Raw genomic sequence first — 57,214 nt, forward strand, 5'->3', positions numbered from 1 at the left:
GTTCCGGCCGAGCGCAGCAGCGCCCCGGCCAGAGCCATGGTCAGGGTGAGCAGGCCTGCGGTGTTGACGCCGAGACGACGCACTACGAGCGAGGCCACCGGGGTGAGCAGTCCGAAGCACAGGATGGGCACCGAGGTCAGCGCGCCGCGTGCCACCTCCCCCAAACCCAGGTCCCGCCCCAGGCGCGTCAGCAAGGGCGGGATGACGCCGACCGGCGCCCGTAGCACCGCGCAGAACCCGAGGAAGCCGACGACGATGAGCATGAGCCAGCCGCGGCGGGGCAGCCTGGCGGCTGCGCTCACGGCCGGTCCGCCGGGTGGAGCAGGCCGTCGCCTCGACCCTCTTGCAAGCGCCAGGGCTGGGACTCCAGGTGGTCCCAGGCCTGCCCCTCCGCCTCCAGCCGCTCCAGCATGGAGGCGCCCCGTTCGGGGATCCAGGCCACCTCGGTACGCACGGCGGTCAGGTCACGGATCGTGCGCCCGGCATCCAGCCCCCGCTGCTCGAAGCGGGTCATGACTCGCCCCTCGTAGCGAGGCGACCAGCCACCGCGCACGCCCGCCGGGGACCCCGGGTCCAGACCGTTGCCCAGGCTCCCCTCCTCGGCGGCCTCGACCCCCAGGTCGGGGCGGGCGCCGGCGTCGTCGTGCCGGAAGTAGGGCAGGGTCGCGTCAGGCCGCAGGCCGGTGGGCAGCGCCGCCACGTCCTCTATGACGTCGCGCATCTGCCAGGCGTAGTCGGCCCAGTCGGTGGCCAGGCGCCACACGCCGCCGGGACGCAGTACCCGCGCCACCGAATCGGCGAAGGCAGTGGTCACCAGGCGGCGCTTGCGGTGACGGGGCTTGCGCCAGGGGTCGGGGAAGAACACCCACACCTCGCTGGCGCAGGACACCGGCAGGGCCGTGGCCAGCAGCTGGGAGGCGTCGGCGGGAACGACACGCACGTTGTGCAGGCCCTGACGGTGGATCGAGGTCACCAGCCGGGCGATCGCGGTCTCCCAGACCTCCACCGCCAGGTAGTCCGCACCCGGGTGGGCGGCCGCGTGAGCCAGCAGCGCCTCGCCGCTGCCCGAGCCGACCTCGACGATCAGCGGCCGCACCTGACCCACGTGCCCGAAGAGCCGGTCCGGCTCGAGGCGGAAGCTCGGGGACACGGTGCGTACGGCGTCGGCGCGTGGCACGTTGACGACGTAGCGGGGGCCGAGCTCGGCCAGGGCCTCGGCCTGGACGGGGCGCAGCCTGCCGCCGGCGCGTGAGAAGGAGCGCACCCGCGAGTGGATGGCGTGGGAGCGGGGCGGGTGGTGCTGAGCCATACGGGCCTTGGGTCCTTTACTTCTGTGACGTCTCGATACCGTCTGCCTGGTGCCGTCCGGTGCTGAGCAGCACCGTCAGCCGACCTGCTCGTGGGCGGCAGCGCGCACGTACTTCTTGGTGAAGGGCGCGATGACGCAGTTGCCGAAGATCTCGGAGTTGAGCAGCCCCTGGGCGTCGCGCGGGTCGTGGTGGGCGAACCAGCGTCGGCAGGTGACCCGGTGGCCCGGGGAAGCGACCACGCGTACCTCGTCACCAGCCTGCACCGCGCCCTCATTGAGTACCGCCAGGTAGACACCCACCCGGTTTCGCGCGGAGAAGACCTCCACCCAGTCCGCCCGGCCCACACCACGGGCGAAGGTGGCGCACGGGTTGCGCACGCCGGTCACCCTGACCCGCACTCCTCCGGCGGCCGGGTCGCCGATGGACAGGATCGCGCCGATCTCAACGTCGTCGATATCACCCTCGATGAGGAGGTTCTCCCCCAGCCGGCCCGGCTCGATACCGCCCAGGACCTGCGACCAGTGGCGCTGCTCGGAGGCGCTCATGACGTAGAGGGCCTTGTCAGTGCCGCCGTGGTGGGCGCGATCCCCATGCTCATCAATGACGATCCCGGTCCGGCCGACCTCGACCGGGCCGTCGACGGCGCCCTTGTGGATCGCTGAGACGCCCGCCGGGCCGGCATCGGGCCGCAGCCGCCGGACGGCGCACACGGCGCTGACGGTTCCCACCAGGTCGCCGTCGTGGAACGGGGAGGGTTCGTCATGGTGACGGCCGTCGGCGCCGGCGTGCGGCTCGCCCAGGACCCGGGCCAGCTCGCGGGTGAGGACCAGGCCGGAACCGTCGTCGCTCAATGCCGACTCAACCGTGCTCTCCGTGTTCTTCCCTGCCATCTCAGCCATGTCGGTACCCATCCTTCCCTGGTCCGCACGTCCTTGCCTTGAGTCGTCCTGTGCCCGTACCTGCCTGCCGCTCGCCGCTACTTGCCGGGCTTGGCACCGGTGGGCGTGTCCGCGCCGAGGGCCGCGATGAAGGCCTCCTGGGGGACCTCGACCCGACCGATGGCCTTCATGCGCTTCTTGCCCTCCTTCTGCTTCTCCAACAGCTTGCGCTTACGGGTGATGTCGCCGCCGTAGCACTTGGCGAGCATGTCCTTGCGCAGGGCCCGGATGGTCTCGCGGGCGATGACCCGGGTGCCGATCGCCGCCTGCACGGGCACCTCGAACTGCTGGCGCGGGATGAGGTCCTTGAGACGCTTGGTCATCATGACGCCGTAGGAGTAGGCCGAGTCGCGGTGGACGATGGCGCTGAAGGCGTCCACCTTGTCCCCGTTGAGCAGGATATCGACCTTGACCAGGTTGGCGTCCTGGGAGCCGTCGGCCTCATAGTCCAGGGAGGCGTAACCGCGGGTGCGCGACTTCAGGGCGTCGAAGAAGTCGAAGACGATCTCCGCCAGCGGCAGCACGTAGTGCATCTCCACGCGGGACTCGGAGAGGTAGTCCATACCCTGCATGGTGCCGCGGCGCGACTGGCACAGCTCCATGACCATGCCCACGAACTCGCTGGGGGTCAGAATCGTGGCCCGCACGACCGGCTCGGAGACGGAAGCGACCTTCCCCTCGGGGAACTCGCTGGGGTTGGTCACCGTGTGCGTGGTGCGGTCCTCCATGGTCACCTCGTAGACCACGGAGGGGGCGGTGGAGATGATGTCCAGGTTGAACTCGCGCTCCAGGCGCTCGCGAATGATCTCCAGGTGCAGCAGGCCCAGGTAGCCGCAGCGGAAGCCGAAGCCCAGGGCCACCGAGGTCTCCGGCTCGTAGGTCAGGGCGGCGTCGTTGAGCTTGAGCTTGTCCAGGGCGTCACGCAGGACCGGGAAGTCCGAGCCGTCCACCGGGAACAGGCCGGAGAAGACCATGGGCTTGGGGTCCTGGTAGCCCGACAGCGGCTCGGCGGCCGGGGTCGCGGCGGAGGTGACCGTGTCACCGACCTTGGACTGGCGCACGTCCTTGACCCCGGTGATGAGGTAGCCGACCTCACCGGCCCCCAGGCCTGCCGACGGCGTGGGCTCAGGGCTGATGACGCCGATCTCCAACAGGTCGTGGACGGCCCCGGTGGAGAGCATCTCGATGCGCTCGCGGGGCTTGAGGGCGCCGTCGACGACGCGCACATAGGTGACCACGCCGCGGTAGGTGTCGTAGACGGAGTCGAAGATCATGGCGCGGGCCGGGGCACCGGGGTCACCGTGCGGGGCCGGGACGGTCTCGACGATCCGGTCGAGGAGCTCGGGCACGCCCTGGCCGGTCTTGCCGGAGACCTTGAGGACGTCGTCGACGTCGCAGCCGATGAGGGAGGCGATCTCCTCGGCGTGCTTCTCCGGCTCGGCGGCGGGCAGATCGATCTTGTTGAGGACCGGGATGATGGTCAGGTCCCCCTCGATGGCCATGTAGAGGTTGGCCAGCGTCTGGGCCTGGATGCCCTGGGCGGCGTCGACCAGAAGGACCGCTCCCTCGCAGGCGGCCAGGGAGCGGTTGACCTCGTAGGAGAAGTCGACGTGCCCGGGGGTGTCGATCATGTTGAGGGCGTAGGCGCGCGTGACGCCGTCGTCGCCCTCGAGGGCCCAGGGCATGCGCACGGCCTGGGACTTGATGGTGATGCCGCGCTCGCGCTCGATGTCCATGCGGTCCAGGTACTGGGCGCGCATGTCACGGGGCTGGACGACGCCGGTGGCCTGAAGCATGCGGTCGGCCAGAGTGGACTTGCCATGGTCGATGTGCGCGATGATGCAGAAGTTGCGCAGCCGCGCCTGCTCGGTGGCGGCGGGCTGGACGCTGGTCATCTGCTCTGGTGTGGGGATCGGTGACACGGAGATCGGTTCCTGGCTCTTCCTCATATCTGGCATGGGTCTGGCCCAAGTGTCCCACGACGGCGCCCCGCCGCCCCAGCCCACCGGGCCCGCCCGCGGTGTGAGGTGCGGCCGCTCATTGATCCCCGTAGACGCAGGCACAGGCGACTCCACAACCGAGCACCGACCAGCTTAGGTTAACCTTCCTCACATGCTGGAATGGATCCACAGCCTGCCCTATCCGTGGGTGTTCCTGTTCTTCTGGTGCCTGGGCATGATGCGCTCGCACACCATGTACTGGATCGGCCGGGGCGTCACGGTGGGAACTGCGCACACCCGTTGGTCCTCGCTGCTCGAATCGCCCATGTACGCCCGCGCCCAGTCGTGGTCGGCCCGCTGGGGCGTGCTGGCCGTGCCGATGTCCTTCCTGACCGTCGGCCTGCAGAGCTTCATCCAGATCTCCGCGGGCGTGGCCCGCATGCCGCTGCGCCGCTACGTGGTGGCCACAGCCGCCGGGGCGATCGTCTGGGCGGCCGTCTACACGACCATCGGCATGGCGATCGTGACGGCCTGGCTTACCGGCCCGATCGGCCGCATCGTCATCATCCTGGCCGCAGCGGCGCTGGTCGCGTTCATCGTGTTACGCCGCCTCGGCCGGCAGCCGTGATCAGTAACCCGTACGGCGGTCGGTAAGGCCGCTGGTGAGACCGGTTTCGTCTCCTGGGGTCGGCAGGGTTAGAGTGACCGTCATGACGACACGGCGCACGACCTGGTGGTGGCTCCCCTTGAGGCGAGCCACCATCCTGACGCGCTAGGACGTACCGGCTCGCTCACCGCGGGCCCGCCCGACGCATGAGTGAGAGGCCCGCCTGACCCACGATCTCAGGAAAGAGGCCCCATGCCACCCACCGTGTCAGAGAAGGAATCTACGGTCGCATCGTCCGCGGCCCCGCCCACTGTCCTCACGCGCCCGGTGCGCTACCCCTCCGACGGCGGGGTCCTCCTTGAGCGCCTCACCCGAGCGGGCCTGCTGCGCACCACCCGCAATCCGGCAGACGAGAACGCGGCTGCACGTCCCGTGGACTGTGTGCTGCTGGAGAGCGCCGACATCACGACGAAGGTCTCGCGCACCACGGTCGCCGTCCTGGAGGCCTCGGCCAGGCTGACCTGCTGGGACGGGACCGTCACCGCCGAGGCGCTGTCCACCGTCGACGGCGAGGGCCCTGGCCCCGATGGCCTCGCAGCCCTGGCCCGTCTGGAGGAGCGCCTGGGCGAGCACGTCACCGGCCACTCCCCCGACCGGCTGACCCTCACCCTGCCCACCAGCTCCGACGACGACCCCACCCTCGAGGAGCGCGAGCGCCTGACGGCCCTGTCCACGATCGAGCCCCTGCGGGTGCTGGCTCAGGCAGAGGTCGACCACCCCCACCTGCCGCTGGAGGTAGGTGCCTTCGCCTTCGACTACCTGTCCACCTTCGAGTCCCTGCCCGAGGTGGCCCAGGGCGCCAACACCTGCCCGGACTACCTCTTCTACGACGCGCGCATCATCCTCGTCGTGGACCACCCCACGCAGGAGGCGACCCTGGTGGGGGCCTCGGTCGACGCCGCGGGCCTGGAGTGGCGCATGGATGCGCTGGCCGCCGCCATCAACACTGCAGCCGAGCAGGCTCCGGCCTCGCCCACGGCCGCAGCCGACTCCCCGGTCCTGCGCGCCGTGCCCACCACCTCGGATGCCGACTTCGAGGCGGTTGTGGAGGAGATGCGCGGCTACATCGCCGACGGCGATGTCTACCAGGTGGTGCCCTCGCGCGGCTTCACCATCGCCTGCCAGGACACGCTGGCCGCCTACCACGTGCTGCGCCACGCAAACCCCAGCCCCTACATGTTCTACCTGGCCGCCCCGGACTTCGAGCTCTTCGGCGCCTCCCCGGAGTCGGCACTGCTGCACTCGGCACGCACCGGTCGGGTCGCCATCCGTCCGATCGCCGGGACCCGGCCACGCGGACTACACCCCGACGGCACGGTGGACCACGAGCGCGACACCCGCCTGGAGCTGGAGCTGCGCACCGATGCCAAGGAGGTCGCCGAGCACGTCATGCTCGTGGACCTGGCCCGCAACGACGTCGCCCGAGTCAGCCGCCCGGGCACTCGCAGCGTCCAGGACCTTCTGCGTGTGGACCGCTACAGCCGGGTGATGCACCTGGTCTCCGAGGTCTCCGGTGAGCTCGCCGAGGACCTGGACGCCCTGGACGCCTTCCGCGCCTCCATGACGATGGGAACCCTCACCGGTGCCCCCAAGCTGCGTGCCGCCGAGCTCATCCGCCAGGCCGAGGGCGTGCGCCGCGGCTCCTACGGCGGCTCAGTGGGCTACATCCGCGGCGACGGCGAGCTGGACACCTGCATCGTCATCCGCTCCGGTTTCGTGGCCGGCGGCACCGCCCTGATCCAGGCCGGCGCCGGGGTGGTAGCGGCCTCGTCCCCGGCCGCCGAGACCGCCGAGACCATCCACAAGGCCCGCGCCGTCCTGGAGGCGGTCGCCGCAGCCCAGGGAGCCACACTCGTCATCGACACGACCGGTAAGGAGGCCTGAGCCATGGCCGTCACCAGCACTGAGCATCACGGACAGGACGTGAGCCAGCACCCCGAGGGCAGCGCCGCAGCGACTCAGTCCCCGGCCCGCGTGGCCCTGCTCGACAATCGCGACTCCTTCGTCTACAACCTCGTCGACCAGTTCGCGACCCTGGGCTCCCAGATCGAGGTCTACCGCAACAGCGTGCCGGCCTCCCGGGTGCTCGCGGCGCTCGAGCCCACCGACGCCGAGCGCGAGGCCGGGCGCCGCCCGGTCCTGTGCCTGTCGCCTGGCCCGGGTTACCCGTCGACGTCGGGCTGCCTCATGGAGCTCATCGCCGCCGCCCTGGAGCAGGCGATCCCCACGTTGGGCATCTGCCTGGGCTTCCAGGCCCTCGTCGAGGCCTGCGGCGGACGGGTCGCCCCGGTGGGTCCGGTCCACGGCCGCTCCGACCGCGTCGAGGTCACCGAGGCGGGCCGCACCGACCCGGCCTTCACAGTGCTCGACGGCGGACCACTGGACGTGGCTCGTTACCACTCCCTGGGCACGCGCACGCTGCCCGAGGCCCTCGTCGGCCTGGCCCGTACCGCGCAGGCGAACGACGACGGAAGCGGCGGCAATGACGGTACCGGTGGCATCGTGATGGCGGCCCGGCACCGGTCGGTGCCGGCGGTCGGCCTGCAGTTCCACCCCGAGTCGATCCTCACCCCGCAGGGGCCTGCCCTCCTCAGGGCCATCACCGCCGACCTGGCCCGGACTCCCTAAGCCACGCACTCTTCGTCATCCCACAGATGCAGTCATCCACGCCGCCGCTCGGGCAGAATCATCTCCGAGCGCCCCAAGCCTCAACCACCCGTGAAGGAGCCACAGACCGATGAGTGAGACCAACAGCGCGGCCCCCGCCGCTGCGGACGGCACGCATGTTGCCACGGCGCAGGAGGCCCATGAGCTGCTGCGCGAAGTCGTTCAGGGCAGGCGCCTGACCCGCGAGCAGGCCTCCACGGTCTTCGCTGCCCTGGGCGCCGGGGACCTGTCCGAGGCGGAGACGGCGGCGCTGCTGGCGGCGCTGCACGCCCGCGGCGAGGAGCCCCAGGAGGTCGCCGGGGCCGCGAGCGCCTTCCGCCAGGCCGCCCGGGCCTTCCCGTCGGTAACCTTCCCGCTGGTGGACGTCGTCGGCACCGGGGGCGACGGCGTGGGCACCATCAACATCTCCACGGGGGCGGGCCTCGTGGCCGCCTCGATGGGGATCGCGGTGGCCAAGCACGGCAACCGGGCCGTCTCCTCCAAGACGGGGGCGGCCGACGTCATCGCCGAGCTGGGGCTGCCCTTGGACGTGGAGCCGGCCACGGCGGTCGAGCTGCTGGCCCGCGACCACTTCACCTTCCTGTTCGCCCAGGCCTACCACCCGGCCATGCGGCACGTGGCGCCGGTGCGCCGGGCACTGGCGACCCCCACGATCTTCAACGTCCTGGGTCCGCTGGTGAATCCGGCCCACCTGACCTTCCAGCTCATGGGCGTGTGGGATCCGAGCATGCTGGACATGATCGCCGAGGCGATGGTCCAGCTGGGGCGTGAGCGGGCGCTCGTCGTGCACGGCTCGGGACTGGATGAGATCGCCGTCCACGGGCCGACCCTCGTGCGTGAGGCGACGCCCCGAGGGGTCAAGGCCTACGAGGTCGTGCCCGAGGAGCTGGGAGTCACCACCTACGAGCTGGCTGATCTTCTGGGCGGAGAGCCCTCCGAGAACGCCCGCCTGCTGCGCGAGGCCATCTCGGGTGAGGGAAGGCCCGCCCACCGCGACGCCATCGCCGTCAACGCCGGCGCTCTGCTGTATCTGGCGGGCCCGGCCGACAACCTGGCCGACGGGACCGCCATGGCGCTGGAGCAGATCCGCTCCGGCGGTGTGGCCCGCCACCTGGAGTCCATGACCAAAGCCGGCGATCTGGCCAGTGACCCGGCCGGCGATTCAGCCGCCGAGCGGGCCTGAGGAGAGACCGTGACCACCTCCGACACCGCCCCCACTGACTCCGTGGATGCCGGCTCCTCGGCCCCGGACCCCGGCGAACGCACCCACCGCGAGCCGGTTGAGGCCCGCCTCATCGCCACGGGCACGGTCCTGGACTCGATCGTGCAGGCACGCCGTGAGCGCATCGACGAGCTGCGCGCGCGCTTCGGGCACCTGAGCGTCGAGGAGCTGGCGCGCTCGCAGCGCTCCCTCGCCGCTGCACTGCGCACCCGCAATGGCCAGAGCCGCAGCCCGCAACCGGCTCTCATCATGGAGTGCAAGGCGGCCTCGCCCTCGCGCGGCACCATCCGCTCCGACTACGACCCGGCCTCGTTGGCCGCGCAGTACGCGCCCTACGCCGCCGCGGTCTCGGTACTCACCGAGCCCGACCGCTTCAACGGCTCCTTCGACGACCTGGCGACCGTGCGCGAGGCGGTGGACGTACCCGTCCTGTGCAAGGACTTCATCGTCGATGAGGTCCAGGTGCTGGCGGCCCGCAGCCTGGGGGCGGACGCGGTCCTGCTCATGCTCTCGGTCGTGCCCGACGACGTCTACCGCGAGCTGGCCGAGCTGGCCCACTGCCTGGGCATGGAGGTGCTCACGGAGGTCTCCACGCCGGAGGAGATGCACCGGGCGGCGGCGCTGGGCGCCGAGGTCATCGGCATCAACAACCGCGACCTGCGCACCCTGGAGACGGACCTGGCACGCACCGAGGAGATGGCCCCGCTGGCCCCGGCCGGGGTGGTCCTCATCGGCGAGTCGGGGGTCAGCGCACCCGACGACGTACGGCGCCTGTCCGGCCTGGTGGACGCCCTCCTGGTGGGCTCGTCCCTGTCCGGCGCCCCCGACCCGGCCGAGGCCGCCCGGGATCTGGCCACCGCGGTCCCGCTGCCCCAGCGGGACGGACAGCCCCAGAGCCAGGACGCGGCGTCGTCGGGCCAGGAGCCGGGCGAGGGCGGGCAGGCGGGGCATCACCCGCGCCTCCCCGCGTTCTTCGGCCCCTACGGCGGCCAGTTCGTGCCCGAGCTGCTCATTCCTGCCCTGGACCAGCTCGAGGACGCCTTCATCGATGCCCAGGCGGACCCCGCCTTCGCAGCCGAGCTGGACACGCTCATGACCCGCTACCTGGGGCGCCCCACGGCCGTCACAGAGCTGCGCAACCTGCCCCTGGAGGGCAACGCCCGCATCCTGCTCAAGCGCGAGGACCTGGTCCACGGCGGCGCCCACAAGGGCAACCAGGTCTTGGGCCAGGCCCTCCTGGCCAAGAGGATGGGCAAGCAGCGCATCATCGCCGAGACCGGCGCCGGACAGCACGGGACGGCCACGGCCATGGTCTGCGCTCTGCTGGGACTGGACTGCACCATCTACATGGGGGCCACCGACGTCGTGCGCCAGGCGCCCAACGTGGAGCGTATGGAGCTCATGGGCGCCACGGTGGTACCGGTGGACAGCGGGGCCGGCACGCTCAAGGACGCCGTCAACGAGGCGCTGCGCGACTGGACCGCCTCTTTTGCCGACACCCACTACCTGCTGGGCACTGCCGCCGGTCCCCACCCCTTCCCCACGATCGTGCGCGAGTACCACCGGGTCATCTCCCGGGAGGCCCGTGCCCAGGTCCTGGGGCTGACAGGGCGCCTGCCGGACTCGGTCATCGCCTGCGTGGGCGGGGGCTCCAACGCGATCGGCATGTTCGCCGAGTTCATCGACGATCCCGGGGTCGAGCTCATCGGGGTTGAACCCGCCGGCGAGGGGCTGGACACGCCGCGCAACGGCGCCCCCATCAACAAGGGCCTGGTGGGGATCCTCCACGGGGCGCGCAGCTACCTCATGCGCACCTCCGAGGGGCAGGTCGAGGAGTCCTTCTCCGTGTCCGCGGGTTTGGACTATCCGGGTGTGGGGCCCGAGCACGCCTGGCTGTCGGACACCGGCAGGGCCAGGTACGTCGGCATCAGCGACGACGACGCGATCGAGGCCTTCCGGCTGCTGTCGCGCCACGAGGGGATCATCCCGGCTGTGGAGTCCGCCCATGCCCTGGCCCAGGCACTGGCCATGGCCCGGGAGGTGCCCGCCGGCGATGAGCCCCCGATCCTGCTCGTGTGCCTGTCGGGTCGAGGGGACAAGGACCTCGACCAGGTGCAGGCGCGGCTGGGCGGCTCGTTCTCCACCGACGGCGCCGTGGCCCGGGCCGCGCGCATGGTGGAGCAGATGGGCAAGCGCACTGAGTACGCCGGCCTGAACGCAGGCACGAGCACTTACCCGGACGAGGAGTTCTGAGATGAGCCGCTATCCCGCGATGTTCGACGTCCTCAAGGAGCGCGGCGAGGGTGCCTTCGTCCCCTTCGTCATGGTCGGCGACCCCGACCCGACCACCAGCGAGGCCGTCATCGAGGCTCTCATCGCAGGTGGGGCTGACGCCTTGGAGCTGGGCGTGCCCTTCACAGACCCGGTCGCCGACGGCCCCACGATCCAGAGGGCCCATGTGCGTGCCCTGGCCGCGGGGACGAGCTTCCACGACTGCCTGGAGGTGGTCGAGCGGGTGCGCCGGCGCCATCCGCAGCTACCCATCGGCATGCTCATCTACGGCAACGTCCCCTTCGCGATGGGCCTGGAGCGTTTCTACGACGAGTGCGCGCAGGCCGGTATCGACTCAGTCCTGCTGCCCGATGTCCCGATCCGGGAGTCGGCCGCCTTCAGCCAGGCCGCTGAGGCGGCCAGTGTGGACGCCGTCTACATCGCGCCGCCGTCGGCCGCCGCCGAGACCCTGGACGCGGTGGCGGCGGCCTCTCGGGGCTACGTCTACGCCGTCTCCCGAGTGGGTGTGACCGGCACCGAGAGGGCCTCCTCCGTCGAGGGTCTCGCCGAGTCGGTGGAGCGCCTGCGGGCCGATGCCGCTGCGCCCGTCATGCTGGGCTTCGGCATCTCCACGCCCGAGCAGGTCTCCGAGGCCATCACCGCGGGCGCCGACGGTGCGATCAGCGGCTCGGCCACGGTCAAGATCGTTGAGCGCTACGCCCCCGAGATCGTGGCCGCCACCTCCGAGGAGCACGGCGGACCCGGCAGCGAGGAGCGGCGTCACTACGCGCTCGGGGCGCTGCGCAGTGAGCTCGTCGCCTTCACCGCCGCCATGAAGGAGGCCACGCGCCGATACTGAGCCGGCCGATCGCCGGGTGATGGCCGAGCGTCAAAAGCAGTAGCCCCTCTTTACGAGTGATCTGCACCACGCTATATTGACCAAGTAGTTACTTCCGTCCTGACTGCTCTGGAAAAGAGGTTGCCCATGCATCTGCGACACCGACGACCAGCTTCATCCTGGCGACGCCTTGCCGGCGTCGCCACAGCCCTCCCCCTGCTCGTCGCCGGCCTACTCACCTCGCCGGCACAGGCCGCCCCCGGCACGGAGAGCGTCATCGCCTCCGGCATCTACAACTCGAACGGCACCGGGTGCCAGGGCTCGAGCGCCAGCGCCGACTGCCTCAGCTGGGGCCTACGCATTCCCTCCACCATCGCACCGAAGAAGGACCTCACTGTCACTATTGAGGCCGACTCCGCCCCCGGCCAGTGGGTCTGGAACTGCCTCGCGAGCGACCGGGTCGCCGGTACGGCATCGTTCTACGACTCCCCGAACGGAGATGGGACCAGGAAGCTGAGCGAGTCCGACCTCAGATACTTCGCGCACCTCTATTACGGAATATACGGGGACAGCGCCGGACAGGTCGACGCCATCACGTGCACCCCGGAGCATCTGAGCATCACCTACAAGATCGATGACCTGGTGCGCTCGGAGGGCTCGTACCTCGATCTGAGCTTTGGAACGACCACGGTGACCCCGGGATCGGGCGAGCGCACCTACTCCTTCTCGCCGACCGTCACGACCTCCGCAGACAACACCTCTCAGAAGATCACAGCAACCGTGCAGAAACCTGCTGAGAACGCAGCGCCCCGTTAGAGGCACGGAAGACAGAAGGACGAAGGTCGGGTACACGAAAGTATTCGTGTACCCGACCTTCGTCTTCGCCATCCCTAACGGGGCAATAGATCGCACGTGGGGAGTATTCCAACCTTTTGATAATGTCCTTCTTGACGATATATTAATGAGGCAATTGGTTCCCTTCCCGATCCCCTCGGAGAAAGGCGTGCTCGTGCACACCCCACCTTCTCTTCCCGCTGGGCTGCGGCGACGCCTCCTGCGCATTGCCTTGGCTCTTCCCCTCATCGCCGTCGGCGCCGTCTCCGCTCCGGCGTCCGCTGATGCCGACATCACCGTGGAAGGGCTCTACCACACGGCCGGTGCCGGTTGCCACGGCTCCGACAATGCCGAGGGCTGTCTGAGCTGGAGAGTTCGCATTCCATCGGCCATCGCCCCGAAGGGCTCCACGAATGTCACCATTGAGGCCGACTCCGTGCCGGGCCAGTGGACCTGGGCCTGTCCTTCCCCGGACGGTGACGAGGTGGCCGGGACGAGCTCCTTCTACATCGACAAGGGCAATGGCGAGCCCCCGATCTTGATGGCGGACTCCGGGCTGAGCTCCATCTCTGAGCTGTACAACCCCCTGCTGGATGACTCCATCGGCTCGGTCAAAGCTGTTTCCTGTACTCCTAAGCACCTGAAGCTGACCTATGAGGTCAACTTCTACACCTACTGGGACAAGAGCAGCTACTTCGACCTGGACCTCGGGACCACGGTGGCGGCTCCCGGCGCGGCGGCGCGCAACTACCGTTTCACGCCCACGATCGAGGTCTCCACACGCAACGCGATTCTTCGCCCCACTGTCACTGCCCAGAAGCCCGCTGCCAGCGCGGCTCACGCCACCGTCTCCGTCGAGGACGTCAGAGTCGATGGGGCCGCCAAGGACACCGCCCGCTTCACCATAACGGCGAGGAATGACTCCACCACGCCCTTGTCCGACTTCGCCATCTCCACGGACCGCGTCAAAGGGCGCGCTCAAGCAGCCTCGGTGACCTGTGACCTGACCGCCTTCGGCGGCGAGGTCGTCTCCGCCACGGGTCCAGCCGAGAGCCTCACAGTCTCCAGCGGCAAGGCGAAGGTTCCCCAGGGCAAGGAGATCACCTGCCAGGTGGACCTGAACGGCGTCGTCGGACGCAACAGGGTCAAGGCCGCACTCACCACCGGCGGACAGACCTTCTCCCGCGACTACGTCAAGGACCAGCCGGTGGTCGAGGTGGAGACTCATCCCACGGATCTCTTGGTCGAGGCCGCCCCCACCGGCACCTACGAGGTCGAGGTCGGCTACACCGTCACCTTCACCAACACCACCGACGCCGACGGATCCGGTTCCGATATCGTCCTGCACCCCCGGGTCCCCACCGGCTTCACGCTCAAGAGCGTGACGGGTACTGGTACCCCCTGGTGGGTCGGCCCGGACAGCTATGTTCTCCAGGATGACGGCTCCTTGTCATTGCGTACCGGTGACTCCCTGAACGCCAACTCGTCAACCACGATGACCTTCACCAGCATCTACGAGGTCAACGCAGAGGCGGTCACCGAGGACGGCTGGAGGGCCCTGGGCACCTGCAGCCCCCAGGACCCCTCCCAGGGACTGACCACCCGGATCGACGTCACCGGCAGTGAAGGCGGCACTGAGGCCGGGACCCACTCGATCTGCACCCCCGTGACGCGCACAGGGAACTAGCACCTCAACAATGTGAACCTCCGGGCGCGCTGCACAGTCACGGTCACTGGCGCCATCACCGGCGGTCCTCTCACCACACCTGGGAGAGGACCGCCGAGTCGTCTACGAACCGCCCTGACGTCCGACGGTAGGGTGGCGTCCATGGCCAGCCTTCTCAACCGGATCCTCACCCTGCTCGGGCGTGCCGCCTCCGACGCCCTCTCTCAGAAGCCCTCCGCGCCGTCAGGCACCTCCGGCAGCACGACTTCCGGTTCCGCCGAGCCCGCGCGGGCTCGCGACCCCAAGCCGTCATCGACGACGAAGCCGGCTCCGACCCATCCCCACTCCCACGACAACGGCTCCTCGACGAGAGCGGCGGCCCCCTCGTCGCAAGGCGTCAGCGTCTACGACGTCTCCACCCTGGGGCTGCCCGCCTTCAGCTACTCCCCCGACCCCGACGGCGACGCCGACCCCGGCGAGGTCGTGTGGACCTGGGTCCCCTACGAGGAGGATCCCACCCAGGGCAAGGACCGGCCGGTGCTGGTCCTGGCCAACCACGAGGCCCGCCTCGTCGTGGCCCAGATGACGAGCAAGGACCATGACCGCGATGCCGCCCAGGAGGCACGCTGGGGTCGCTTCTGGCACGACGTCGGCACCGGCAGCTGGGACCGTCAGGGCCGCCCCAGCGAGGTGCGCCTGGACCGTCTGCTCCTGGTGGAGCCGGCCTCGGTACGCCGAGAGGGAGCCACGATGGACCGGGAGGTCTTCGACGGAGTTGTCACAGCCCTGCGCCGCCACCACGCCTGACCACCCCGGAGCACACCGCCCCGAGGGGCGATGCACCTCACGCCCACGCCCCGGTTCGCGCCTGGGACCGCGGCGATCCTGAATGATACAGTCGCCTATTGGACCTCTGGCCTGGCCGGCTGCGGGGTCCGGCGACCGGGTCAGCCAGGTGCCCCACCACCTCATGTCAGCCCGTGGCGCGAACCCTCTCTCCGGCCATCGACCAATCAGACGCGAGAAAGTTTCACCGTGGCGAACATCAAGTCCCAGATCAAGCGCATCAAGACCAATGAGAAGGCCCGTCTGCGCAACAAGTCCGTCAAGTCCGAGCTCAAGACCTACGTGCGCCGTGTGCGCGAGGCCGTTGAGGCCGGAGACAAGGACGCCGCGCTCGAGCACCTCAAGGCCGCTTCCCGCAAGCTGGACAAGGCCGTCTCCAAGGGCGTCATCCACAAGAACCAGGCCGCCAACCGCAAGTCCAAGCTCGCCAAGCGCGTCGCCTCCCTCTGAGGTCACTGCAGCAGTGAGCAACTGAAGGGCGCCTCCCCGGTGGGAGGCGCCCTCCCCTTTTTCCATATCCCTCAGCCTGTTCATCAGACCGCTTCAAGGAGAGCCCATTGCGCATCGGATTCGACCGCGACAAGTACCTGCGGATGCAGTCCAGCCACATCGCGGAGCGCCGCGCCCAGTTCAGCGGCAAGCTCTATCTGGAGTTCGGCGGCAAGCTCATCGACGACATGCACGCCTCCCGCGTGCTGCCGGGCTTCACCCCGGACAACAAGATCGTCATGCTCGCCGAGCTGGCCGACGAGGTCGAGATCGTCATGGCGGTCAACGCCAAGCACCTCGCCCGCAACAAGGTCCGCGCGGACCTGGGCATCTCCTACGAGGACGACCTGCTGCGCCACATCGACGCCTTCCGCAGCTACGGGCTCTACGTGGGCAGTGTCGTCGTGACCCAGTGGACCGAGGACAACCGCCAGGCCCACGACTTCAAGCGCAAGCTGGAGGCGCTGGACATCACCGTCTACCGTCATTTTCCCATCCCCGGCTACCCCGGCGACGTCGCCCGCATCGTCTCCGAGGAGGGCTACGGGCGCAACGAGTACATCAAGACCAGCCGGGACCTCGTGGTGGTCACCGCCCCCGGCCCGGGCAGCGGCAAGATGGCCACCTGCCTGTCCCAGATCTACCACGACCACCAGCGGGGACTCGCCTCGGGCTACGCGAAGTTCGAGACCTTCCCGATCTGGAACCTGCCACTGGACCACCCGGTCAACATCGCCTACGAGGCCGCCACCGCCGACCTCGACGACGTCAACATGATCGACCCCTTCCACCTGGCCGCCCACGGCGTCCAGACCGTCAACTACAACCGCGACGTCGAGGTCTTCCCGGTCCTGAGCCGCCTGTTCGAGGAGATCCTGGGGTCCTCGCCCTACGCCTCCCCCACGGACATGGGTGTCAACATGGCCGGCAACTGCATCAGCGACGACGACGCCTGCCGGCAGGCCGCCAGCCAGGAGATCATCCGCCGCTACTACCGGGCCCTGGTGACCGAGAAGCGCGAGGTCATCGCCCCCGTCCAGTCCCAACGGATCGCGCTGCTCATGGCCAAGGTGGGGGTCAGCAAGGAGGACCGCCCCGTTGTACCGCCCACGCTGGAGGTGGCCGCCGCCACCGGCGAGCCGGCCTCGGCGATCGAGCTGCCTGACGGGCGCATCGTGACGGGTAAGACCTCGGCCCTGCTGGGGTGCTCCTCGGCGATGCTGCTCAACGCCCTTAAGCTCCTGGCCGGGATCGATGACGGTGTTGACCTGCTGGCGCCGGCATCGATCGAGCCCATCCAGAGGCTCAAGACCCAGGGACTGGGCAGCCGCAACCCGCGCCTGCACACCGACGAGGTGCTCATCGCCCTGGCCGTGTCCGCCAACGGGGATGACAACGCCCGCAAGGCCCTCGAGCAGCTCGAGACGCTTCGGGGCTGCGACGTCCACACCTCCACGATCCTGGGGTCGGTGGACGAGGGCATCTTCCGCGCGCTGGGTGTCCAGGTCACCAACGAGCCCGTCTACGCCACCAAGTCCCTGTACCGCAAGAAGTGAGGCCCGGATGCGGGCGGCCCACCTGCGGTGCCGCCCGCATCCGAGCACCCGAGCTGGGAGCGTCGTCCGCGACCACCACGTACGAGAACAGGCTCGGACTGGACATCATGTTGAGGTGGGGCTGGTCACATGGGCGCGGGGAGGCGGTCGAACGCACTCGCACGCGGTACATTCTCCCCAACGAGATGAACTCGTGTGCTCTGGGGTCGGTGAAAGTCCGAACCGGCGGTGACAGTCCGCGACCCGGTCGCATCCAGCGACCGGCTGACCAGGTGGAACTCCTGGACCGACGGTGAGAGTCCGGATGGGAAGTGCACACGGGACACACAATGCCGTGCCGGGTGCCGTGCACCTGGTGGGTCCGGCATGACGGTGTCTCTCCCCAGCGCACCCGAGGGAGAGGACCGGATGACCTCGTTCACCCCCGTGCAGACGGCCGCGATGCGACGCGCCCTCAGGGCCGCGGCCTCCCCTGATGCCCCGCCCGGCCCCAACCCCAGGGTCGGCTGCGTCATCCTCTCTGCCGACGGTGACGTCCTCGCCGAGGGCCACCACCGTGGCGCCGGCACCGCCCACGCCGAGGTCGACGCGCTGACGAACCTCGCCGCGGCGGGCGCCTCCGCCCAGGGAACGACCGCCGTCGTCACCCTCGAGCCGTGCGACCACGAGGGCCGTACCGGCCCGTGCGTCCAGGCGCTCCTCGCCGCAGGCGTGGCCGAGGTCATCTACGCCCAGGACGACCCGACCGAGCAGGCCGGAGGCGGCGCGGCGACGCTGGAGGCCGCCGGCGTGCGGGTACGGCGCGGGCTGTGCTCCCAGGACGCCGCGCGTCTCAACCGCCCATGGTTCCTCGCCGTGACCCGCGGCCGCCCCATGGTGACGTGGAAGCTCGCCGCCACCCTCGACGGCCGTATCGCCGCCGCCGACGGCACCAGCCGATGGATCACCCCGGCGGCGGCCCGCCGCGATGCCCACCACCTGCGCCGTCAGTGCGACGCCGTCATGGTGGGAACCGGCACCGCCCTCGCCGACGACCCGGCCCTCACGGTCCGCGACGAGACGGGAGAGCCCGCCCCGACTCACCTCCAGCCGCTGCGCGTCGTCGTCGGATCCAGGCGCCTGCCTCCCGCCTCCAGGGTGCTCGCCGACGACCACTACCTCCTCCTGCCCGACCACGACCCACGCACCGTCCTCGCCGTACTCGCCGAGCGCGAGATCCGCCACGTCCTCCTCGAAGGAGGCCCGACCCTCGCGACCGCCTTCCTGCGCGCCGGCGTCGTCGACGAGGTCGTCGCCTACACGGCCCCCGCGCTTCTCGGCGCGGGGCCGGCCGCCCTCGCCGACTTCGGGGCGACGACGATCACCGACGCCCTGAGGCTGCGCCACCCCCGCGTCGAGGTCCTCGGCACGGGCGACGAACTCGCCGTCCGCCTCTCCGGCGATCTGGGGGCCGACGACATCCACCCCGACGCCCCTCCGGTCCCGAGGCCGCGGCACCGCGTTCAATGCACAGGCCACCGGGACCGCACTCGTCTCCCTGCCCACCACCACACTGAGGAGAGTCACTGATGTTCACCGGAATCGTCGAGGAGCTCGGACGCGTCGCCCAGCTCGAGACCGTCGAGGACAGTGCCCGGCTGACGGTCGAGGCGCCCACCGTCACCCAGGACGTGAGCCTGGGCGACTCCGTCAGTGTTAACGGGTGCTGCCTGACAGTCGCCGCCGTGCACAGGAACACCTTCACCGCCGACCTCATGGCGGAGACTCTCACGCGCACCACCCTGGGCTCCCAAGCGCCGGGAGACCCGGTCAACCTCGAGCGCGCCCTGCGCGCCACCGACCGGCTCGGAGGGCATATCGTTCAGGGTCACGTCGATGCCACCGCCGAGGTCCTCGGCCGCCACCACGGCGAGCACTGGGACCTCCTACGCATCGGCCTGCCACAGGAGATCGCCCGCTACGTCGCCGTCAAGGGATCGGTCACCCTCGACGGGGTGTCACTGACCGTCGTCGACGTCGATGACGCCAACGAAGCCCGGCACGACGCCGCCCCCGACGTCTCCCCTACGCTGGGAGCAGGGGCGTCGCTCAGCGTCGGCCTCATCCCGGAGACGCTGCGACGCACGACTCTGGGCACGAGGCGGCCGGGAGAACGGGTCAACCTCGAGGTCGACGTCATGGCCAAGTACGCCGAGCGTCTTCTGGGCGCCCGCCTGAGCGAGGAGGAGCGGCAGGCATGCTGAGCACCAGGAGCATGCGTCCGGACACGCGCATGGACAGCGTCGAGGACGCCCTCGCCGCCCTCCGCGATGGCCGGATGGTCGTCGTCGTCGATGATAAGAGCCGGGAGAATGAGGGGGACCTCATCCTCCCCGCGGCGACCGCCACGACCGAGCAGCTGGCCTTCGCGATCCGACACTCGACCGGCATCATCTGCACACCCATGACGGCCCAGGAGCTCGACCGCCTGGGCATCCCCATGATGACCGAGCACAACACCGATCCCAAGAGGACGGCCTTCACACTGAGCGCCGACGCACGCACGGGCATCACCACGGGCGTGAGCGCCGCCGACCGGGCACGCACCATCCGTGTCCTGGCGGACCCGGGCTCAGCGCCGACCGACCTCGTCCACCCCGGCCACGTCTTCCCCCTGCGTGCACGCGAGGGCGGGGTCCTCACGCGCCGCGGTCACACGGAGGCCGCCGTCGACCTCATGCACCTGTCGGGCAACCGACCCGTGGGCGTCCTCGTGGAGATCGTCAACGACAACGGCACCATGGCGCGCCGACACCAGCTGCGAGAGCTCGCCGACACCCACGCCATACCCATGATCACGGTCGGCGACCTGGAACGCTACCGGTGGCTGCACGAGGATCTCGTCGAGGAGGTCGTCTCGGCGCACCTGTCCACCGCGCATGGTGAGTTCACCGCCCACGCCCTGCGCAGCAGGGTCGACGGCGCCGAGTACCTCGCGCTCGTGCGTGGCCGCGTCACCGACGGTGAGGACGTCCTCACCCGCGTCCACTCCGCCTGCCTGACCGGCGACGTCCTGTCCTCCCTGCGCTGCGACTGCGGGCCGCAGCTGCGCGCCGCCATGGAGGCGATCGGCGCCCGCGGCCGCGGGGTCCTCGTCTACGCCTCCGACCACGAGGGGCGCGGCATCGGGCTCATCGACAAGCTCCGCGCCTACGCGCTGCAGGAGGAGGGAATGGACACCCTCGACGCCAACGTCGCACTGGGGCTGCCGGCCGACGCCCGCAGCTACGCCACCGCCGCCCAGGTGCTGCGGCACCTGGGCGTGCGCTCGGTCGAGCTCATGACGAACAACCCGGACAAGGTCGCAGGCCTGGAGCGCTACGGTGTGAGCGTCCACTCCAGGACGCCGACGCCAACCTTCGCCAACGGGGAGAACCTCGGCTACCTGCGCGCCAAGCGCGACCGCATGGGCCATCTGCTCACCGGGCTCGAGCCCACCGGGTCCCGCACGGACGTGCCGCCCGGCGAGGGTGTGGCCGACGATGCGCCCTGGCACACGACCAACGAGAACGAGGGAGAGACACGATGAGCGGATCCGGGGCACCTGAGCAGAGCGCACCTCACGCGCGGGGCATGAGGGTGACAGTCGTCGCCGCCCAGTGGCACGAGCGTGTCATGGAGGGCCTGGTCACCGGGGCGCTGCGCGCCATCGAGGAGGCCGGGGCTCAGGCGAGCGTCGTGCGGGCGGCGGGTTCCTTCGAGCTTCCGGTGCTCGCCGCGGCCGCCGCGCGGGGCGGTGCCGAGGCGGTCGTCGCGCTGGGCGTCGTCATCCGCGGCGGCACCCCGCACTTCGATTACGTGTGCCGGGCCGCGACCGACGGGCTGAGCCGGATGGCGCTCGACACCGGGGTACCGGTGGGCTTCGGCGTGCTCACGTGCGACGACGAGGCCCAGGCGCTTGCCCGCTGCGGCGGGCCGGGCTCGGACGAGGACAAGGGCTACGAGGCGGCGTGTGCGGCGATGTCCACGGCGCTCACGCTGGCCGCCATGCGGGTCTGAGGGGTGGCTCAGCGCCGGCGGGTACCGGAGCGGCGGGCGTTGCAGATCGTCAGGACCGCCCGCTCGACGGCGTAGACGGGGTCGCGGCTGGCGCCCTTGGCCTCGGCGTCGGCCCGGGCGACTGCCAGGATCGAGGTGGCCAGGGCGTCGTCGGACCAGCCCTGGAGCTCGCGGCGGGCCCGGTCCACCTGCCAGGGGGCCATGCCCAGCTCGGCCGGGCTCATGCGTCTGCCACCGGCGGCCGCGACCCGGGCGAGCTGGCGCACCTTCATGGCCAGGGCGGCGACGATGGCCACCGGGTCGGTTCCGGTGGCCACGGCGTGGCGCAGGGCCGTGATGGCGGCCGGGGTGTTGCCTGCCGCGGCGGCGTCGGCCACGGTGAAACCGGTGGCCTCAATGCGACCGGCGTAGTAGGTGCGCACGTGGTCGACGCTGATGGTGCCCTGGGTGTCGGCGAGGAGCTGGTCGACGGCGGAGCACAGCTCTCGCACGTCGCTGCCTAGGGCGTCGACGAGGGCGCCGACGGCCTCGGGTGCGATGCTTCGCCCGGCGCGGCGCACATCGGCTACGACGAGTGAAGACTTGTCCTTGGCGTTCTTGATGGCGTCGCACTGGACGGTCGGGTAGGGCGAGGACCTGATGGCATCGAGCAGGCGCTTACCGCGCTGACCGCCGTTGTGACGCAGGATGACGCTGACCTCGGGGTCGGCAGCCTCTACGTAGGCGAGGAGGTCGGCCAGGAGGGCGTCGGTCATCTGCTCCAGTGCGGGGACGTAGACGAGCCGGGGCTCTCCGAACAGGGACGGGGACACGAGGGTGTCGAGCTGGTGGGGCTCGTAGGTGGCGGCCTCGAGGCGCGTGACCTCGGTGGTGGGGTCCTTGGCCCTGGCCTGCGACAGGAGGCTCGTCACTGTGCGGTCGGCGAGGACCTCCTCGCCGGCGCGGATGAGGACGATCGGCGCCAGCTGGGCCTGGTCCCACCGGAGTCCTGCCGGTGCCTTGCGCTGCCCCCGGGAGCGGGAGGTTCGGGTCGCTGCCATGGGGCAAGCCTGCCATGAGCCGACCGCGCGAACCGCCTCAGCCGCTCACGCAGGGCGCGGTGAGTTCCCGGAGCCGCCAGAAGCAGGACGCCCGCCTCGCAGGCCCCCAGCGCCAGGGCACCGGGGATCCCGGACGGCCAGGGAACCGTAGCGCCGGGCAGGTGGGCGAAGAACCCGGCGACCCACACCATCCAGGAGCAGGCCGCGAGCGCTGGCCAGACGATGACGGTGGCGGCCGCAGGCCAGATCGGGAAGATCAGTGCGGCCAGGAGACCGCTGATGGTGGCGACGGCCGCCGCCGGCTCGGCGAGCAGGTTGGCGGGAACCGACCATAGGCCCACTGAGGGCTGGAGGAGGACGAGGATCGGCCCGCAGGCCGCCTGGGCAACCAGTGGCAGGGCGACGGCGGCGGCCGACCACCTGGGCAGGCGACGTGACAGGTGGACCGCGACCGGCCTGGACCCGATGACGATGCCGGCGGTGGCCACCACGGACAGTGCGAAGCCGTAGTCGCGGGACTGCCAGGGATCGACGAGCAGCAGGACGATGATCCCGGCGCACAGGGCGGGCACGGAGGCGGCGCGCCGTCCAGCAACGACGCCCAGGAGCATGACGGCCCCCATGGTGGCCGCGCGCAGCACGGAGCCCGAGGGGCGCACCAGGATCACGAGCAGGGTCAGTAGGGCCGCCCCGAGTAGTGCGCGCCACCGCCGGGGAAGGATCCCGAGGGCCGCCAGCCCCAGCCCCAGGACGATGGCGACGTGCTGCCCGGAGACGGCCGTCAGATGGGTCATGGACACGGTGCGCATGTCCTCACGCACCTGGGCCGGTAGGGCATGGTCATCGCCCAGGGCAACGCCGGGCACGAGGGAGCGGGCACCAGACGGCCACCAGTCCTCAGCCACGTCCTCCATGCCCGCCGTGCTCGGTGATCCGACTGTCTTGGCCAGACCGGTGCGGATGCTGGTGACGGCGCCGAGCACACCTGAGGGCGGGTTGAGGACCTTGAGGTCCGCCCGCTTGGGAATGATGGCCGCCTCGGACTGTCCTGGGTCGGTGGGGCGCAGGCGCGTGCGCACCTGGACTCGGGTGGCCATGGACAGGGTCAGCCACTGCCGGTCGCCCAGAACCGTGACGCTCAAGGACGATGCCCGCCCGTCCACCCGTTCGATGTCGAGAGCTGTGATGACGAGGGTGGAGCGACTAGTGGCCGAGACCCGGGGCTCCCGGGTGACGGTACCGATGAGGGTGACGGGGCGACCGGAGGTGAGTGCCACGGTCAAGGGGTCGTTCTCGCGTGCCCACAGGTGGGCGGAGCTGACGGCAAGGGCCGTCGCAGCGCACAGGACGCATACGAGCAGGCTGGCACTGAGCGTGCCGATGGCGCCGGGGTCCTGCTCGGGAGCTCCGGGACGCGGGTCGGCCCGGTGGCGCGGGGGCCGGAAGCGCCGCACAGGAACGATCAGCGCCGCGGCCATGGTGGCGCAGAAGGCAGCGAGAAGAAGAACGGGTCTCCAGGCGCCCGCCCCGTGGCGCCCCATGGCCCACCAGGTGCCGGCCCAGCAGGTGACTGCCGGGGCGAGCAGACGCAGGTCGAGAGCCTCGGGAGCCTTGGAGGAGGTTGCGTGCGTGGGGCGTCCTCGGCGTTGGCTCCGGTCCTGCTCCTGGCGCAGGCGCTCATATAGCGCGGGGTCATCCCACGGGGCCCGAGAGTCCTTCCATGCCGCGGTCTTCATAGGTACGCACGGGCCTTCATACGGCGGCCTGCTCTCGCAGAGCCTCGAGCTTGGCCTTGCCGATGCCGGGGACGTCGGTGAGCGCGTCGACGCTGGCGAAGGGGCCGTGGGAGTCTCGATACTCCACGATCCGCTGAGCCAGGGCCGGGCCGATGCCGGGCAGCTTCTCCAGCTCGGAGGCAGAGGCCGTATTGATGTTGACCGTCCCGGATGCGCCGCCGTCGCCGGGTTTCCCCGGGGCTGTTCCCGCCCCGGAGGAGGCGGCTCCGCTGGGCTGCGGTGCGGGGTCGGGCAGGACCTCGCCGACGCGTGGGACCCGGATCTGCTCGCCGTCGGTCAGGACGCGAGCGAGGTTGAGCTGCTCCGTGTCCGCGTCCGGGGCGGCTCCTCCGACCGCTTTGATGGCGTCGGCGATGCGGCTGCCCGCTCCCAGGGTCACGACTCCCGGCCTGGTGACCGCCCCGGTGACGTGGACGATGACGCTGCCGGCTCCGGTGGTGGGGCCGCCCGGTCCCGCCATCAGACCCGTGCCCCGCGCTGTAGCCGGTGCTGTGGCTGGCGACGAGGCATGCGTCGGCGCAGTCGTACTCGCTGCACTGGTTCCCTCAGCCGTCACGCTGCCGGAGCCGGTGGAGGCCAGCACGGTCCGCAGTGCCAGGACAAGAGCCAGTATGAGGAGGACGGAGCCAGCGACGACGGCTGCCCGCGGTGCGATCGCCAGGCGGCGCGGCCTGCGGATAGGCTCCTCGGGATCGGCCGAGCAGGCCAGACGGACGAGGTCGTCCAGGGACTGGTTCCCGGTGCTCTTCCTGATGCCCACGCCTTCAACGGTAGGTTCTGGGGCGGCGGGCGGTGGGATCGGATCGTCTGCCCTGTGGAGAGCACTCGCACCCGGCCGCCTGTGGCAACCGGGCTGCGCCGTCAGGCCTGGGTCAGTGGGCCTGGAGGTCGGGAGCGACGGCGATGCCGAGGGCTCCGGGGCCCACATGAGTCCTCGTCGCCTCGTCGACCGGGAGGGTGAGGACCTCGGTGACGATGGCCCCGGCCTCCTCCATGGCCTCATGCAGATCGGTCTCGAGCTGTGCCAGCATGTCGGTGTCGTCGCCCTGGATGGCCAGGCGCACTGGGTCGGCGGGGTGTCTGGGGCCGGACAGGGCGGTCCCACCGGCAGCGCGGACGGCCTGGGCGATGAGATGGCGTCTGGCGCGGGCCTCGCCTCGCACGGTCTCCACCGCACGGATCCCGTCACGGGTGAGGGCCAGGACCGGCCGTATTCCGAGCGCTCCGTCCAGGCGTGCGGTGGTGCGGTCGATCCGACCGGAACGGGCCAGGCGGCGCAGGTCGTTGACGACGAAGAGCTGGCAGGAGCGAGCGGTGCTGGCCTGAGCCAGAGCCGCACCGCGCCGGGCATCGTGTGCCCGGGTGGCGGCCAGGACCGCAAGCCCCAGGGCCCCGGAGCTGGTGCCGGAATCGACGACACGCAGCCACTGCGGTCGGCGACGCCTCACACTGCCGCCCTGACCGCTGTACTCGGTCTCGAGCCGGGCGGCTGCGATACGGGCGTTGTCCACGGTGCCGGACAGGGCCGAGGAGATATGGATAGCCAGAACCTCCTCGGCTCGGCCGGCTGCGCAGCGGTAGACATTCACCAGCTCCTGGACGCTGGGTCGTGACGTGGTCCCCGATGCGCCGTTCCCGCCGGGGACGGCATGGAGCGCCACGATCTCAATCACCCGGTCACCCATGAGGGACTCCGTCAGACAGGCGGCGGAGTCGGTGACGACGGCGAGCGACATGCCCCTACCTTATCGGCAATGCCGCTGCTCACCGGTCAGGCGCTGCCAGCGACGGTGCCTGATCGATGTCTTCGGCTACCGGCCTCCGGCCTCCAGCCACCGTGCGCTGCGAGAGGTGAGGAGGTCGTCGTAGAGGTCGATGAGCCGTCTGGTCATCGTCTCGGAGTCGAACTGCCGGGCCACCTCCAGGGCGCCGTCAGACAGCTCGGCGAGCCGAGCGTCATCGGTCAGCAGCGAGGCGAGGGCGCGGGCGAAGTCCTCCCCCTGGATCCCGTCGGTGAGGATCGCGTTGCGCTCGGTGAGGCACTCGGTCATCCGCTCGTCGCAGTAGACGATCGGCAGCCCGGAGGCGGCGGCCTCGAGGAACACCATGGGCTGGTTGTCGAAGTGGTAGGAGGCCAGGGAGAAGACGTCGGCCTGCTTGAGCAGGACGGCGACCTCCTCGGGCGAGCACTTGCCGGTCAGGACCACACGGTCGGCCACCCCGAGCTCCTCGGCGCGACGACTCAGCTCCTCATGAGAGGGACCCGGCCCCACCAGCACCAGCTTGACCGGCAGGTCGGCCAGGTGGGGCATGGCCTCGATGAGCGTCATCTGCCGCTTCTCGGGGCTGAGGCGGGCCACGCAGATGATGATCCTCTCGCCGGGAGCCTTGGGAACCGGTGAGTCAGTGGTTCGAGCCCGCCGGTATCGGCTGGAGTCGAGCCCGTTGGGAAGGACCATGCAGGGGGCGGTCAGTCCACCGTCGTCGATGAGGATCTGGGCCAGGTGCTGGGAGGGGGATAGGCAGGCGTCGCACTTGTTGGCGAAGGCCGCCGTCAGCCGCCACCCCTGGCGGGACAGGGCGGTCTTCATGTCGCGCTTGTTGAGGTGCTTGATGGAGTCTCGGTGGACGCGTGGCAGGACCGGCATCGACTTGAGCGCCACGGGGAAGGCGACGGACAGGGCCAGCAGTCCGGAGACCACGGCCAGCGGGTAGTCGTCGATGAGCTCGGTGTAGAGGGTGTGGATGGTGGTGACGTGGGGGATGTCCTGGCGCTTGGCCACCCAGTGAGCCAGGACCCCCAGGCTGAACTGGGTCTGGCTGTGAACGATGTCGAAGTGGTAGTCGTCGAAGCGTCTGGCCAGGCCGGGGTAGATGGTGGCGACCTCGCGGCTGTCGAAGACGTAGTAGCGCGAGGAGGGCAGGCGGATGACGTGGTCGTCGGTCTCCTCGTAGCCCTCGGCCTTGGGAGCTACCACGTAGACCTCGTGACCCATGCGCTCCAGGGCGGCCCGGAAGGTGGCCGTGGAAGTGGCCACGCCGTGGACGGAGGGCAGGTAGTCGTCGATGAAGAAGGCGATCCGCACGGCAGTCATCCGATCCTGCGGGATGAGGGTGTCAGCAACCGGCCCCGCAGGGGCGATGCATCCAGGTACGACGGCGCAGGGGGCAACATGGGTCGAGCAAACCTCACGGCACAGAGGACGGGTGGAGGAAGTGGGGCCGGACGCGTGGTCTCAGAGCTCTCGTGCTCAGAGGCTACCTTGTCAGCCGGGTCCCTGGCGCCCGCCAACCCCGATGCGGCATCAAGACGGTATTCCGCTCTGCTCGCCCCTTTGGCGGCGGCTGACGCCTGTCAACCCCTATGGACGGGGAGGGGACTGCCGAGCACGCGCACGTCCTTTGGCACGCGGACGCGTCAGGCTCCTGGCACGCCCAGGTCAGCGCGCTGGCAGGTTCGGCGTTTACGATGATGTCATGACCGACTCCGCTGAGATCGCACGCCTCAAGGCCGAGGCCGCCCAGGCCGCGGCCGATGCTGCCGCAGCCAAGGCTGCCGCCGCTCAAGCCGCCCTCGATGCCGCCATCGCCTCCACCCCGGCCTCTGCCGACGCGGCTCCCGTCACCGAGCAGGCCGGCGAGCCCGCCGCTCAGACGGCCGACGTCTCACCCCCTGGCGAGCAGGCGGCAGTACGGGCCGCGGACCGGTCCCAGGTTGCCGAACCGGCACCTGCTGCTGAGCAGCCTCAGGAGGAGACCCCTCCGCAGGCCGAGGAGACAGCTCCGGCCGCACAGACCGCGGGCACCGAGGAGTCCGCCTACACCGCCCAGGTGCGTTCGGGCTACGGTTTCTCCTCCCCGACGCTGCCGGTGGGCACCTACCTCGACACGCTCTCCGGGGGTGAACCCGCAGCGGTCAAAGGACTGTCCGTGGGCATCCCCCTGGGGCTGCTCAACCGGCACGCGCTGGTGGCCGGCGCTACCGGTACCGGTAAGACCCGCACGCTCCAGCTCCTGGCCGAGGGCCTGTCCAGCGCGGGCGTGCCGGTGTTCCTCGCCGACGTCAAGGGAGATCTGACCGGCCTGGCCGAGCCCGGCGCCTCCAACGACAAAATCGCCTCCCGGATCGGTTCCACCGGTCAGGACTGGTCTGGCCAGTCCTTCCCCATCGAGCTGTTCAACCTCGGCGGAGGGGACTCCGGCGGCGGTATCAGCGGTACCCCGATCCGCACGACTGTGACCGAGTTCGGGCCGATCCTGCTCTCGCGGGTCCTGGGCCTCAACGACACGCAGGCCTCCGCCCTCCAGCTCGTCTTCCACTGGGCGGATAGTCAAGGGCTGGCTCTGCTGGACCTCAAGGATCTGCGCGCCGTCGTCGACTACCTGACGAACACCGACGCCGGCAAGGAGGAGCTCAAGACCATCGGCGGGGTCTCAGCGGCCACGGCCGGGGTCATCCTGCGTGAGATCGCGGCCCTGGAGGCCGCCGGAGGTGAGGCCTTCTTCGGTGAGCCGGCACTCGACGTGCGTGACCTCATGCGGGTCTCCTCCGACGGGCGCGGCATCATCTCCGCCCTGGAGCTGGCCGACATCCAGTCGCAGGGCACCCTGTTCTCCACCTTCCTCATGTGGTTGCTCGCCGAGCTCTTCGAGACCCTGCCGGAGGTCGGCGATCCGGACAAGCCCACCATGGTGTTCTTCTTCGACGAGGCCCACCTGCTGTTCTCCGGCGCCTCGAAGGCCTTCCTGGAGGCCGTGGTGCGCACGGTGCGGCTCATCCGCTCCAAGGGAGTGGGCATCGTCTTCATCACCCAGTCCCCCACGGACGTGCCCGACGAGGTCCTGGCCCAGCTCGGCAGCCGGGTCCAGCACGCCCTGCGCGCCCATACCCCGGCCGACGCCGCCAACCTCAAGAAAGCGGTCTCCACCTTCCCGGTCAGCCCGGTGGACCTCAGCCGGGTGCTCACGTCGCTGGGGACCGGTCAGGCCGTCGTCAGCGTCCTGGATGAGAAGGGGCGCCCGGCCCCGGTGGCCCCGGTGGTCATCAATGTTCCCGCCGCCGTCATGGGACCGGCGCAGGAGGGCACCGTCAGCCAGGTACTGTCCTCCTCACCGCTGAAGCCCAAGTACGCCACCGGTGTGGACAACGAGTCCGCCTACGAGCTGCTGGCCCAGCGGGTCCAGGCCGATGCCGAGGCCGCCCAGGCAGCTCGCGCCGCTGAGGAGGCGGCCAAGGAGCAGGCCAAGGCCGACGCCGCCGCCCAGAAGGCGCTGGAGAAGGAGGCGGCCCGTGAGGCGGCTCAGCGCCAGAAAGAGGCCGAGCGGCTGGAGCGTGAGGCCGTCAAGGAGGCTCAGCGTCGCCAGCGCGAGGCGGAGAAGGCCGCCGAGCGCCGTCAGCGGGAGGTCGAGAAGACCATCGGCTCGGTGGGCCGCCAGATCACCCGCGAGATCACGCGCTCCATCTTCGGCACCCTGAGGCGCCGCTGAACACTGGCTCAAGCAAAGCGGAGGGGCTGCACCAACCATCTCGGTTCGTGCAGCCCCTCGCGCTGTTCCTCCGCTACTCCGGCGCGGCCGTGAGCGACGCCGTCGGAGAGCTCTCGCTGGTCACTCGGGGACGATGCTCACCAGCTTGGGGGCGCGGACGATCACCTTGCGCACACCGCGCCCGTCCAGGGTGCGGATGACGCCGGGGGCGGCCAGAGCCAGCCTCTCCAGCTCGTCCTCGGAGATGCCGGGGTCGACCTCAATGCGGTCGCGGACCTTGCCCTTGACCTGAACGACACAAGTGACCTTGTCGGCGGCCAGCAGGGACTGGTCGGTCACGGCCGGGAAGGCCTCATGGGCCAGCGAGTGCTCGTGCCCCAGGCGCTTCCAGATCTCCTCGGCGATGTGCGGGGCCACGGGCGCCGTCATGAGCACAAGCGGCTCGACGGCCTCGCGCGGGACCGAACTGAGCCCGGTGAGGTGGTTGTTGAGGACGATGAGCTTGGCGATGGCCGTGTTGAGGCGCATCCCCTCGTAGTCCTCGCGCACGCCCACGATCGTCTTGGCCACGAGCCGGCGGGTCTCCTCGTCGGCGGGCTCGTCGACCACCGTCAGCTCACCGGTGGTCTCGTCGACGACGTTGCGCCACAGTCGCTGCAGGAAGCGCTGGCTGCCGGCGACGGCGCGGGTGTCCCACGGACGATCGGCGTCGAGCGGCCCCATGCTCATCTCGTAGACGCGGAACGTGTCGGCGCCGTAGGCCTCGTACATGTCGTCGGGGGTGACGATGTTCTTCAGGGACTTGCCCATCTTGCCGTACTCGCGGCGCACCGGCTCGCCCTGCCACAGGTATGTGGTGGAGCCGTCCTCGGCGGTGACCTCCTCGACCTCGTCGGCGGGTACGTACTGGCCGCGAGCGTCGGTGTAGGCGTAGGCCTGGACGTAGCCCTGGTTGAAGAGACGGTGGTAGGGCTCGGAGGAGGAGACGTGGCCCAGGTCGAAGAGCACCTTGTGCCAGAAGCGCGAGTAGAGCAGGTGCAGGACGGCGTGCTCGACGCCGCCGACATACAGGTCGGTGCCGCCGGAGGTGTTACCGGCCTCGGGGCGCGGCCCCATCCAGTAGGCCTCGTTGGCCGGGTCGACGAGTGCGTTCTCATCGGTGGGGTCGATGTAGCGCATCTCGTACCAGCACGAGCCGGCCCACTGCGGCATCGTGTTGGTCTCGCGGTAGTACGTCCGGGGGCCCTCGCCCAGGTCGAGCTCGACCTCGACCCACTCGGTGGCCTTGCCCAACGGCGGCTCCGGAGAGGAGTCGGCGTCATCGGGGTCGTAGGAGCGCGGTGAGTAGTCGGTGACCTCGGGCAGCTCGACGGGCAGCATCGACTCGGGCAGGGCGTGGACGCCGCCGTCCTCGTCCCACACGATCGGGAAGGGCTCGCCCCAGTAGCGCTGGCGGGAGAAGAGCCAGTCGCGCAGGCGGTAGGTGACCGCGCCCCGGCCCACGCCCTTGGCCTCCAGCCAACCGATCATGGTGGCCTTGGCCTCGTCCTTGCTCATGCCGTTGATGTCCAGGTCGCCCTGGGCGGAGTTCACGACGACGCCGTCACCGGTGTAGGCCTGGGCGCTCAGGTCGACGCCGTGGGGGTCGTCGGCCGGGCCGATGGTCTGAATGATGTCGATGTCGTACTTGGTGGCGAAGGCGTAGTCGCGCTCGTCGTGGGCAGGCACGGCCATGATGGCACCGGTCCCGTAGCCCATGAGGACGTAGTCGGCCACGAAGACCGGCACCTTCGCCCCGTTGACGGGGTTGATGCCGAAGAAGCCGGTGAAGACGCCGGTCTTGACCCGGCCCTCGTCGGTGCGGTCGGCGTCCGACGTCGCCGCGGCCCGGGCGCGGTAGGCGGCCACGGCCTCGGCGGGGGTCGCGTAGCCACCGGTCCAGGCCTCCTTGGTGCCCTCGGGCCAGGCGGCCGGGACGGTCAGGGCCGCGGCGTCGTCGGCGATCTGGGCCTCGGCGCGCACCGAGCCGGAGGCCTGGAGGCCGCCCAGCACGGGGTGCTCGGGGGCCACCACCATGAAGGTGGCGCCGAAGAGGGTGTCGGGGCGGGTGGTGTAGACGCTCAGCGACGCGTCCTGGCCAACGCCCTGACCGGCCCCGGGCACGGCGAAGGTCACCTCGGAGCCCTCGGAGCGGCCGATCCAGTTGCGCTGCATGAGCTTGACCTTCTCGGGCCAGTCCACGGTGTCCAGATCCTCGGCGAGGCGGTCGCCGTAGGCGGTGATACGCATCATCCACTGACGCAGGTTGCGCTTGAAGACCGGGTAGTTGCCGCGCTCGGAGCGGCCCTCGGCGGTGACCTCCTCGTTGGCGAGGACCGTGCCCAGGCCGGGGCACCAGTTGACGGGCGCGTTGGAGACGTAGGCCAGGCGGAAGGAGTCGATGACCTCGGCCTGCTCGGCGGCGCTCAGACCGGCCCAGTCGCGGCCGCCGGGGACGGGGACCTGCCCGAAGGCGAGCTTGTCGCGCAGCTCGGACACCGGCCGGGCCGCACCCTTGCCACGGCCGTCGCGGCGTGGGGCCTCGGGGTCGAACCAGGAGTTGAAGACCTGCAGGAAGATCCACTGGGTCCAGCGCACGTAGTCGACGTCGATGGTGGCCAGGGAGCGGCGAGGGTCGTGGGACAGGCCCAGGCGGCGCAGCTGGCGGCGCATGTTGGCGATGTTGGCCTCGGTGGAGATGCGCGGGTGCTGACCGGTGGTGACGGCGTACTGCTCGGCGGGCAGGCCGAAGGCGTCGTAGCCCATCGTGTACAGGACGTTCCTGCCGGTCATGCGGGTGAAGCGCGCGACGACGTCGGTGGCGATGTAGCCCAGCGGGTGGCCCACGTGCAGGCCCTTGCCGGAGGGGTAGGGGAACATGTCCAGCAGGAAGTACTTCTCCTTGTCCGCGCCGGGGCCGGCCAGGGAGCCGACGGGGTTGTCGGCGTTGAAGGTGCCCTCGACCTCCCAGCGGTCCTGCCAGGCGGTCTCGATGGAGCCCGCCAGGGCCGCCGTGTAGCGGTAGGGGGTGTCGGACTCGCCCGGTGCGGTTCTCTCTGACATCGCGGCAGCGCTCTTTTCCTACTCGTGCTTCCTGGTGCTGGGGCACAGCCTATCGCCCGGCGGCAGCGGGGCCCGACGGCGTCCGCCCCACGGGCGGGCGAGACCGGTCACGTCGGTGGAGACCGGCGGCCTCGGCAGGCCCGGGGCTTACTCCCCCGCCTGGCTCCTTATTCCACTCGGGTTCACTCGCCGGCCATGGCCTTGAAGCGGTTGAGGGCGCCCTGCTCGCGTGCCAGCCGGCTACGGTGCCGGTTGATCCGCTCCTCAACGGCGTCGAGCTCGCGGCGCAGGCCGGGGCACATGGTGATCGCGACGGCTCGGCTGTCGCCGGTGATCTCGACGCAGTCCAGGTAGCGACGGGCGGCGGCGACACCGAGGCCGGTGGCCAGGATCGGCCGAATGCGTGCGACGACGTCGAGGTCCTCGGGGCGGTAGTCCCGGTAGCCGGCCGAGGTCCGTTCGGGCACGAGCAGACCGGCCTCCTCGTAGTGCCTCAGGGAGCGGGGGCTGACGCCCGCCTGTCGGGCGAACTCTCCGATGCGCACGAGGAGATCCTTTCCGGTGAGCAGCTTCCGCTTGACCTTGCCAATAGTGTCAATGTCTACCGTCCAGGGGCATGGATCACGTTACAGAACATCGCCCCTTTAACGGACTCGACGAGGTCGACAGAGTCATTCTCGTCCACGGCTTCGGGGCGGGGCCTGACGACCACTGGTTTCCGTGGCTCGCGCGAACCGTCCGCCATGTCGAGGTGCCGCAGCTCTCTCATCCGGAGACTCCGGAGGCCTCGACCTGGGCGTCAACCATCGCCGAGAGGATCGGGACGTCGCCGGACGGGCTGGCGGGGCTCGCAATCGTGGCGCACAGTCTTGGCGGCCTGACCGCACTGCGGGCGATCGAGCGAGTCATCGCGTGCGGCTCACCGGTGAACGGCGACGGTCAGCATCTGGCGGCCTTCATCGCCGTCGCGCCCTTCGCGCAGCAGCTTCCACCGACGGGAGAGGCGGAGCTCGACCATTTCCTCGTCACTGGACTGAACGGCTTTCTCGACGGCGCGAGCCCCGGTGAGCTGCGGCCGCTTCTAGGGCCCACCACAGTCATTCACTCCGATAACGACCCGCTCGTCCCTCAGGCGGCTTCGCGGAGATTCGCCACCGCGATCAGCGCCGACGTCGTCACCGTTCCGGGCGCGGGCCATTTCCTGGCCTCCGACGGCGTCACGTCACTTCCGCAAGTTGTGGCTGCGTTGATGGCAAACCGGCACTTTCTTCAAAGATGACGCGTATTCGCGTCGGCTTTGAAGAAAAGGTCGGTCCGATGCTCTGTCACGCTACCGGACTGTCCAGACTCGCGGGCACGAATTCGCCCCAGCCGTCCTCGATGAGGCCGGCCCGCAGACGCTCCATGGCGGCATCGAGCTCCTCCCCCTCGGGGTGGCGGGCCGAGGAGAAGGACAGGTCCTCCTCGGAGCGGATCGGCAGCACATGCAGGTGCAGGTGGTCAACGCCGTAGCCGGCCACGATGAGCCCGGCCCGGGGTGCCTCGAAGACACGCACCTGCGCGACACCGATGCGCTTGGCGACCACAGCCAGGTGCGCCACCACGTTGTCGGGCGCGTCCACGTAGGAGTCGATCTCGTCGCGTGGGACCACGAGGACGTGCCCGTCGGTGTGCGGCTCAATGGTGGCGAAGGCGACGCAGACCTCGTCCGCCCACACGAAACGGCCGGGGATCTTGCCCTTGATGATCTCGGTGAAAATCGTGCTCATGGCCCTATTGTCCCCCAGCTCCACCCAGGCCCGTCCAGGCGTCCAGGCACTGGGGCATCTCAGGCCAGCAGCCACAGGGAGCCGTCGGGGATGATGGCCTCCGGGGTCATCTCGGGCACTGCGCCGTGTGAGGCCTCCGGGTCCAGCAGGGTGATGACGGTTGCCCGACGGCGCTTGCCGCCTTCCTCGGCCGGAGCCACGGTGCCGCGGTCGCGGATCCGCACCCGGCTGTCCAGCCCGATGCCGGCCTTCCTGAGGCGACGCAGCGTCTCAGTGTCGTCCTGGATCCGCCCGACGACGCCGTCGGCTCCCACCGGCAGGGTCTCCAGGCGCACCAGGTCGGGCACGACGAGCCGACCGTCCGCCGTAGGAATCGGGTCCCCGTGCGGGTCGCGGGTGGGGTGTCCCAGGACCGCGTCGAGCCGCTCCAGCAGCCGCTCGGAGACGGCGTGCTCGAGCTCCTCGGCCTCGGCGTGCACCTCGTCCCAGCCGAAGCCGAGCTGGGTGACCAGGTAGGTCTCCAGAATGCGGTGGCGACGGATCATGCCCATGGCCCGGCGCCTGCCCTCCTCGGAGAGGGTGACGGCCCGGTAGGGCTTATGGACGAGCAGCCCCTCCTCCACCAGACGGGCCACGTTCTCCGAGGCGGTCGACGGTGCCACCTCCATGCGCTTGGCCAGGCCGGTGATGGAGGCACCCGCCCCGCCCCACTCGCAGGCGGCCCACACGACCTTGAGGTAGTCCTGGGTGACGGTCGAGTCCCCCGCCACCGACGGCTTCCAGGCGGGCCCGGCCGAGGCCGTCCTGTTCGCGGGCGGCGTCACCCGAACAACCTTGCCAGCTGGCCACCGAAGGCGATGATGATGGTGAGGACCACGGCCAGGTACATCGCCGCCATGATCCACCAGCGGGCCTTGAGCAGGTCGAGGGCCAGGTTGTCCCGCAGCCCCAGGTGCCCGCCGGCCGCCGCCCAGGCCCAGGAATGGGCGGCCACCGGGATGGTGACGGACCAGATGACCAGGCAGAAGGGGCAGAGCTTGCCGAAGGTCATGATGGAGACGGCCAGGAACCAGATGACGAAGGCGATCCCGCCGAGGCTGCCGGCGCTCAGCCCCCACCACATCCACCGCGGCAGGCGTGCGCCGCTGAGCAGGGCGGCACCGATCGCGGCCAGGGCACCGAAGGCGATGGCCCCGATGAAGGAGTTCGGCACGCCCAGGAGGTTGCCCTGCCACACGTTGAGGGAGTCGCCGCAGGACACCAGAGGGTTGACATCGCACACGAGCGCCGCATCCGGGTTGCGCAGCAGCCTGATCTGGGAGCTGATGAGCTCCCAGCAGGCGACGAGCCCGATGAGGGCGCACACGACGAGCAGCCAGCCGAAGCTTCGCTCGGCCTCGGAGCGGCGCATCCAGGCAGGCCGGTCGGCCGAGCCTTCGTCGTGATCGCGGCGGGTGCGCCGGTCGAGCTCCCGGCCGGGGGATGATCCCAGGTAGGCCTCGAGCTCGGCCTCGCTCATCTCATCGATCTCGGCATCTGTGGGCATGCGCGACATCGTCAGTCTCCTCACCGGTGGTGCGTCATCAGTTCTTCTGGGCGTTGTGTGGTCATCAGGATGCGAGCGTATGCCACCAGGGGCGCGTGCGCCCTACCCGTCCGAAAACTCGGCCTGGTCCTGGGGCTCGGCACCCTCCTGCGGCTCTGTGCCCTCCTGGGACTCGGCCGGCGCCTCCGTGGGGACCTCGGCCGGTGCCTGCTCCGGGGTGGCCGACGCCGACGGATCGGGGGTTGAGGCCATTGTCGCCGTCTCCTGGCCGGAGGAGATACCCGGTACCGATCGCCAGGCCCCCACCGTCACCGAGGCATCGGGGTGGAGGATGACGGCGCGCCAGGCCACCAGCGCTCCCGCTGAGTCGAAGGACAGGACGTGGAGGAAGGCGTCCTCCGTGACCGAACCCAGCGAGGTGCCGCCCTTGCCCGCACCGGAGACGATCCCGGTGACGGGTCTGCCGGAGCGGGGGCTGATCGCCGTGGTCATCCCCCGCTCAGCGTGGACGTGCCCGGCCAGGAGCAGCGGCGCGCAGCCCTCCTTCATGAGCGGGTCGAAGGTGGCCGGCTGGTGGATGAGGACGACGTCGACCGGTGTGCGCCCGCAACTGACCTTGGCCAGGCGAGTGGCGATCTGCTCGGTGGTCTCGCCGCTGCGCAGCTTGGTGCCTGCCGCTGTCGTTCGCTCGGCGTCGTCGTCGCCCAGGACATCGATACCGGCGACCCTCTGGACCGAGCCGTCGGTGACGGTCCACCCCTGGGAGCGCAGGCGGGAGGCGGTGGCGTCGGAGTCGTGGTTGCCGATGGTGGCGACCTTCGCCGTCGAGCTCGGGACCGCCTGGGTCAGTGCGTCGACGCACACCCGCTCCGGGTCGGAACCGGTCATGGTCAGGTCGCCGTCATCCATGTGGACATCCGCGCCGGAGAGCTGGTCGAGGACCCCGGAGAAGCCGATGACGTCGAGGTTGCAGTGCAGATCGGTGGTGAGCACGGCCGTCCTGTGCCCGCGCTGGGGAACCGAGCGGGCTCCCGTCACCGGCGGCGCCGAGGCCGAGGGGGTCGCGGAGGCCGACGGCGTCTCAGCACCCGCCGGGCTCTCGGAGGACTCCGGCGTCTCCCCCGGTGACGGGGGCGACGCGGGCTCTGCCTCGACCACGGTCTTGGCGGAGGAGGCCTTGACCCGCGCCTGCAGGTCCGTAGCGTCCACTTTCCCATCAGCGGCGGTGACGTCCACTAGGCCCTCGGTCTGCTCCGCGGCCTTCCAGGCGGCGCGCAGGTTGGTGTCTGCCTTGGCGTAGAAGTCATTGTTGGTCTCGACGAAAGAGCGCGCCTTGGGGCCGTAGGCGGTGACGACGTCGGCGATACGTCCCGAGAAGCGGGCCCGGGCAAGCGGGGTGCCCTCCAGAACGGACAGGGTGGAGCCGTGCGTGGTGGCCGTGCGCATGGCCGGCACCAGGAGAGAGGCCACGGTGGCCACTGCCGCCGAGAACGCCACGGTCGTCGCCCAGCGGTGCGAGGCGCCGGCGCGAACCGTCTCGCGCCAGGGCTTCGTCGGTGCCAGGCGCCAGGCGGCCACGCAGCACAGGAAGATCGCCTCGATGACCCCAGCCCGGCGCAGAGCGTCTCCGGCCAGACCGTAGAGCCCTTGCCGGATCGTCAGATCGGGGTGGGAGACGAGCGAGAGGTAGGATGCGGCGTCGGAGGACAGCGACTGTCCCACGCTGGCTGCGTTGGCGGCATTGGGGGCCGGGTCGCCGGGAATCTCGCCCAGGACCACTGTGACGCCGAGGACCCCCGCGGGCGACTCCATCGAGGCGGTGCCCAGCGGTCCAAGGTCGAGTGAGATGGTGGAGTCCAGGGTCGCCGACCAGGTCGCCTCATGCGGGCCGACCGGAGCCGAGGCCGTTGCCGTGGACAGCCCCAGGAGGAGGGAGGCCAGGCTGGAGGCCAGAATCATCGCCGTCGTGCCAAGGACCGTGCGGGTACCGGAACGGAGTCTGCGCCACCGGGTTCTTACCGACAGCAGTACCGTGAGAGCCAGGGCACCGCAACGGCGGACGGCCGTCAGCAGGCCGGTCCACAGGTCGGCTGCGCGAGCCGCGACGCCGGTACCCTTGTCAGCGTCGGTATCCGTGCCAGGACGTACCACGGCCCACCTCAGAGACGGGCACCCAGGGCGACCTGAGCGGCGTGATCCTCACCGCTGTGCTCCTGGGAGGCGATAAGGCCCGCCAAGGAGGTGACGTAGGTTACAGTGTCCTGCCATCCGCCCACGGCCTGGCAGAGAACACCCAGAGCCTTGACCGGGTAGTCGTTGCCCTCGGGGTCCAGGCGGTCGCCGACGAAGAGCATCTCCTCCAGCGCGATCCCGGTGACCTCGGCCAGACGCCTCATGCCGTAGGCCTTATCCACCCCCTTGAGGGTGATGTCCACGCTCGTGGAGCCGCCGGAGCGGACCTCCAGGTCCGGCAGGAGCGGGGCGACGGCGTCGCGCAGGGCCGCCTTCTTCTCCCCCGTGGGGTCCCAGGCGCGCTTGGCCTCCAGGGGGGCGTCCTGCCCCAGCGCGGAGAAGGTGATCTGGCTGCCGCGATCCTCCAGGATGTCCCCCCAGGTCCGCTCCTCCCACAGACCGAGCCGGCGGGCCTGGGCCTCGACGATCTCGAAGCCGGTGCGGATCTGCTCGGGCGTGAGGTCATTGGCGTAGACCAGTCTCCAGGCGTCGGAGCTCTGGCCGGCCTGAGAGGGGTCGTAGGTGTAGTACCGCGTGCCGCAGGTAGGCATGAGGTGGAGCCTGGAGAGCTCGTCGGCATCGGCGTCGAGGTGGGCCAGGACCTGGTCGCGGAACTGTCCCACCTGTCCGCCGGAGATGATGCAGACGGGGACGACGTCGAGCAACCGCCTCAGTGCCGTGGCCATGGCGGGTGGCATGGCCGACTTCGAGGGTGCCAGCGTGTCATCGAGGTCGAAGGCCACCAGACGGGGCAGCACCTGAGGGCTCACATCAGTCTGAGTCATACGCGTATTGTGGCCCACCCGCCTGGAAACCGGCCGAAGCGGGCCCCAGGCGGGTGGTGGAGTTAGTCTCTTTACAGCAGTGGGTCAGTCGATCTGCTCGGGATGGAGCATGTGCTCGCGGGCCCGTGCGGAGGCCTCCGCACGGGCGTCACGATCCTCGCGGCGCCCACGCGAGATGAGCGCGGTGACGGAGACCGCCAGGCCGCCCCAGATGATGATGATGGCGGCAAGCATGATGAGTACGGCGGTTCCGGTCATCTCAGTCCTCCTCCTCGGCGGTGACCTCGAGCTCAAGGGGCTCGAACTCGTCCACCGGAGTCTTCCAGGGGACGAGGGTCATGATCGCGGTTGCAAGGGCGACCAGCAGGAGCATCCCCCAGCCGAAGACCATGACGAATCCGTTCGGATAGGTGTCGTACCCCTGGATCATGTAGGACCACAGGGTCTGGAAGAACATGTAGCCCAGCAGGACGGGGACGATACCGCCGACAAAGACCCGCCACCACAGGCCGACCATCCGCGACTCGGAGACGGCGTTGAGATGGTCCTGGAGCAGCCTGGTGCGCCGCAGGACCCAGGCCACCACCACGCACATGATGATGGCCGAGGCGACCACGCCGATGTTGTTGATGAAGGCGTCGACGACGTCGAGGTCCGGCAGGCCCGAGCTGGTGGCGAACAGGATGAAGGACAGCACGGCGGCCGGGATGCTGACGACGAGCGAGGCCGTCCTCGGGGACAGACCGAGCTTCTCGCCGAACCCCGCCGAGACCACCTGGATGATGGAGATGAAGGAGGTCAGCCCCGCCATGGCGAAGGAGGCGAAGAAGAGCACCCCGAACAGCGCACCGCCGGGCATCTGCGAGATGACGGTGGGGAAGGTGATGAAGGACAAGGACGGGCCCGCGATGTTCTCCAGCTTGTCCACGCTGGTGTTCTGAGCGTTGGCCATGAAACCGAGGGTGGCGAAGACCCCGATGCCGGCGAGCAGCTCGAAGGAGGAGTTGGCGAAGCCCGCCACCAGACCGGTGCCCACCAGGTTGGAGCGGCGCCGCTGGAGGTAGGAGGCATAGGTGAGCATGACGCCGAATCCCACTGACAGGGATAAGAAGATCTGCCCCAGGGCCGCCATCCACACCTTGTAGTCCAGCAGGGCCGACCACTTGGGGGTGAACAGGGCGTTGAGTCCCTCCCCCGCACCGGGGAGCATGAGGGCTCGCACCACGAGGGCGGCGAACATGAGGACAAGCAGCGGCAGGAAGATCCTGTTGGCCCTCTCCACGCCGTCGCTCACGCCCAGTGCGGTGACCACGAGGCCGAAGGCCCACACGAACAGCAGTGGAATGGCCACGCCCACGACGACTGCCGGTGAGTAGCCGACCTCGGAGCCGAGCCGGTCCATCCCGATGTAGCGCTGGAAGAAGCCTGCTGCGTCGTCACCCCAGGCGATGGTGAAGGAGAAGAACATGTAGCACAGGGACCAGGCCACGACCACCGCGTAGTAGGTCATGATGACGAAGCAGATGAAGCCCTGGAACCACCCCAGCCACTCCAGCTTGCTGGACATGCGCCGGAAGACCGCGGGCGTTGAGCCGCGGAAACGGTGGCCCAGGGCGTAGTCGAGCAAGAGGATCGGCAGCCCGGCCGCCAGCAGCGCGATGACATAGGGGACAACGAAGGCCCCGCCACCGTTGGTGTAGGCCACACCCGGGAAGCGCCAGATGTTACCCAGCCCGATCGCCGACCCGATGGCGGCCATGAGGAATCCGAGCTGACCGCTCCACTGCTCGCGCGGAGGCGCCTGAGGAGACTCGCTCTCCCCTGTCCTGGAGGTCATGAGCAACCTTCCGTCATGTCACGAATGAAGGCGACCCGACGGCCGCCTTTTCCTGCGGATTGGTCGCAGGCCCTTTTGTCGCTGGACGCTAGTCGTGGCGACCACGATGTGTCGCCTGATGTCCACGATGCGGACTGGCGAGTACAGTTCGCTGACCTGTCTTTCTTCATGCGTCCCGTGCCACACTGAACGGCACTCCGTCCCACACACCTCGAGAGGAACCCCATGGCCACCCCGCACATCGCCGCAGAACCCGAAGACTTCGCCCCCGCCGTCCTCATGCCGGGCGATCCCAGGCGAGCCCAGCGCATCGCCAAGACCCTCATGGACGACGCCCGCCTGGTCACCGACGTGCGCGGAATGCTGGGCTTCACCGGAACCGTTGACGGCAGGCCGCTGAGTGTCATGGGCTCGGGCATGGGGCAGCCCTCCTTCACGATCTATGCCACCGAGCTGTTCAGCCAGTTCGGAGTGGAGCGGATCATCAGGGTGGGCACTGCCGGCGGCATCTCCCCGAAGGTCAAGGTCGGCGACGTCATCGTGGCCACCGGCGCCCACACGGACTCCTCCATGAACCAGTTGCGCATCCCGGGCGTCAACTTCTCCGCGGTTGCCGACTTCCAGCTGGCCCGAGCCGCCCATGACGCCTCGCAGGCCGGCCGGGCCGGCACGGGCGGAACGGTCCACCTGGGCACGGTCATCTCGCGCGACCACTTCTACTTCACTCCCAAGGGCCAGACCGAAGCCCTGGCCACCCACGGAGTACTGGGCGTGGAGATGGAGGCCGCCGCCCTCTACGGCGTCGCCGCCGAGTACGGCAAGCAGGCACTGGCAGTCCTCACCATCTCCGACCACCTGCTCGACCACTCCGGCGACATGAGTGCCACTGAGCGGGAGACACGCTTCGCCGACTCCCTGCGCCTAGCCGTGGCCGCCGCCCTCAGCTGACCCGCAGCCGACTCGTAGGCACCCCGGACCCACACACCGGTGAACGCACTACACCCGGATTGCATCGAAAAATCGGAATATCGTAATATCGATGTATGTACCATAAGACACAGGACCTCGACACCTGGATGTCGGAGGTCGATCGCCGCCTCTGCGCGCTGGAACAGACCCGCACCTCCAACGAGACCGCCGGATCCGCGATAACGGCACCCGAATCATCTCCACGGACCTTCTGGGCCCTGGAGGAGCTGCAGCGCCAGCGTCAGACCGAGAAGTCCATCGCCGACGGCGTCGTCATGCTGGTCGGCTCTGTCACTTTGGAGGGCGATGTCCCGGTGGAGTGGCAGGAGGCGCGCTCCAGCCGTGAGATCCTGGACTCCCCGTGGGAGGAGATCGCGGCATCGCTGGCGGCCCTCGGGCACCCCGTCCGCCTGCAGATCCTGCAACAGGTCCTCAGCGGCATCGGCACGACGGCCGACATCGCCGAGGCCCTGAGTCTGTCCTCGGCCGGCCAGCTGCACCACCACCTGCGTCAGCTCGTCTCGGCCGGATGGCTGCGGCACGCCGGCCGCGCGGCTTACGAGGTTCCCGCCTCGCGAATCGTGCCCCTGCTGGTCATCGTCCATGGGAGCGAGTCATGAGGGCGTTCGTGATCGCTGGTCGCTGGTTCCTGATACTTGCCCTATGCTCCATGATGGCCCTTTTCGCCACAACGCTGGCATCTCTCTGCCTGCCGGCGCATTCGTTCCTTCGAACTGGCTTAGATATCGAAGCGGCACTCCTCTTCACGGGATTGGCCCTCACAGTCCTGTGCAATCTTCGCATCACCTTCCTCCATCAGCGCTCGGCCGCCACCGATTCGGGGCGCGAGCACGCGGTTCTCGCCCCGACGACAGGACGGTGGGTCGCCCTCAATTCTCCGGCGAGCAAGGTACCGAGCCACAACTGGCTCTTGGGACAGGCCTACGCCATCGACCTGGTGGCCGCCCCTTCCAGACAGGAGGTGAGTGAAGGAGCCATCGCCCGGCCAGATTTCTTCCGCGGCAGCCCCTTCAAGCCCCCGCGCGCCTACCCGGCGTTCGGAATGCCGGTCCGGGCAATGGTTGACGGCGTCGTGGTCTCGTCTGAGGACCGTTACCGAGATCATCGCGCCCGTAGCAGGTGGATCGGCTTCATCTACCTCATGGCGGAGGACGCGATCCGCTCCTTGGGGCCGGTGGGGTGGTTGCTCGGCAACCATGTGACGATCAGGACCGACAGCGGCATCTATGCCCTCGTCGCCCACCTTCAGCACGGCAGTATCCGGGTCAAGGTCGGTCAGCGGGTCCGCGCCGGCGAGGTCATCGGCGGGTGCGGCAACTCCGGGAACACCAGCGAGCCGCACGTGCACGCCCAGCTCATGGACCGTGCCGAGCCGCCGATGGCCCTCGGACTACCGATCTCCTTCATCGGAGCGCGGGCTGAGTCCGCCGAGGAGTACAGCGAATTCGTTCAGGAGCCTCGAAGCAGCGCCTTCAAACCGCTGAGGGGTGCCCTCCCCTGCAACGGGGAAGCTCTTGTCACGCCCGCGCAGGACTGCCTTACCTGCAAGGAATAACGAAAATCGCCGGCACGCAACCGCACATTCTCCGAGTAGTCGAGATTGCGCGTACCCGCCTCGACATCACCCACTCAAACGTTGTCATTCCAACGTTTTATCATCTCCAGTAAAGCAGGCCAGGCTGTCCTTCGTTGCCGGGACGTGGGGACGGATTTACGTTATTCATGTCCGCAGCGCACACCCGCTCGAAAGGAAAAGCATCATGTCCGTCACCCAGATCACCTCCTGCACCACCACCTCCTGCGCCTTCAACAACGGGGGCTGCACCGCCTATGCCATCACCGTCGGCGGCGACAACGGCGCTCCGGCCTGTGACACCTTCATCAGCCTCGACGCCCGCGGTGGTCTGCCCGTGGCCGAGGGGCACGTGGGCGCCTGCCAGCGCCTCGAGTGCGTCCACAACAAGGACCTCATGTGCACCGCCAACGCGGTGACCGTCGGCGGCGACACAGCCTCCTGCCAGACCTACGAGGTTCGCTGACCGGAAGGCTCTCCAGCTCGAGCGGCTGGGGGCCAACGGGGGATGCCACCGCATGGTGGCATCCCCCGTTTCGGCATCCATGGCCAGGCCGACTAGAGCCCAGCCCGGGCCGGCTGCGGTAGGCGACCTCAGGGATGAGTCAGGCGCTGAGGGAGGGCCTGGGAGGCGAGCTTTTCCAGCGCGGGCCCGACCTCCGCAGCACTGCCCAGGGCCTGTGGGAAGGAGACCACGAGAGTGGCAACCTCCTCCCCGGTGATGGACATGAGGGTGACCCCGTAAGAGTCAACGTCGACGCACAGGGTTCTGTCCCACAGCGTAGGGCACACGCCGACGGCGGGGCGGGAGGAACAGGTCCAGCCGGGCATCTGTCCTTCGCGCACTGCATCGCAGACCGCACGCAGTCCCAGCTGGCCGACCGCGCTGACGGCCTCATGGGCGTCCATGACCTCTTGGGGGCTCCAGGAGGTTGAGGAGGCCATACCGGCATCGGTAGGGGCGACGTCGAGGATCTCCTCGATGCCATGGCTGGAGACCCCGGAGACGCAGTGGAGCATGACCCGTTCGCAGGCGATGACGCCCAGACGCCCTCCGGGCCCCGCGGCGATCTCACGTACGCGCTCAAGAGGGTCCTCACCGACGATGGCGCAGTGGCAGGCAGATGTCCGGGATGAGGCCAGAACGAGCGCCCGGTCCTCACCGTCTACCCACGTCAGACTGCCCAGCAGGTGGGCCGTGGCAGCGGTGATGCGCACGCCGGGCTCAGCGGCGTCGAGGGTGACGTCGAGGCGGACGTCGACGGCGACGTCGTCGGGCGCGATGGCCAGCGGGGTACCTTGAGGCGGGCAGGCGGCCACGAGGATCCGACCATCGGCCCGCATAGCGTGAGCGACGAAGGCGGCGGGCGCGGAGGGGTCGATGCGGTAGGCCGTCACCGCGGCGCTTCCACCGCCGGCCAGGAGGCGCCTGGCCGTGCGCCGGGCGCGCTGCATGATGTCGGGGACCTGAACGGACGTCACACGCTTACCTTCCTACCGTGTTGCTGCACGTGGGAGCGGGTGCCCCAGCAACATCTGAAGGTGAGGCTACCCTCAGAGTCTCTGAAGAGCCAGCCCTTAGGGACACATGTGCGTGGAGCGCGTCTCAGCGAGCCAGCCCAGGGAAGAGGTGCTGGATCCCGACGACGATCATCTGTACCGCGATCGAGGCCAGGATCATGCCCATGAGGCGGGTCATGATGGTGCGCATCGTCATGGACAGACGCGCACCGATGGTGGCGGAGAAGTAGAGAACGATCCCGAGTGTCAGGAGGATGACTGCCAGCGCAGTCGCAACAGCCGCATGCCCGCCCAGCCCCCGAGCCTGGGACTGGATGACGATGATGGTCGCGATCGTTCCCGGACCCACGAGGATAGGAAAGGTCATGGGGTAAAAGGCGACATCGTTCCCACTGCCAGCAACGGCGTCGTGCTGCTCCTTCTCCCGGGCGCTTCCCTCGTGGGCGCTGGATCCACTGCCGTTGAGCATGGACAGGGAGATGATGAGCAGGACGATTCCGCCTGCGATCCGGAAGTCGTCGACGCCGATGCCGAAGAACCTCAGGATTGTCGCGCCGAGAAGCAGGATGACGGCACACATGACGGTGGAGGAGATCGTTGTACGAACCGCCGTGCGCCGCTGTGTCGCGGCATCCTGGTCCTGTGTGAGACTCAGGAACAGGGGCAGGTTGACGAAGGGGTTCATGATCGCGAAGAAGGCGCCCAGGGCCTTGACCAGCACAGCGATAGCCATATCCGCATTGTGCCGCACACGCCGCGGCGAGCAGAGAAACAAAACGGCCCTCGCCTGACGGCAGGACCTGCTGATGAAGAACTGTGGAGCTAGGGGGATTCGAACCCCCGACCTCTTCCATGCCATGGAAGCGCGCTACCAACTGCGCCATAGCCCCGACGTGGGTGCTCCACCCGGAGAAGAATTCCGAGCGGTTCGTGGAGCTAGGGGGATTCGAACCCCCGACCTCTTCCATGCCATGGAAGCGCGCTACCAACTGCGCCATAGCCCCGTCCGGGCGTCGCTCGCGTGCGGCGACGCGGATAACTGTATGGAGACTGGCCCCGTCAGGGCAAATCCGCGACGCGTGTACTACCTCACCCACTCAGCCGAGGATCTTGCCCAGAGGGCTAGGGTCCACCGGCGGCCCGGCGTTCCACTTCACCACGGACCAGCCCGGGGGACGCTCGCTAGTGCGCATGAGCGCGTAGCAGCAGTTGCTCATGCCGCGCAGGCCGAACCACTGCTGAGGGTCCATGCCCAGCAGATAGGTGGCCCCTAGGTTGGTGGCCGCCCCATGGGAGACGGCCACGATGACCTCATCCTTTCCGGCATCGAAAGCGATGGTCTTAAGCGTCTCCCCCACCCGCTCAGCTGTCTGCCGGCGGCTCTCGATGCTGAACCGGGGAAGATCGCCGCCAGCGCGCCAGGTGGCGTAGTGGTCAGGCCACTGCTTCTTGATGTCGGCCGCCTTGAGGCCCTCCCAGTCTCCGAAGGACTTCTCGGCCAGTCCCGGGTCGATCTCGACGCCCAGCCCAGTCAGTGACGCCAGGACCTCGGCAGTGGCGCGCGCTCGCGTCAGCGGGGAGGAGACGATCCGTGTGGGTGCCAGTGCCGCGATACCGTCGGCCGCTCGCCGAGCCTGCTCTCGCCCCGTCTCATTGAGGGGGATATCGACCCGTCCCTGGATGCGCCCCTGAAGGTTGTAGTCGGTCTGGCCGTGGCGCCACAGGATGAGGTCGGTCATGATGCAGCCCCCACCTGACCGTCTTCCTCGCCGCCTTCAGGGCCGCCCGGCCGCGTCAGGTCCGCCGGCAGCTCGATAGCGGGGCAGTCCTTCCACAGACGCTCCAGGGAGTAGAACTCCCGATCCTCGTTCTGCAAGACGTGGACGACGACGTCCCCATAGTCCACCAGCACCCAGTGGGCGTCGGCGAAACCCTCACGGGTCCGACGCTTGGCCCCGGCACGATGCATGGCCTCGTCGACCGCGTCAACGATGGCGTGGACGTGGCGTTCATTCGTGCCGGAGGCCAGCAGGAAGACGTCGGTCAGACCGAGTCGCTCGGATACGTCGATAGCGGCGAGGTACTCAGCCTTCTTATCGGCCGCGGCGCGAGCAGCGGCGATAGTCAGATCGGCAGCATGTTCGGTGGCGGGCACGAGTCTCCTTCGGGACGGTCAGTCAGGCATCTGCAGCAGCGGCGACTGTACCGCGCGCGCCGTCCTCACACGAGCTGACGGATCCACTCCCCGGCCCCGGCAGCGGCGCTCATGGCGCTGCTACTGGTGCCCCTGTTCATCAGCAGCACGACCACGACCGCGATGATGAGCAGCACGACCACGACGATGAGCGCGGCCATGAGGATCCTACCGATACGCGAGGAGGAGCCGGGCTGCTCCATCGGCAGGACGTGGTCGGGGGTGGGTACCCTGCCGGTTACCTCGTTGACGGGAGCCAGGTAGGGCTCCTCGGGTGCCTCGGCGGCAGGAACCGCCACGGAGTCCCACTCGGAGCCGCCAACCGGACCGTTGCCGACCTCGGCCTCGTCGGAGTAGAAGGCGTAGGGGCTGACGGCCTCACCGGACATGACGTCGTTGGTCTCAGCCATCCCGGTCACAATCGTCTCCTGGAAGCTGTCCGCCTGGGAGGGCTGGTGCAGCGACTTCCACTGCGGAGCACCGGGGGCGCCGAACTCGGCGTCCTGCTGCGTGAGCGACGAGGGCATCATGGCCTGGGCCTCGACATCGATCGCGACGCTCTCCTGCGTCATTGGCTCCTCGATGGAGGCGACGCCATAGGGCTCCTGGCCATAGGGCTCCTGGACATCGACGGCGTCCTGGGCGGAGGGGGAGCTGTCCACGGGCTGAACCGAGCTGAGCTCGCCCGTGGACGAGTTAACGGTGCGCACCCCCTGCGCAGCGGCCGGAATGCGCACGATGGGCCGACGCACCGAGCCGGCGGAGGAGGCCGATCCAGCGCTCAGGCCGCTGCGGGCGGACTCAGTGGCCTCAGACGCGCCGCCCCCGAAGGTGGCGAAATCGGCGGCCCCGGAAGCCGATGCGGACACGGCGGAGACCGCGGTGACGGCTTCCGCCGACTGAGAGGAGGGTTGCGAGGACACTGACTCACTCTCCTGCGACGTTGTCGCAAGGCCCTCTCGGTAGTCATAGGGGCTGGTGGCGGGCTCATCGGCCCCCGCACCGCCGAAACCCTCTGCGGGTCCCCGTGACTCGATACTCTCCTGCTCGTCAGCCTCGGAGGTGGAACCACCTTCAAGGCGCTCCTTGAGCGAGAAGCGGGTGGGCACCGGCGCCGGCTCAGAGCTGGCGTTCGCCGCCCAGTGGGCATCGTAGTCCAGGGTCGCCACCGGCAGGTCGACCGCCTCCATGAGGCCGGTCTCGATCTCGGAGATCGCCACGGCCTCGGCCGCCGACAGCGAGCGCCAGCTCGGAGCGGAGGCGGACGGTCCCTCGGGTACGGACAGGTTGAGGGGCGGGTTCTGCCCCTCTTGCTCGAGGTAGGCCGCCCCGCCCTCGTCCACGGCGGGGAACTCGGCCGACTCCTCCAGCCCGACCTCGGCGTCGTCGCCCGACTGGGCGGAGGAACGGGGAGTGACTGATGCCGGGTCGGCAAGAGGATCCTGAAGCGCCTGAGCCTGCTCAGGAGTGATCTCGCCCGCCTCGACGGCCGCCCTGAGAGCCTTGGCCTCCTCACGCAGGCGCCTCATCTCGCGCCGGGTCAGGAGCGGCTGCTGGCCGGTCAGGATCGCCTCCCGCTCGGCGGCGCGCTCCGCCTGCCGGATCGCACGACGACTGCCGCGCGGAGCGTGCTCATCCTGCGTCGGCTCCTCGGACGTGGGGGCATTGACGCCGGTCTGCTCAGTGCTCACCGTCGTTCTCCTTCCTCAGGGACTGCTCGCGGGCCACTCTCGCCGTCATCGACGTCGCCGACGCCGACCGCAAGGCCATACGATAAAGCCCGTACTTGCGTATGTACTGCACGACACCATCGGGAACGAGGTACCACACCGGGAACCCCTCTCCGACTCGCTGACGGCAGTCCGTCGACGAGATCGCCATGGCCGGCACCTCCACCAGCGAGATCCGGTCACGAGGCACCCCGGAGTCACTGAGGACGTGCCCGGGACGCGTTACCCCTACCAGGTGGGCCAGGTCGAAGATCTCCTCACTGTCCTTCCAGGTGAGGATCTGCGCCAGGGCGTCCGCGCCGGTGATGAAGTACAGCTCCGCGCCCGGGTACTCGGCTGCGATGTCATGAAGGGTGTCGATCGTGTATGTCGTACCGCCCCGGTCGATGTCGACTCGGGACACCGTGAACCTCGGGTTGGAGGCCGTGGCGATGACGGTCATGAGGTAGCGGTGCTCGGCCGGGGAGACCCGGCGATCCTTCTTGAAGGGCTGGGCCCAGGTGGGCACGAAGATAACCTCGTCGAGGGAGAAGACGTTCTGAACCTCACTGGCCGCAACGAGGTGCCCGTGGTGAATCGGATCAAAGGTCCCGCCCATGATACCGATGCGAAGCGGACGAGCAGACTGTGTCACGCGCTACGCCTCGCTTCTTTCCTGGGGGACACGTTGGCTCTCCTCAACCGGTTCGGACGACTGCAGTTGGCGAACATACTGCCACGGCCTGCACCCATTGTGGGTCTCCGCAACGCCATAAGCGAGTTGTCAGCCAACGGCGCAGAGACACAAGGTTATACTCAGAATAACATCAGGTTACTGACAGTTCTTCAGGGCGCGTCCGGCCGCTCCCAGCGCTCGGGCCGAGTTCCCGAGTCGGGCCGGCACCAGCCTCGGGGCCGGCAGACCTGCCATGAGGACAGCCACTCGCCCACGCAGCGGCTCAAGAAAGACAGCCTCCCCGGCCCGGGTCAGTTCCGAGCTGATGACGACGTCGATGGGGCCGAGCAGGCCGGCGCCGCGAGCGATGAGGTCGGCCAGCGCGTCCAGACCCGTGTCCCAGACGCGGCGGGCCTCCCGGTCCCCTGAGCGCATCGCGCCGAGAAGCGAGTCGAGCCCCGAGGAGAGGGAGTCGGCACGTGCGGCGGAGACGTCAGAGCCAACAGAACCGACAGAGCCACCAGAGTCGTCGACGAGGCCGGCGGTGTAGCGCCTCACCATCGCATCAACGGAGGCGACATCCTTCAGACGGGCTCTTTCGCCGCTCCAGTCAGGATCGGGAACCAGGACCCGCCCGACCTGGCCGGCCCAGCCCCCGCCGAGCACCGGGACGCCGTCGAGCAGAACAGCCGCGGAGATGCGTTCACCAACGGAGAGGTAGAGGCAGCTCTGTCCACCCGCTCCCCATCGGCTCTCAGCCAAGGCGCCGCACCGAGCGTCCTGGCAGAGAGTCACCCCAACAGCCCCGGCAGACTCACCGGAGTCGGCCGCCAGGATCCGACCGACAAGGCTCGCCAGCGGAGCGTCCTGCAGCCCAAGGACGTCGCTGTGACGGACGCACCCCTCATCCTCATCGACGATGCCCGGCACACAGATCCCCACGACCGGGGCCGGAGCCCCCATGATGTCTCCGGCCGCCTCCTCGGCGGCACTCGCCCGCAAGGAGGTGATGGCACTGCCGATCTCCTCGGCCAACCGGCGAGCGTCCGAGTGACAGTCCTGCGGGGCAGGACGCTCCAGGGAGGAGATGGCCCTCCCCCGCCCATCAGCAGCAACCGCGGTGATTCCGTCGGCGCCGACGTCGACCCCCAGCGCAACGGCGCGTTCCTCGGAGCAGGAGCACTCGGAAAGGTCAGCGGGATGTGCCATGTCTTCTCTGTTCTCAGGGGCGGGACGGCGAGTCGCAGGACCACCACCCCACACGTTGGAATGATCGGTGTCGACGACAGTAGCAAGGTTCGTACCCCTATGTGCCGCTCTCAGCGGGCAACTCAGGGCATGACTGATCTATGCTGACGTCAGCACGCCGACTACCTGCCGCGCGGTCAGCAGGATAAGGCGAGTAGTTGATTCACAAATCATATGTCGTGCTCCAGCCCCACCCGGCCCCGCTCCCGACCCGGGCCCACCTTGATCTCCAGGAGGATCGAGATGTCTCGGCATGATCGCCATTCGGCCATCCTCAACATCGTCATGGACGAGGGCAGTGTCCATATCGATGACATCATCACCCGCCTGGGCGTCTCGGCGGCGACCGCGCGGCGCGACCTCGACCACCTGGCGGACCAGCAGCTGGTCACCCGGACCCGCGGCGGTGCCATCGCCAATCCCACCTCCACCGAGCCGCCTCTTCGATACCGCACCTCGAGGATGGCCGATGAGAAGACCCGGATCGCCAAGGCGGCGGCCGCCATGGTGCACCCGGGGGACTCCATCGGCCTCAACGGCGGCACCACGACCACGGAGGTGGCCCGGGAGATCGTGCTCCTGCCGGAGCTGACCGACCCGGACGTGCCGGTCACCCTGGTCACCAATGCCGTCAACATCGCCAGCGAGATGACCGTGCGCCAGTGCGTGCGCGTCGTCGTCACCGGTGGTATCGCACGGGCCCGGTCCTTCGAGCTCACCGGCCCGTTGGCCGAGCTCATCCTGCCCTCGATCAGCATGGGCACGCTCTTCCTGGGCGTCGAGGGCCTCGATGAGCGGGGCGCCTACGCTCAGCACGACGGCGAGGCCGCCGTCAACGCCGCCCTGGTCGAGGCCGCCCAACGCGTCGTCGTCGTGTGCGACAGCTCCAAGCTCGGCACGACCGCCTTCACCCTCATCTGCCCCACCGCCTCGATCGACGTGGTCATCACCGACGACGGTGCCCCAGCCGACCAGGTCGAGGCCCTGCGTCGGGCAGGAGCCGAGGTGCGGCTGGTCTAGCCTCCAACAAACCTGAGAGCTTTCTCATCCACCCCTAATCATCGTCTTCCCCTGGCCGGTCAGAATCGTTTCAGAACGATCCAGAACTGACACCAGGGAAGAGACGATCCATGACAACCGTTCCCCTACGGCTGGCGCTCTACAGTCACGACGCCAAGGGGCTGGGACACCTTCGCCGCAACCTTGCTCTGGCCCATCACCTGGCCCGGGCACTGCCGGGGCTCACCGGCCGCGATGTCACCGGCCTGGTCATCACCGGGCTGGCTCCGGGACAGGAGCACCGGCTTCCTGAGGGTTTCGACTGGCTGGTGCTGCCGGGGGTCAAGAAGGCCGAGGGCACCTACCTGCCCCAGCGCCTGCGTATCACTCGTGAGGACCTGGGCCTGGTCCGCAGCGCCCTGCTGTCCGGTGTCCTGACGACCTTCACCCCGGACCTGCTCATCATCGACCGTCATCCCTACGGGGTGCACCAGGAGCTGCGCGAGCCCCTGGCACGTCTGCGTCAGGCGAGCCCCGGCGCTCGCGTGGTGCTCGGCCTGCGCGAGGTCCTGGACACGCCCAAGACCGTGCAGCGCGAGTGGGAGGAGCTGAGCGAGGCCGACACGCTGCGTGGGCTCATCGACGAGGTCTGGGTCTACGGGGACGCCTCGGTCCATGACCTGAGCGCTACTGGCGAGGCTCCGGCGGCGCTGGAGGAGCGGATGCGCTACACCGGCTACCTCGCCCACGGCCGCGACGCCGTAGAAACCACTCATGGCTCTGAGGCGTCAGGCGCCTTGGCCGGTAACGCCGAGGTTGCGGAAGCCTTCATCCTGACCACCGCCGGTGGCGGCTCCGACGGCATCAACCTGCTGCGTGCCGCGGCCGCGGCACGTGTCCCCGACGGGTACCGGCACGTCGTGGTCACCGGCCCCCAGCTCAACGCCGCCCGGTTCCACCAGGTCACTCAGGCGGCAGGCCCCCGCACCGTCGTGCGCCGGACCTGGGCGGGGATGAGCCACCACATCCAGCGGGCCGCAGCGGTCATCTCGATGGCCGGATACAACACGGTCAGCGAGATCCTCGCCTCCGACACCCCGGCTCTCCTCGTTCCCCGTGAGACGCCTCGCCTCGAGCAGTTCATCCGGGCCACCGCTCTGAAGGACGTAGGCGCCACTGACCTCCTGAGAGTCACGGACCTGAGTACTGCGGCACTCGAGGACTGGCTCACCGAGCTGCTGCGTGACCAGGACGCCGGCGCTCGCAGCCAGCTGGCGGGGCGACGTCGTCTGCGCCTGGACGGTCTGGAAACCGTCCCCCTGCTCGCCGCCCAGCTCATCGGCGATCGGAGCGAAGGTCTCAACGCCCGACTCAGCCATCTCAACAGCCACACCACCAGCCTCACCAGGATGGAGATCCCCGCATGAATCCCGCAGCCGACAACCACCAGGACATTCGCTACAACGGTGCCCGCATCGGATACGTCCTCAAGGTCTACCCGCGCTTCTCGGAGACCTTCATCGTCACCGAGATCCTGGCCCGCGAGGCCCAGGGCGAGGACCTGAGCATCTACGCGCTGCGCCCCACCACGGACTCGCGCTTCCACCCCGAGATCGCCCGGGTGGCCGCCCGGGTCAACTGGGTGAACCGGCCGGTACGGGCCATCGACCTGTGGAGCCAGTTCACCGACGGTCTGACCCGCAAGGACGACCGCGAGCGCTTCGCCGCCATCATGCCGGTGCTGGCCGACCTTCCCGGTGACGAGGTGGCTCAGGGCGTGGAGCTGGCACGTCAGGCACGCAGGGACTCCATCACGCATCTGCACGCGCACTTCGCGTCTCTGGCGGGCCGGGTGGCATGGATCGCCTCGGCCCTGACCGGTATCCCCTACACCGTGACCACCCACGCCAAGGACATCTTCCACGAGTCAGTGGACCCCGTGTGGCTGCGTCGCATCTGCACCGACGCGCAGCGGGTCATCGCCATCAGCCGGTACAACAAGGAGCACCTGAGGACGGTGCTGGCGGGCACAGGGGCCACGGTGTCCCTGCGCTACAACGCCATCGAGCTCGACCGCTTCTCCTACCGCGCTCCGCTACCCGTGCCGGCCGGGAACTCACGGCCGCTACGGGTGTGCGCCGTCGGGCGCCTGGTTCCCAAGAAGGGCTTCGCGGACCTGATCGAGGCGGTGCGGATCCTGGTGAGCTCCGGTGTCGACGTCGAGGTCGATCTGGCCGGTGACGGCGACGAGCGTGAGCGCCTGACCGCGCAGATCGACCGCCTGGGTCTGACGGACCGGATCCGACTCCTGGGTCCGCTCACACAGGCGGAGGTGCGTGGCCTGCTGGAGCGCTCGGACGTCTTCGCAGCGCCCTGCATCGAGGCGGCCGATGGCAATATCGACGGTCTTCCCACGGTGATCCTGGAGGCGATGGCCTGCGGGACGCCGGTGGTGGCCACGGCGGTCTCGGGGCTGCCGGAGGTGGTTCGCGACGGTGTCACCGGGCTCCTGCTGCCGCCGGGGGACCCGACCGAGCTGGCGGTTGCCCTTCGCAGGATCGCGCTGGGCGAGGTCGACACCGTCTCCCTGTCTCGTGGGGCACGGTCACTGATCGAGGAGCACTTCGACTCCCGTGCCCAGGCCGAGGTCCTGGCCGCCTGGCAGTCGGGACCCCGCCCCGCTCCCGCCATGTACCTGACCGATCGAGAAGGAGCCGCCTGATGCGGATCGCCTACATCTGCTGCGACCCGGGCATCCCGGTGTTCGGGACCAAGGGCGCCTCGGTGCACATCCAGGAGGTCGTCCGTGAACTGCGATCCATTGGCCACGAGATGGCCCTGTACGCCGTGCGTTCCGGAAAGCACGTTCCCGACGACCTCACCGACCTCGAGCTGCACCTGGAGGCCGTGGCCGACGTCGAGCCCGCTGCGCGGGAGCAGGCGCAGGCGCACGCCGCGGAGCGGATCGTCTCCCGGGTGATCGCCGACGGCGCCGACCTGGTCTACGAGCGCTACTCCCTGTTCTCCACGGCGCTTGCTGACATCACGGCCGCCACCGGTGTTCCCGGGATCCTGGAGGTCAATGCTCCGCTGATCGATGAGCAGCGTCGTCACCGCTCGCTGGTGGACGCCTCCGGCGCGGCGCAGGTGCTGCGCCGTCAGGTGGCGGCCACCCGGGCCACAGTGTGCGTCTCGGACCCGGTGGCCGACTGGGTGCGTCGTCGCACCGCCGACCTGTCCGATACCGGTGCGGACGCGGACGATGTCGCCAACAGGATCCACACGGTTCCCAACGGTGTGAGTGTGCGCCGTATTCAGCCCCAGCCGGAGGACCCGAGCCGGGTGGTCGTCACCTTCGTGGGGACTCTGAAGCCCTGGCACGGGGTGGCCGACCTCATCACGTCGGCGGCCCTGGCGCGTGAGAGCTGGAGCCTGCGGATCATTGGTGACGGCCCCGAGATGGAGTCGCTGCGTGCTCAGGCCGAGCGCCTCGGGGTGGAGGTGGACTTCCTCGGGGCGGTCGCTCCGCAGGATATCCCCGCCCACCTGGCGGGCTCGGCGATCGGAGTGGCCCCTTACCCGGACCTGGGCGGGGGCGAGCAGCAGTACTTCTCCCCCATGAAGGTCCTGGAGTACCTGGCCGCGGGGCTCGCGGTCGTGGCCTCCGACGTCGGGCAGGTCCCCCAGTTGCTTGAGGACGGCTCTGGCCGGCACGGCGTACTCGTGGCCCCCTCGGACCCCACGGCCCTGGCCGCAGCCCTGGATGATCTGACGGCATGCCCGGATCGGCGCGCCCGCATGGGCCGCGGCGGGCGCCTTCTGGCCGAGGAACGCCACTCCTGGCGTCGGACCGTCGACCGGATCCTGGAGCTGGCCGGCCTCGCTCAGGATGGTGAGCGGTGATGGGTGCTCCTGCGCGTCGGCAGACAGCCCGGCCGCACCGCTCCCCCATGCGCCAGACCCTGCGCCTGGTGGGGCCCGATGCCGCGCCGCAGTGGCGCCTCATGGCCGGGGGCACGGTGGTGCTTCTGGCAGAGGTGGTCTTCCGGGTGCTGGAGCCCTGGCCCCTGAAGATCGCCATCGACTCGTTGGTGGCGGCGCTGGGTAAGCACACGGGCATCGCGCCCGCCACGGCCTCCTCCTTGGTGGGTCTGGGCGTGGTCCTCCTGGTGATCGTGGCCGGTCGGGCGTTGTGCAGCTACCTGGCCACCGTGGCCTTCGCCCTGGTCGGCTCGCGCACGGCGGCCTCCCTGCGCAGCCGGGCCTTCCACCACGTGCAGGGGCTCTCCCAGCAGTTCCACGCCCGCAACCGCAGCGCGGACACGGTTCAGCGGCTCATCGCCGACGTCAACCGCATGCAGGAGGTGGCCGTCACCGCCGGCCTGCCGATGGCCGCCAACACCTTGACCCTGCTGGTCATGGTCGTGGTCATGGTGTTCCTGGACCCGCTACTGGCCATGATCGTGGTCGTGGCGGTGGTGGCCTTCGCGATCGCTTCCTCCGGCAACTCGCGGCGGATCTCCGCGGCCTCTCTGCGCAGCCGCAAGTCGGAGGGGAACCTGGCCAACACTGCCCAGGAGGCGCTCGGTGCCATCAAGGTGGTCCAGGCCTACGGTCTGGAGCCCCTGCTGCACGAGCGCTTCACGGGCGCCAACACTGTCTCTCTGAGCGAGGGAGTGCGTTCGCGCCGCATCGCCGCGCGCCTGGAGCGTTCCACGGACGTCATCGTCGGCGTGGCCACCGCCGTGGTCATGGTCGGCGGGGGCATCCGAGTTCTGAACGGTGCCATGTCTCCGGGAGACCTGGTGCTCTTCACGACCTACCTGCGCACCACCATGAAGCCGCTTCGGGACATGGCCAAGTACACCGGCCGCATCGCTCGGGCGGCGGCCTCGGGTGAGCGGGTGGCCGACCTCATGGCGGTCGAGCCCGAGATCGTCTCCCCCCACGACGCCATCGTGCTTGACACGGTCCACGGCATGGTCCACTTCGACCGTGTCCATGCCGCCTACGAGGGCCACCAAGTGCTCCACGGCCTGAGTCTGACGGTGGTCCCCGGTGAGCACGTGGCGCTCGTAGGGCCGTCGGGCTCGGGCAAGTCCACCCTGGTGTCCCTGGTGGTGCGGGCACTGGATCCGACGTCGGGCACGGTCAGCCTAGACGGGCACAGCCTGAACGAGCTGGACCTGAGGTTCCTGCGCTCGCAGGTCTCGGTCCTGCACCAGGAGGCGGTGCTGCTGACCGGCACGATCCACGAGAACATCCGTCTGGGGTGGCCCGACGCCTCCGACGATGAGGTGGAGGCGGCCGCACGCGCCGCCCACGCCCACGACTTCATCACCCAGATGCCCGACGGCTACGACACGACCGTGGGCGAGCGGGGCGGTACCCTCTCCGGGGGCCAGCGTCAGCGCATCGCCATCGCCCG

Annotated in this window: 51 protein-coding genes, 2 tRNA genes and 1 riboswitch (2 of these 54 cut by a window edge); of the genes, 26 read left to right on the top strand and 27 right to left on the bottom strand. The window is 69.3% G+C overall.

Going from position 1 to position 57,214, the window contains the following annotated elements; genetic code table 11:
- The 4 genes from HMPREF9056_RS09545 to lepA form a co-directional block, all read right to left on the bottom strand.
- On the bottom strand, positions 1–302 hold the 5' end (the start) of the coding sequence (locus HMPREF9056_RS09545) for a CynX/NimT family MFS transporter (protein ID WP_034514364.1). The gene continues 1,012 nt to the left of window position 1, outside the view; only the first 302 of its 1,314 coding nucleotides appear in the window; the start codon lies at positions 300–302; its stop codon lies beyond the left edge, outside the window.
- Positions 299–1,309 carry a tRNA (guanosine(46)-N7)-methyltransferase TrmB gene (gene trmB / locus HMPREF9056_RS09550; protein WP_009404812.1) on the bottom strand — a complete coding sequence of 337 codons (1,011 nt, stop codon included), beginning with the start codon at positions 1,307–1,309 and terminating at the stop codon, positions 299–301. Before trmB ends, HMPREF9056_RS09545 begins: the two co-directional genes overlap by 4 nt.
- Before the next feature lie 75 nt (positions 1,310–1,384).
- A complete protein-coding gene (locus tag HMPREF9056_RS09555; protein ID WP_034514412.1) occupies positions 1,385–2,200 on the bottom strand; it encodes an MOSC domain-containing protein in 816 nt (271 codons plus the stop codon).
- Positions 2,201–2,286: 86 nt separating this feature from the next.
- Positions 2,287–4,170, bottom strand: a complete 1,884-nt coding sequence (lepA, locus tag HMPREF9056_RS09560; RefSeq protein WP_034514365.1) for a translation elongation factor 4 — start codon at positions 4,168–4,170, stop codon at positions 2,287–2,289.
- 190 nt (positions 4,171–4,360) lie between these two features.
- On the opposite strand from lepA, the gene HMPREF9056_RS09565 reads away from it, so the two are divergent.
- The 15 genes from HMPREF9056_RS09565 (at position 4,361) to ribH (ending at position 21,282) form a co-directional block, all read left to right on the top strand.
- Entirely contained in the window at positions 4,361–4,816 is a 456-nt protein-coding gene (locus tag HMPREF9056_RS09565) for a DedA family protein (protein ID WP_009404815.1), read from the top strand.
- Between the two features lie 231 nt (positions 4,817–5,047).
- Positions 5,048–6,739 (top strand): anthranilate synthase component 1, encoded by a 1,692-nt coding sequence (locus HMPREF9056_RS09570; RefSeq protein WP_009404817.1) that lies wholly within the window; start codon positions 5,048–5,050, stop codon positions 6,737–6,739.
- A 3-nt stretch (positions 6,740–6,742) separates the two neighbouring features.
- Entirely contained in the window at positions 6,743–7,483 is a 741-nt protein-coding gene (locus HMPREF9056_RS09575) for an aminodeoxychorismate/anthranilate synthase component II (protein ID WP_009404818.1), read from the top strand.
- A gap of 109 nt (positions 7,484–7,592) precedes the next feature.
- Positions 7,593–8,705, top strand: a complete 1,113-nt coding sequence (trpD, locus tag HMPREF9056_RS09580) for an anthranilate phosphoribosyltransferase (RefSeq protein WP_009404819.1) — start codon at positions 7,593–7,595, stop codon at positions 8,703–8,705.
- Positions 8,706–8,714: 9 nt separating this feature from the next.
- Positions 8,715–10,997 carry a tryptophan synthase subunit beta gene (gene trpB, locus HMPREF9056_RS09585; protein ID WP_009404820.1) on the top strand — a complete coding sequence of 761 codons (2,283 nt, stop codon included), beginning with the start codon at positions 8,715–8,717 and terminating at the stop codon, positions 10,995–10,997.
- A 1-nt stretch (position 10,998) separates the two neighbouring features.
- A complete protein-coding gene (gene trpA, locus HMPREF9056_RS09590) occupies positions 10,999–11,874 on the top strand; it encodes a tryptophan synthase subunit alpha (protein ID WP_034514366.1) in 876 nt (291 codons plus the stop codon).
- 126 nt (positions 11,875–12,000) lie between these two features.
- The gene (locus HMPREF9056_RS09595; protein WP_009404822.1) at positions 12,001–12,669 is read left to right on the top strand and encodes a hypothetical protein; all 669 of its coding nucleotides are present in this window, start codon (positions 12,001–12,003) and stop codon (positions 12,667–12,669) included.
- 193 nt (positions 12,670–12,862) lie between these two features.
- Positions 12,863–14,374: a hypothetical protein gene (locus HMPREF9056_RS09600; RefSeq protein ID WP_034514415.1), complete on the top strand. Its 1,512-nt coding sequence runs from the start codon at positions 12,863–12,865 to the stop codon at positions 14,372–14,374.
- A gap of 141 nt (positions 14,375–14,515) precedes the next feature.
- A complete protein-coding gene (locus HMPREF9056_RS09605) occupies positions 14,516–15,160 on the top strand; it encodes a type II toxin-antitoxin system PemK/MazF family toxin (RefSeq protein WP_009404824.1) in 645 nt (214 codons plus the stop codon).
- Positions 15,161–15,388: 228 nt separating this feature from the next.
- Positions 15,389–15,649, top strand: a complete 261-nt coding sequence (rpsT, locus tag HMPREF9056_RS09610; RefSeq protein WP_009396927.1) for a 30S ribosomal protein S20 — start codon at positions 15,389–15,391, stop codon at positions 15,647–15,649.
- Positions 15,650–15,756: 107 nt separating this feature from the next.
- Positions 15,757–17,244, top strand: coding sequence for a DUF1846 domain-containing protein (locus HMPREF9056_RS09615; protein WP_009404826.1), 1,488 nt, complete (start codon positions 15,757–15,759; stop codon positions 17,242–17,244).
- Between the two features lie 191 nt (positions 17,245–17,435).
- Positions 17,436–17,565, top strand: a riboswitch (FMN riboswitch).
- Positions 17,566–17,610: 45 nt separating this feature from the next.
- Positions 17,611–18,813 (top strand): bifunctional diaminohydroxyphosphoribosylaminopyrimidine deaminase/5-amino-6-(5-phosphoribosylamino)uracil reductase RibD, encoded by a 1,203-nt coding sequence (gene ribD, locus HMPREF9056_RS09620; RefSeq protein ID WP_009404827.1) that lies wholly within the window; start codon positions 17,611–17,613, stop codon positions 18,811–18,813.
- Positions 18,813–19,487 (top strand): riboflavin synthase, encoded by a 675-nt coding sequence (locus tag HMPREF9056_RS09625; protein ID WP_009404828.1) that lies wholly within the window; start codon positions 18,813–18,815, stop codon positions 19,485–19,487. The genes ribD and HMPREF9056_RS09625 overlap by 1 nt, the downstream gene beginning before the upstream one ends.
- A complete protein-coding gene (locus tag HMPREF9056_RS09630; protein WP_009404829.1) occupies positions 19,481–20,812 on the top strand; it encodes a bifunctional 3,4-dihydroxy-2-butanone-4-phosphate synthase/GTP cyclohydrolase II in 1,332 nt (443 codons plus the stop codon). The genes HMPREF9056_RS09625 and HMPREF9056_RS09630 overlap by 7 nt, the downstream gene beginning before the upstream one ends.
- Positions 20,809–21,282, top strand: a complete 474-nt coding sequence (gene ribH, locus HMPREF9056_RS09635; protein ID WP_034514367.1) for a 6,7-dimethyl-8-ribityllumazine synthase — start codon at positions 20,809–20,811, stop codon at positions 21,280–21,282. The genes HMPREF9056_RS09630 and ribH overlap by 4 nt, the downstream gene beginning before the upstream one ends.
- 8 nt (positions 21,283–21,290) lie before the next feature.
- Here ribH and holA read toward each other — a convergent pair whose 3' ends face one another.
- The 5 genes from holA to HMPREF9056_RS09660 all read right to left on the bottom strand — a co-directional run bounded on the left by holA (position 21,291) and on the right by HMPREF9056_RS09660 (position 27,213).
- Positions 21,291–22,247 carry a DNA polymerase III subunit delta gene (gene holA, locus HMPREF9056_RS09640; RefSeq protein ID WP_087942250.1) on the bottom strand — a complete coding sequence of 319 codons (957 nt, stop codon included), beginning with the start codon at positions 22,245–22,247 and terminating at the stop codon, positions 21,291–21,293.
- Entirely contained in the window at positions 22,190–24,058 is a 1,869-nt protein-coding gene (locus HMPREF9056_RS13765) for a ComEC/Rec2 family competence protein (protein ID WP_009404832.1), read from the bottom strand. Before HMPREF9056_RS13765 ends, holA begins: the two co-directional genes overlap by 58 nt.
- A 16-nt stretch (positions 24,059–24,074) precedes the next feature.
- Entirely contained in the window at positions 24,075–24,878 is an 804-nt protein-coding gene (locus HMPREF9056_RS09650; RefSeq protein WP_009404833.1) for a ComEA family DNA-binding protein, read from the bottom strand.
- 112 nt (positions 24,879–24,990) lie between these two features.
- Positions 24,991–25,854, bottom strand: a complete 864-nt coding sequence (locus HMPREF9056_RS09655) for a DegV family protein (RefSeq protein ID WP_009404834.1) — start codon at positions 25,852–25,854, stop codon at positions 24,991–24,993.
- A 75-nt stretch (positions 25,855–25,929) separates the two neighbouring features.
- Positions 25,930–27,213 (bottom strand): glycosyltransferase, encoded by a 1,284-nt coding sequence (locus HMPREF9056_RS09660; protein WP_009404835.1) that lies wholly within the window; start codon positions 27,211–27,213, stop codon positions 25,930–25,932.
- Positions 27,214–27,595: 382 nt separating this feature from the next.
- Here HMPREF9056_RS09660 and HMPREF9056_RS09665 point away from each other — a divergent pair, with 382 nt between their 5' ends.
- Entirely contained in the window at positions 27,596–29,605 is a 2,010-nt protein-coding gene (locus tag HMPREF9056_RS09665; protein WP_009404836.1) for a helicase HerA-like domain-containing protein, read from the top strand.
- A 120-nt stretch (positions 29,606–29,725) separates the two neighbouring features.
- Here HMPREF9056_RS09665 and HMPREF9056_RS09670 read toward each other — a convergent pair whose 3' ends face one another.
- Together HMPREF9056_RS09670 and HMPREF9056_RS09675 are read right to left on the bottom strand one after the other, a co-directional pair.
- Positions 29,726–32,707 carry a leucine--tRNA ligase gene (locus HMPREF9056_RS09670; protein ID WP_009404837.1) on the bottom strand — a complete coding sequence of 994 codons (2,982 nt, stop codon included), beginning with the start codon at positions 32,705–32,707 and terminating at the stop codon, positions 29,726–29,728.
- 182 nt (positions 32,708–32,889) lie between these two features.
- The gene (locus HMPREF9056_RS09675; protein WP_009404838.1) at positions 32,890–33,252 is read right to left on the bottom strand and encodes a MerR family transcriptional regulator; all 363 of its coding nucleotides are present in this window, start codon (positions 33,250–33,252) and stop codon (positions 32,890–32,892) included.
- Between the two features lie 71 nt (positions 33,253–33,323).
- Here HMPREF9056_RS09675 and HMPREF9056_RS09680 point away from each other — a divergent pair, with 71 nt between their 5' ends.
- Positions 33,324–33,986 (top strand): alpha/beta hydrolase, encoded by a 663-nt coding sequence (locus HMPREF9056_RS09680; protein WP_009404839.1) that lies wholly within the window; start codon positions 33,324–33,326, stop codon positions 33,984–33,986.
- Between the two features lie 46 nt (positions 33,987–34,032).
- On the opposite strand, the gene HMPREF9056_RS09685 is transcribed toward HMPREF9056_RS09680, so the two are convergent.
- The 7 genes from HMPREF9056_RS09685 to HMPREF9056_RS09710 all read right to left on the bottom strand — a co-directional run bounded on the left by HMPREF9056_RS09685 (position 34,033) and on the right by HMPREF9056_RS09710 (position 40,876).
- Positions 34,033–34,476 carry an HIT family protein gene (locus HMPREF9056_RS09685; protein ID WP_034514368.1) on the bottom strand — a complete coding sequence of 148 codons (444 nt, stop codon included), beginning with the start codon at positions 34,474–34,476 and terminating at the stop codon, positions 34,033–34,035.
- A 59-nt stretch (positions 34,477–34,535) separates the two neighbouring features.
- Positions 34,536–35,246 (bottom strand): metal-dependent transcriptional regulator, encoded by a 711-nt coding sequence (locus HMPREF9056_RS09690; RefSeq protein WP_034514418.1) that lies wholly within the window; start codon positions 35,244–35,246, stop codon positions 34,536–34,538.
- A 50-nt stretch (positions 35,247–35,296) separates the two neighbouring features.
- Positions 35,297–36,031, bottom strand: coding sequence for a vitamin K epoxide reductase family protein (locus HMPREF9056_RS09695; protein ID WP_009404842.1), 735 nt, complete (start codon positions 36,029–36,031; stop codon positions 35,297–35,299).
- Positions 36,032–36,124: 93 nt separating this feature from the next.
- The gene (locus tag HMPREF9056_RS09700; protein WP_009404843.1) at positions 36,125–37,981 is read right to left on the bottom strand and encodes a Ser/Thr phosphatase; all 1,857 of its coding nucleotides are present in this window, start codon (positions 37,979–37,981) and stop codon (positions 36,125–36,127) included.
- A 200-nt stretch (positions 37,982–38,181) separates the two neighbouring features.
- Positions 38,182–39,039 (bottom strand): HAD hydrolase family protein, encoded by an 858-nt coding sequence (locus HMPREF9056_RS09705; protein WP_009746842.1) that lies wholly within the window; start codon positions 39,037–39,039, stop codon positions 38,182–38,184.
- An 84-nt stretch (positions 39,040–39,123) separates the two neighbouring features.
- A complete protein-coding gene (locus HMPREF9056_RS13770; RefSeq protein ID WP_009746843.1) occupies positions 39,124–39,297 on the bottom strand; it encodes a methionine/alanine import family NSS transporter small subunit in 174 nt (57 codons plus the stop codon).
- Between the two features lies 1 nt (position 39,298).
- Positions 39,299–40,876, bottom strand: coding sequence for a sodium-dependent transporter (locus HMPREF9056_RS09710; RefSeq protein WP_009746844.1), 1,578 nt, complete (start codon positions 40,874–40,876; stop codon positions 39,299–39,301).
- Positions 40,877–41,101: 225 nt separating this feature from the next.
- On the opposite strand from HMPREF9056_RS09710, the gene deoD reads away from it, so the two are divergent.
- From deoD to HMPREF9056_RS09730, 4 genes are all read left to right on the top strand, one after another.
- Positions 41,102–41,824 (top strand): purine-nucleoside phosphorylase, encoded by a 723-nt coding sequence (deoD, locus tag HMPREF9056_RS09715; RefSeq protein ID WP_009746845.1) that lies wholly within the window; start codon positions 41,102–41,104, stop codon positions 41,822–41,824.
- A 95-nt stretch (positions 41,825–41,919) separates the two neighbouring features.
- Entirely contained in the window at positions 41,920–42,465 is a 546-nt protein-coding gene (locus HMPREF9056_RS09720; protein WP_009746847.1) for a helix-turn-helix transcriptional regulator, read from the top strand.
- Positions 42,466–42,617: 152 nt separating this feature from the next.
- A complete protein-coding gene (locus HMPREF9056_RS13140; RefSeq protein WP_157185048.1) occupies positions 42,618–43,421 on the top strand; it encodes a M23 family metallopeptidase in 804 nt (267 codons plus the stop codon).
- A 205-nt stretch (positions 43,422–43,626) separates the two neighbouring features.
- Complete coding sequence (locus tag HMPREF9056_RS09730; protein WP_009746849.1) at positions 43,627–43,905, top strand: DUF1540 domain-containing protein; 279 nt, start codon at positions 43,627–43,629, stop codon at positions 43,903–43,905.
- Positions 43,906–44,033: 128 nt separating this feature from the next.
- On the opposite strand, the gene HMPREF9056_RS09735 is transcribed toward HMPREF9056_RS09730, so the two are convergent.
- From HMPREF9056_RS09735 to HMPREF9056_RS09775, 9 genes are all read right to left on the bottom strand, one after another.
- Complete coding sequence (locus HMPREF9056_RS09735; RefSeq protein WP_009746850.1) at positions 44,034–44,921, bottom strand: hypothetical protein; 888 nt, start codon at positions 44,919–44,921, stop codon at positions 44,034–44,036.
- 124 nt (positions 44,922–45,045) lie between these two features.
- The gene (locus tag HMPREF9056_RS09740; RefSeq protein WP_009746851.1) at positions 45,046–45,693 is read right to left on the bottom strand and encodes a MarC family protein; all 648 of its coding nucleotides are present in this window, start codon (positions 45,691–45,693) and stop codon (positions 45,046–45,048) included.
- An 84-nt stretch (positions 45,694–45,777) separates the two neighbouring features.
- A tRNA-Ala gene (locus HMPREF9056_RS09745) sits at positions 45,778–45,850 on the bottom strand.
- Between the two features lie 41 nt (positions 45,851–45,891).
- Positions 45,892–45,964, bottom strand: a tRNA-Ala gene (locus HMPREF9056_RS09750).
- A gap of 93 nt (positions 45,965–46,057) precedes the next feature.
- Complete coding sequence (locus tag HMPREF9056_RS09755) at positions 46,058–46,699, bottom strand: histidine phosphatase family protein (protein WP_009746852.1); 642 nt, start codon at positions 46,697–46,699, stop codon at positions 46,058–46,060.
- Positions 46,696–47,115 carry a ribosome silencing factor gene (gene rsfS / locus HMPREF9056_RS09760; protein ID WP_009746853.1) on the bottom strand — a complete coding sequence of 140 codons (420 nt, stop codon included), beginning with the start codon at positions 47,113–47,115 and terminating at the stop codon, positions 46,696–46,698. The genes HMPREF9056_RS09755 and rsfS overlap by 4 nt, the downstream gene beginning before the upstream one ends.
- 65 nt (positions 47,116–47,180) lie before the next feature.
- Positions 47,181–48,845, bottom strand: a complete 1,665-nt coding sequence (locus HMPREF9056_RS09765) for a hypothetical protein (RefSeq protein WP_009746854.1) — start codon at positions 48,843–48,845, stop codon at positions 47,181–47,183.
- A complete protein-coding gene (gene nadD / locus HMPREF9056_RS09770) occupies positions 48,835–49,518 on the bottom strand; it encodes a nicotinate-nucleotide adenylyltransferase (protein WP_034514369.1) in 684 nt (227 codons plus the stop codon). The genes HMPREF9056_RS09765 and nadD overlap by 11 nt, the downstream gene beginning before the upstream one ends.
- Positions 49,519–49,695: 177 nt before the next feature.
- Positions 49,696–50,748, bottom strand: coding sequence for an ROK family protein (locus HMPREF9056_RS09775; protein WP_009746856.1), 1,053 nt, complete (start codon positions 50,746–50,748; stop codon positions 49,696–49,698).
- A gap of 282 nt (positions 50,749–51,030) precedes the next feature.
- On the opposite strand from HMPREF9056_RS09775, the gene HMPREF9056_RS09780 reads away from it, so the two are divergent.
- The 5 genes from HMPREF9056_RS09780 to HMPREF9056_RS09800 all read left to right on the top strand — a co-directional run.
- On the top strand, positions 51,031–51,807 hold the full coding sequence (locus HMPREF9056_RS09780) for a DeoR/GlpR family DNA-binding transcription regulator (RefSeq protein WP_034514370.1): 777 nt from the start codon (positions 51,031–51,033) through the stop codon (positions 51,805–51,807).
- Between the two features lie 110 nt (positions 51,808–51,917).
- On the top strand, positions 51,918–53,213 hold the full coding sequence (locus tag HMPREF9056_RS09785; RefSeq protein WP_009746859.1) for a glycosyltransferase family protein: 1,296 nt from the start codon (positions 51,918–51,920) through the stop codon (positions 53,211–53,213).
- Positions 53,210–54,508: a glycosyltransferase gene (locus HMPREF9056_RS09790; protein WP_009746860.1), complete on the top strand. Its 1,299-nt coding sequence runs from the start codon at positions 53,210–53,212 to the stop codon at positions 54,506–54,508. Before HMPREF9056_RS09785 ends, HMPREF9056_RS09790 begins: the two co-directional genes overlap by 4 nt.
- Positions 54,508–55,689 (top strand): glycosyltransferase family 4 protein, encoded by a 1,182-nt coding sequence (locus HMPREF9056_RS09795; protein ID WP_009746861.1) that lies wholly within the window; start codon positions 54,508–54,510, stop codon positions 55,687–55,689. The genes HMPREF9056_RS09790 and HMPREF9056_RS09795 overlap by 1 nt, the downstream gene beginning before the upstream one ends.
- Before the next feature lie 47 nt (positions 55,690–55,736).
- Positions 55,737–57,214 carry the 5' portion of an ABC transporter ATP-binding protein gene (locus tag HMPREF9056_RS09800; protein ID WP_009746862.1) on the top strand. The gene runs 298 nt beyond the window's last position, so 1,478 of the gene's 1,776 nt are visible here — the first part of the coding sequence; it begins with the start codon at positions 55,737–55,739; the stop codon falls past the right edge of the window.

Origin of the sequence: Actinomyces sp. oral taxon 170 str. F0386 (assembly GCF_000195595.1) — a bacterium.
In the GTDB taxonomy this organism is placed as follows: Bacteria; Actinomycetota; Actinomycetes; order Actinomycetales; family Actinomycetaceae; genus Actinomyces.

Bases quoted from the DNA above. Each gene is read 5' to 3' on its own strand.
- HMPREF9056_RS09775 (WP_009746856.1), bottom strand. From the start codon at position 50,748: ATGGCACATCCCGCTGACCTTTCCGAGTGCTCCTGCTCCGAGGAACGC.
- trmB (WP_009404812.1), bottom strand. From the start codon at position 1,309: ATGGCTCAGCACCACCCGCCCCGCTCCCACGCCATCCACTCGCGGGTG.
- HMPREF9056_RS09720 (WP_009746847.1), top strand. From the start codon at position 41,920: ATGTACCATAAGACACAGGACCTCGACACCTGGATGTCGGAGGTCGAT.
- trpA (WP_034514366.1), top strand. From the start codon at position 10,999: ATGAGCCGCTATCCCGCGATGTTCGACGTCCTCAAGGAGCGCGGCGAG.
- HMPREF9056_RS09780 (WP_034514370.1), top strand. From the start codon at position 51,031: ATGTCTCGGCATGATCGCCATTCGGCCATCCTCAACATCGTCATGGAC.
- trpD (WP_009404819.1), top strand. From the start codon at position 7,593: ATGAGTGAGACCAACAGCGCGGCCCCCGCCGCTGCGGACGGCACGCAT.
- HMPREF9056_RS09665 (WP_009404836.1), top strand. From the start codon at position 27,596: ATGACCGACTCCGCTGAGATCGCACGCCTCAAGGCCGAGGCCGCCCAG.
- HMPREF9056_RS09790 (WP_009746860.1), top strand. From the start codon at position 53,210: ATGAATCCCGCAGCCGACAACCACCAGGACATTCGCTACAACGGTGCC.
- HMPREF9056_RS09660 (WP_009404835.1), bottom strand. From the start codon at position 27,213: ATGACTGCCGTGCGGATCGCCTTCTTCATCGACGACTACCTGCCCTCC.
- HMPREF9056_RS09595 (WP_009404822.1), top strand. From the start codon at position 12,001: ATGCATCTGCGACACCGACGACCAGCTTCATCCTGGCGACGCCTTGCC.
- HMPREF9056_RS09575 (WP_009404818.1), top strand. From the start codon at position 6,743: ATGGCCGTCACCAGCACTGAGCATCACGGACAGGACGTGAGCCAGCAC.
- HMPREF9056_RS09795 (WP_009746861.1), top strand. From the start codon at position 54,508: ATGCGGATCGCCTACATCTGCTGCGACCCGGGCATCCCGGTGTTCGGG.
- HMPREF9056_RS09630 (WP_009404829.1), top strand. From the start codon at position 19,481: ATGCTGAGCACCAGGAGCATGCGTCCGGACACGCGCATGGACAGCGTC.
- HMPREF9056_RS09625 (WP_009404828.1), top strand. From the start codon at position 18,813: ATGTTCACCGGAATCGTCGAGGAGCTCGGACGCGTCGCCCAGCTCGAG.
- HMPREF9056_RS09705 (WP_009746842.1), bottom strand. From the start codon at position 39,039: ATGACTCAGACTGATGTGAGCCCTCAGGTGCTGCCCCGTCTGGTGGCC.
- HMPREF9056_RS09785 (WP_009746859.1), top strand. From the start codon at position 51,918: ATGACAACCGTTCCCCTACGGCTGGCGCTCTACAGTCACGACGCCAAG.
- HMPREF9056_RS09680 (WP_009404839.1), top strand. From the start codon at position 33,324: ATGGATCACGTTACAGAACATCGCCCCTTTAACGGACTCGACGAGGTC.
- HMPREF9056_RS09700 (WP_009404843.1), bottom strand. From the start codon at position 37,981: ATGATTCTGGCCTCCAGCCTGGCCTCCCTCCTCCTGGGGCTGTCCACG.
- HMPREF9056_RS09695 (WP_009404842.1), bottom strand. From the start codon at position 36,031: ATGTCGCGCATGCCCACAGATGCCGAGATCGATGAGATGAGCGAGGCC.
- HMPREF9056_RS09710 (WP_009746844.1), bottom strand. From the start codon at position 40,876: ATGACCTCCAGGACAGGGGAGAGCGAGTCTCCTCAGGCGCCTCCGCGC.
- HMPREF9056_RS09740 (WP_009746851.1), bottom strand. From the start codon at position 45,693: ATGGCTATCGCTGTGCTGGTCAAGGCCCTGGGCGCCTTCTTCGCGATC.
- HMPREF9056_RS09555 (WP_034514412.1), bottom strand. From the start codon at position 2,200: ATGGCAGGGAAGAACACGGAGAGCACGGTTGAGTCGGCATTGAGCGAC.
- HMPREF9056_RS09730 (WP_009746849.1), top strand. From the start codon at position 43,627: ATGTCCGTCACCCAGATCACCTCCTGCACCACCACCTCCTGCGCCTTC.
- HMPREF9056_RS13770 (WP_009746843.1), bottom strand. From the start codon at position 39,297: ATGACCGGAACCGCCGTACTCATCATGCTTGCCGCCATCATCATCATC.
- deoD (WP_009746845.1), top strand. From the start codon at position 41,102: ATGGCCACCCCGCACATCGCCGCAGAACCCGAAGACTTCGCCCCCGCC.
- HMPREF9056_RS09655 (WP_009404834.1), bottom strand. From the start codon at position 25,854: ATGTCGCTCGCCGTCGTCACCGACTCCGCCGCCTGTCTGACGGAGTCC.
- ribH (WP_034514367.1), top strand. From the start codon at position 20,809: ATGAGCGGATCCGGGGCACCTGAGCAGAGCGCACCTCACGCGCGGGGC.
- HMPREF9056_RS09605 (WP_009404824.1), top strand. From the start codon at position 14,516: ATGGCCAGCCTTCTCAACCGGATCCTCACCCTGCTCGGGCGTGCCGCC.
- HMPREF9056_RS09565 (WP_009404815.1), top strand. From the start codon at position 4,361: ATGCTGGAATGGATCCACAGCCTGCCCTATCCGTGGGTGTTCCTGTTC.
- ribD (WP_009404827.1), top strand. From the start codon at position 17,611: ATGACGGTGTCTCTCCCCAGCGCACCCGAGGGAGAGGACCGGATGACC.
- HMPREF9056_RS09755 (WP_009746852.1), bottom strand. From the start codon at position 46,699: ATGACCGACCTCATCCTGTGGCGCCACGGCCAGACCGACTACAACCTT.
- HMPREF9056_RS09570 (WP_009404817.1), top strand. From the start codon at position 5,048: ATGCCACCCACCGTGTCAGAGAAGGAATCTACGGTCGCATCGTCCGCG.
- HMPREF9056_RS09685 (WP_034514368.1), bottom strand. From the start codon at position 34,476: ATGAGCACGATTTTCACCGAGATCATCAAGGGCAAGATCCCCGGCCGT.
- HMPREF9056_RS13765 (WP_009404832.1), bottom strand. From the start codon at position 24,058: ATGAAGACCGCGGCATGGAAGGACTCTCGGGCCCCGTGGGATGACCCC.
- HMPREF9056_RS09670 (WP_009404837.1), bottom strand. From the start codon at position 32,707: ATGTCAGAGAGAACCGCACCGGGCGAGTCCGACACCCCCTACCGCTAC.